Source organism: Bartonella sp. MR100HLJHH (genome assembly GCF_042194215.1).
Lineage (GTDB): Bacteria > Pseudomonadota > Alphaproteobacteria > Rhizobiales > Rhizobiaceae > Bartonella > Bartonella grahamii.
The window spans coordinates 1-57671 of the sequence record NZ_JBHIMR010000004.1; the positions used below are offsets into that span (position 1 = coordinate 1).

General features: G+C 36.2%; 40 protein-coding genes and 4 pseudogenes. 10 read left to right on the forward strand and 34 right to left on the reverse strand.

The features are described from left to right. Nucleotides 1-241 precede the first annotated feature (241 nt). Nucleotides 242-421, reverse strand: coding sequence for a helix-turn-helix transcriptional regulator (locus ACFIJ7_RS03310; protein ID WP_375644613.1), 180 nt, complete (start codon nt 419-421; stop codon nt 242-244). Nucleotides 422-1473: 1052 nt separating this feature from the next. Here ACFIJ7_RS03310 and ACFIJ7_RS03315 point away from each other — a divergent pair. Then, entirely contained in the window at nt 1474-2136 is a 663-nt protein-coding gene (locus ACFIJ7_RS03315) for a lysozyme (RefSeq protein WP_012754682.1), read from the forward strand. An 850-nt stretch (nt 2137-2986) separates the two neighbouring features. Here the strand turns inward: ACFIJ7_RS03315 and ACFIJ7_RS03320 are convergent. The 3 genes and pseudogenes from ACFIJ7_RS03320 to ACFIJ7_RS03330 form a co-directional block, all read right to left on the reverse strand. Next, nucleotides 2987-3434 (reverse strand): annotated as a pseudogene (locus tag ACFIJ7_RS03320) (integrase); the annotation flags it as partial. A gap of 2675 nt (nt 3435-6109) precedes the next feature. Continuing rightward, the gene (gene lldD / locus ACFIJ7_RS03325) at nt 6110-7261 is read right to left on the reverse strand and encodes an FMN-dependent L-lactate dehydrogenase LldD (RefSeq protein WP_026500225.1); all 1152 of its coding nucleotides are present in this window, start codon (nt 7259-7261) and stop codon (nt 6110-6112) included. Nucleotides 7262-8416: 1155 nt separating this feature from the next. Then, nucleotides 8417-9505: a 2'-deoxycytidine 5'-triphosphate deaminase gene (locus ACFIJ7_RS03330; RefSeq protein ID WP_375635944.1), complete on the reverse strand. Its 1089-nt coding sequence runs from the start codon at nt 9503-9505 to the stop codon at nt 8417-8419. A gap of 239 nt (nt 9506-9744) precedes the next feature. On the opposite strand from ACFIJ7_RS03330, the gene mutL reads away from it, so the two are divergent. Beyond that, nucleotides 9745-11598: a DNA mismatch repair endonuclease MutL gene (mutL, locus tag ACFIJ7_RS03335; RefSeq protein ID WP_375644614.1), complete on the forward strand. Its 1854-nt coding sequence runs from the start codon at nt 9745-9747 to the stop codon at nt 11596-11598. Nucleotides 11599-11706: 108 nt separating this feature from the next. After that, the gene (locus tag ACFIJ7_RS03340; protein WP_273787833.1) at nt 11707-11943 is read left to right on the forward strand and encodes a DUF2093 domain-containing protein; all 237 of its coding nucleotides are present in this window, start codon (nt 11707-11709) and stop codon (nt 11941-11943) included. A gap of 19 nt (nt 11944-11962) precedes the next feature. Here the strand turns inward: ACFIJ7_RS03340 and lpxK are convergent, their stop codons facing one another. The 9 genes and pseudogenes from lpxK to ACFIJ7_RS03385 all read right to left on the reverse strand — a co-directional run bounded on the left by lpxK (nt 11963) and on the right by ACFIJ7_RS03385 (nt 23068). Beyond that, nucleotides 11963-13003 carry a tetraacyldisaccharide 4'-kinase gene (lpxK, locus tag ACFIJ7_RS03345; RefSeq protein WP_375635946.1) on the reverse strand — a complete coding sequence of 347 codons (1041 nt, stop codon included), beginning with the start codon at nt 13001-13003 and terminating at the stop codon, nt 11963-11965. Beyond that, entirely contained in the window at nt 12993-14315 is a 1323-nt protein-coding gene (waaA, locus tag ACFIJ7_RS03350; RefSeq protein ID WP_375635947.1) for a lipid IV(A) 3-deoxy-D-manno-octulosonic acid transferase, read from the reverse strand. The genes lpxK and waaA overlap by 11 nt, the downstream gene beginning before the upstream one ends. A gap of 916 nt (nt 14316-15231) precedes the next feature. Then, a pseudogene (locus ACFIJ7_RS03355) lies at nt 15232-15495 on the reverse strand (type ISP restriction/modification enzyme); the annotation flags it as partial. A 262-nt stretch (nt 15496-15757) separates the two neighbouring features. Further along, a complete protein-coding gene (locus tag ACFIJ7_RS03360; RefSeq protein WP_375635948.1) occupies nt 15758-16003 on the reverse strand; it encodes a DUF4170 domain-containing protein in 246 nt (81 codons plus the stop codon). Nucleotides 16004-16049: 46 nt separating this feature from the next. After that, complete coding sequence (locus ACFIJ7_RS03365; protein WP_375635949.1) at nt 16050-16853, reverse strand: 3'(2'),5'-bisphosphate nucleotidase CysQ; 804 nt, start codon at nt 16851-16853, stop codon at nt 16050-16052. After that, nucleotides 16840-18171, reverse strand: a complete 1332-nt coding sequence (locus tag ACFIJ7_RS03370; protein WP_375644615.1) for a TldD/PmbA family protein — start codon at nt 18169-18171, stop codon at nt 16840-16842. The genes ACFIJ7_RS03365 and ACFIJ7_RS03370 overlap by 14 nt, the downstream gene beginning before the upstream one ends. A gap of 1696 nt (nt 18172-19867) precedes the next feature. Continuing rightward, nucleotides 19868-20317: a hypothetical protein gene (locus ACFIJ7_RS03375; protein ID WP_375628586.1), complete on the reverse strand. Its 450-nt coding sequence runs from the start codon at nt 20315-20317 to the stop codon at nt 19868-19870. 803 nt (nt 20318-21120) lie between these two features. After that, a complete protein-coding gene (rsmD, locus tag ACFIJ7_RS03380; protein WP_273787828.1) occupies nt 21121-21687 on the reverse strand; it encodes a 16S rRNA (guanine(966)-N(2))-methyltransferase RsmD in 567 nt (188 codons plus the stop codon). Further along, nucleotides 21668-23068, reverse strand: a complete 1401-nt coding sequence (locus ACFIJ7_RS03385; RefSeq protein ID WP_375644616.1) for a pseudouridine synthase — start codon at nt 23066-23068, stop codon at nt 21668-21670. The genes rsmD and ACFIJ7_RS03385 overlap by 20 nt, the downstream gene beginning before the upstream one ends. Before the next feature lie 269 nt (nt 23069-23337). Between ACFIJ7_RS03385 and ACFIJ7_RS03390 the strand changes: the two genes are divergently transcribed. Continuing rightward, complete coding sequence (locus ACFIJ7_RS03390; RefSeq protein WP_375636040.1) at nt 23338-23784, forward strand: nucleoside deaminase; 447 nt, start codon at nt 23338-23340, stop codon at nt 23782-23784. Between the two features lie 648 nt (nt 23785-24432). Here the strand turns inward: ACFIJ7_RS03390 and ACFIJ7_RS03395 are convergent. The 7 genes and pseudogenes from ACFIJ7_RS03395 to ACFIJ7_RS03425 form a co-directional block, all read right to left on the reverse strand. After that, nucleotides 24433-24924 (reverse strand): hypothetical protein, encoded by a 492-nt coding sequence (locus ACFIJ7_RS03395; protein ID WP_375644617.1) that lies wholly within the window; start codon nt 24922-24924, stop codon nt 24433-24435. Nucleotides 24925-25101: 177 nt separating this feature from the next. After that, nucleotides 25102-28017 carry an isoleucine--tRNA ligase gene (ileS, locus tag ACFIJ7_RS03400; protein WP_375635954.1) on the reverse strand — a complete coding sequence of 972 codons (2916 nt, stop codon included), beginning with the start codon at nt 28015-28017 and terminating at the stop codon, nt 25102-25104. A gap of 248 nt (nt 28018-28265) precedes the next feature. Further along, nucleotides 28266-30020, reverse strand: coding sequence for a porin (locus ACFIJ7_RS03405; RefSeq protein WP_375644618.1), 1755 nt, complete (start codon nt 30018-30020; stop codon nt 28266-28268). Nucleotides 30021-31527: 1507 nt separating this feature from the next. Beyond that, nucleotides 31528-32418: an outer membrane protein gene (locus tag ACFIJ7_RS03410; protein WP_375644619.1), complete on the reverse strand. Its 891-nt coding sequence runs from the start codon at nt 32416-32418 to the stop codon at nt 31528-31530. A gap of 182 nt (nt 32419-32600) precedes the next feature. Then, a pseudogene (locus tag ACFIJ7_RS03415) lies at nt 32601-33413 on the reverse strand (porin). A gap of 354 nt (nt 33414-33767) precedes the next feature. Next, on the reverse strand, nt 33768-34601 hold the full coding sequence (locus tag ACFIJ7_RS03420; protein ID WP_375644620.1) for a porin: 834 nt from the start codon (nt 34599-34601) through the stop codon (nt 33768-33770). Between the two features lie 333 nt (nt 34602-34934). Further along, nucleotides 34935-35768: an outer membrane protein gene (locus ACFIJ7_RS03425; protein ID WP_375644621.1), complete on the reverse strand. Its 834-nt coding sequence runs from the start codon at nt 35766-35768 to the stop codon at nt 34935-34937. A 1179-nt stretch (nt 35769-36947) separates the two neighbouring features. Here ACFIJ7_RS03425 and ACFIJ7_RS03430 point away from each other — a divergent pair. After that, a complete protein-coding gene (locus tag ACFIJ7_RS03430) occupies nt 36948-37127 on the forward strand; it encodes a hypothetical protein (RefSeq protein ID WP_375644662.1) in 180 nt (59 codons plus the stop codon). 514 nt (nt 37128-37641) lie between these two features. Here ACFIJ7_RS03430 and ACFIJ7_RS03435 read toward each other — a convergent pair. Next, nucleotides 37642-37971 (reverse strand): hypothetical protein, encoded by a 330-nt coding sequence (locus ACFIJ7_RS03435; protein ID WP_375644622.1) that lies wholly within the window; start codon nt 37969-37971, stop codon nt 37642-37644. Between the two features lie 765 nt (nt 37972-38736). Here ACFIJ7_RS03435 and ACFIJ7_RS03440 point away from each other — a divergent pair. Beyond that, nucleotides 38737-39065: pseudogene (locus ACFIJ7_RS03440) on the forward strand (integrase); the annotation flags it as partial. 95 nt (nt 39066-39160) lie between these two features. Here ACFIJ7_RS03440 and ACFIJ7_RS03445 read toward each other — a convergent pair. From ACFIJ7_RS03445 to gshB, 12 genes are all read right to left on the reverse strand, one after another. After that, nucleotides 39161-39781 (reverse strand): ribonuclease D, encoded by a 621-nt coding sequence (locus ACFIJ7_RS03445; RefSeq protein ID WP_375644623.1) that lies wholly within the window; start codon nt 39779-39781, stop codon nt 39161-39163. Continuing rightward, the gene (locus tag ACFIJ7_RS03450) at nt 39774-41168 is read right to left on the reverse strand and encodes a M20/M25/M40 family metallo-hydrolase (protein WP_375635964.1); all 1395 of its coding nucleotides are present in this window, start codon (nt 41166-41168) and stop codon (nt 39774-39776) included. Before ACFIJ7_RS03450 ends, ACFIJ7_RS03445 begins: the two co-directional genes overlap by 8 nt. 83 nt (nt 41169-41251) lie before the next feature. Further along, nucleotides 41252-42127 carry a bifunctional DNA-formamidopyrimidine glycosylase/DNA-(apurinic or apyrimidinic site) lyase gene (gene mutM / locus ACFIJ7_RS03455; protein ID WP_375644624.1) on the reverse strand — a complete coding sequence of 292 codons (876 nt, stop codon included), beginning with the start codon at nt 42125-42127 and terminating at the stop codon, nt 41252-41254. Nucleotides 42128-42398: 271 nt separating this feature from the next. After that, nucleotides 42399-43646, reverse strand: coding sequence for an aminopeptidase (locus tag ACFIJ7_RS03460; protein ID WP_375635966.1), 1248 nt, complete (start codon nt 43644-43646; stop codon nt 42399-42401). 174 nt (nt 43647-43820) lie between these two features. Further along, nucleotides 43821-44657 carry a cell wall hydrolase gene (locus ACFIJ7_RS03465; protein ID WP_375635967.1) on the reverse strand — a complete coding sequence of 279 codons (837 nt, stop codon included), beginning with the start codon at nt 44655-44657 and terminating at the stop codon, nt 43821-43823. A 229-nt stretch (nt 44658-44886) separates the two neighbouring features. Beyond that, a complete protein-coding gene (locus tag ACFIJ7_RS03470) occupies nt 44887-45153 on the reverse strand; it encodes a hypothetical protein (protein WP_375635968.1) in 267 nt (88 codons plus the stop codon). 88 nt (nt 45154-45241) lie between these two features. Next, complete coding sequence (phoU, locus tag ACFIJ7_RS03475) at nt 45242-45964, reverse strand: phosphate signaling complex protein PhoU (RefSeq protein ID WP_375635969.1); 723 nt, start codon at nt 45962-45964, stop codon at nt 45242-45244. Between the two features lie 21 nt (nt 45965-45985). Then, nucleotides 45986-46744 carry a phosphate ABC transporter ATP-binding protein PstB gene (gene pstB / locus ACFIJ7_RS03480; protein ID WP_273787813.1) on the reverse strand — a complete coding sequence of 253 codons (759 nt, stop codon included), beginning with the start codon at nt 46742-46744 and terminating at the stop codon, nt 45986-45988. 51 nt (nt 46745-46795) lie between these two features. Further along, the gene (gene pstA, locus ACFIJ7_RS03485) at nt 46796-48085 is read right to left on the reverse strand and encodes a phosphate ABC transporter permease PstA (RefSeq protein WP_375644625.1); all 1290 of its coding nucleotides are present in this window, start codon (nt 48083-48085) and stop codon (nt 46796-46798) included. Beyond that, a complete protein-coding gene (gene pstC / locus ACFIJ7_RS03490; RefSeq protein ID WP_375644626.1) occupies nt 48082-49542 on the reverse strand; it encodes a phosphate ABC transporter permease subunit PstC in 1461 nt (486 codons plus the stop codon). The genes pstA and pstC overlap by 4 nt, the downstream gene beginning before the upstream one ends. A gap of 75 nt (nt 49543-49617) precedes the next feature. Beyond that, nucleotides 49618-50664: a substrate-binding domain-containing protein gene (locus ACFIJ7_RS03495; RefSeq protein ID WP_375644627.1), complete on the reverse strand. Its 1047-nt coding sequence runs from the start codon at nt 50662-50664 to the stop codon at nt 49618-49620. A 142-nt stretch (nt 50665-50806) separates the two neighbouring features. Beyond that, nucleotides 50807-51745 (reverse strand): glutathione synthase, encoded by a 939-nt coding sequence (gene gshB / locus ACFIJ7_RS03500; protein ID WP_375644628.1) that lies wholly within the window; start codon nt 51743-51745, stop codon nt 50807-50809. Nucleotides 51746-51832: 87 nt separating this feature from the next. Between gshB and ACFIJ7_RS03505 the strand changes: the two genes are divergently transcribed. After that, on the forward strand, nt 51833-52627 hold the full coding sequence (locus ACFIJ7_RS03505; protein WP_012754649.1) for a molybdopterin-synthase adenylyltransferase MoeB: 795 nt from the start codon (nt 51833-51835) through the stop codon (nt 52625-52627). Nucleotides 52628-53519: 892 nt separating this feature from the next. Here the strand turns inward: ACFIJ7_RS03505 and ACFIJ7_RS03510 are convergent. Beyond that, complete coding sequence (locus ACFIJ7_RS03510) at nt 53520-54083, reverse strand: c-type cytochrome (protein ID WP_375644629.1); 564 nt, start codon at nt 54081-54083, stop codon at nt 53520-53522. Nucleotides 54084-54187: 104 nt separating this feature from the next. On the opposite strand from ACFIJ7_RS03510, the gene ACFIJ7_RS03515 reads away from it, so the two are divergent. The 3 genes from ACFIJ7_RS03515 to ACFIJ7_RS03525 all read left to right on the forward strand — a co-directional run bounded on the left by ACFIJ7_RS03515 (nt 54188) and on the right by ACFIJ7_RS03525 (nt 56531). Further along, nucleotides 54188-54919, forward strand: coding sequence for a 3-deoxy-manno-octulosonate cytidylyltransferase (locus ACFIJ7_RS03515; protein ID WP_375635976.1), 732 nt, complete (start codon nt 54188-54190; stop codon nt 54917-54919). Next, complete coding sequence (locus ACFIJ7_RS03520) at nt 54916-55779, forward strand: prephenate dehydratase (protein ID WP_375635977.1); 864 nt, start codon at nt 54916-54918, stop codon at nt 55777-55779. Before ACFIJ7_RS03515 ends, ACFIJ7_RS03520 begins: the two co-directional genes overlap by 4 nt. Nucleotides 55780-56123: 344 nt before the next feature. Beyond that, nucleotides 56124-56531 (forward strand): hypothetical protein, encoded by a 408-nt coding sequence (locus ACFIJ7_RS03525; protein ID WP_375635978.1) that lies wholly within the window; start codon nt 56124-56126, stop codon nt 56529-56531. The last annotated feature ends 1140 nt before the right edge of the window (nt 56532-57671 follow it).

The following is a 57671-nucleotide window of genomic DNA, read 5'->3' on the forward strand; positions in this document are numbered from 1 at the left end:
CTTTAATTTCTGATTTGAGATTTTTTCTTTAATACTTACTTTTTTTATTGAATCATAAAAAGCTATAGACATCAATACGCCCTTACACATCTTTATATACTTTGAATCTTGTTGCTAAGCCCCTGCTTGCCGGCATGCGGCACCACTTTTTCTCTTTATCATATTAGAACATATAGATTTTATTTAATTATCTGTTTGAAGACCACCTTCTACAGTTTATATAATTTTACCTAATTTGTTCTTATTTCTTTGGAGTAAATGCTAAAATCTCTTTCTTTCTCCACCTCACTGCTCTCCCTACCTTATATGGCTTTAGAAATACACCTTGAAGCACCCAATTGCGAATCGTTGTTGTGGATACACTAAAAAGCTGTGCACACTCACGGGTTGTTACATATCTATCGCCATCATCAAATATCATCTCATTACCTTTCTCTTTTTTATGCTATACAAATGAGCGGAGATGCTAGGAGGAGAGAACCTACCATATCTTCAAGCGGCTTTTTGTTAAAATCTTTTGTATCTCTTGTGCTATTGCCTCTAAAAAGACTTCAATAGCTTGATTGATTTGTTTAAGACGCTTCTGGAAACGTAGCCAATACAACACTAGACAAAGATGATACCATTGTCCCCGAATGCCCCATAAAACACTTCATATGAAAAAGACGAAAGCGTTATTCATATGGAAAAATATATGAAACCGAAATCATCATTCAAGTTTATTACAATACAATATTCTTTACAACACTATCCAATATCATTGGTCCATATATTGAATATGCTCCACTACTATATTGTTTTAGTTGGAAACAAACTACTAGAGAGGGAGAAAATATCGATTATGTTTTTATATAACATTTTATTTAAAATCCTTCATAAAGATATTTTTTAAGAAAATTAAGCAATTAGAGGAAAAAATAAATAACAGTTAAATTCACTATAGATTTTTTGATTAAATATGTATAATACGTTATGTGTATATCGTGTTGATTCTAAGATAATTTGTAGATCTATAATATTCAACTGTAATGTTTTTTTGTTTTTATGAAAATAATTCTATGGTGTAAGTTATGGGTTATGCAATTACTTGAAAATCAATACCTATTATTTCATTACTTATTATATCTCTTATTTTTTTGTTAAAAAATGCTTTTTTTCATCAGGATTATTGAAGTTTTTTTAAGTAAAGTTCTTCTAAATCATTCTGGATCAACTGTAAGAATTTATGAGTAAAATCTATCTGATTATAAATGGATTTATTATAAAGTTATTATATTGAGATGGAGATCAATTGCTGCAAAATGAATGGTGTTTAGCATAATATTTGTTCAAAAAACGATATGGGTTTTAACATAACTCACTATGGAGATTTTGAATTTATTATGCCCTTTCGCTGTTCTGTTCTTAAAAATGAGTAGATATAAGTTTTCGATTCATATCCTGCTTTGTGTAGTTTTTTTATAGGTAAGAATAATGCGAAAAATATCAAAAGAAGGGCTTGCATTGATTAAGCAATTGGAAGGCTTACGTTTATCGGCTTATGAATATTCTGGTGGTGTATGGACAATTGGTTATGGACATACAAATGCTGCTGGTGCTCCAAGCGTCCACAAAGACATGCAAATTACGGAAAAAGAAGCTGAAAAAATCCTTTGTCAGGATTTGAGAGAGTGTGAACTCGTTGTTGAAAAAGCCGTTACCGTTCCTTTAAACAATGAACAATTCGCGGCATTAGTATCATTTTGCTATAACGTAGGAATAACAGCCTTTTGCAATTCTACACTTTTAAAAAAGCTCAATAAAGGTGCATATGAAGTGGTACCAACTGAATTGCAAAAATGGACAAGAGTAGGAGGAAAACGTATCCAAGGTCTTGTCAATCGCCGAGCAGCCGAAGCAGGATTATGGGCGAAAGGATCTCATGTTGCCCCAAATTATCATGTAGTAGAATCAGAAGGTGTGACAGGTATTTGCAAAGTAGAAGCTCTTGCACCAATCATAGGTTCTTTTTCAGGGCTTGGAGGGCTTTTTTCAGGAAATGGTCCTGTTCAATGGGTTTTAGCAGGCATTATGGTTTTAGCTGCTTGTACAGCTATGGTATACATTGCTAAACGCTTTCAAGAACACCGCCTATGATCTTATGGATAAAAAAATATCTAACAATGACGTCAGTGACCATAGCAACTTTTCTTATAGCTTTAGTGAAAGCCTTTTTTCTTGGGAAACAAGTTGAGAAGCAAAAGCAAACAAAGGAAGCTTTCAAGATAGGACAACACGGCTTAAGGTAGAAAATGAAGATTAATAAGAAAAGTGATGCTGCTATGCGTACTAAGCTTTCTAACTGGCTGCGCGACGAATGAACGAACTTCTTGTATTGGATGGCTGCCAATTTATTTTAATCGACAAGATATCAATGTGATTAATCCAAATTTGGCGAGAGATATTTAAAACATAATGAACAAGGTGCAGGTCTATGTGGTTGGAGACATAAACGGAAAATAAAGTGCTAAAGATACAATTCCTCTGAAACATTAATCAATGAAAAGATTTGAAAGAGGTCGATATATTCAGATTAAAAGTAAAAGAACTTAAAGGATAAAAACACTCTGGTGGTCGATTGGATTTAATTAGAGTGACGGAGATGTCTGAGTTGAAGCGAAAGAATTCAACAAGGTTATATTTGTATAAAGTGATTGAGTCTATTGATGTATTCTAAGAGCATCTTTGTTATCCTACCAAAAGAAGATGAGAAAAGATTTTACGGATTGCACTGCTATCGTCGTTCAAAGAACTAATGATACACAACGTTCTGTCTTCAACAAAATAGGATTTGGCATGCTTAAGAAAAACAATCCACGGGATTGTATAATGAATAATGGACAGCTTTTATGTGATTTGTGAATGACGTTGTTTCAGCTTTCTAATCGTAATAATGATGTTGAAGATAAGATAAATAGTTTCGCACGGTATCTGCTTTTTCATGCTAAAGTGGCGCAAAAACATTGTGAGTGATATTGGCTGTTAATTTTTCTGTAGTAAATTCCCTATGTGGGAAATAACATGAAACTCTAGTGGAGAAAACCAGCAACCGTTTTTACCTTCATTTTTCAACTCTGCTTTTTTGCTTTCAAAAGCCGTTTTTGCAATTTCTTGAAAAATATTGCTTTGCTGTTGTAAGATAACTTGTTCCTGAAATAAAATGGGACCATTACCTTCTTTTAAAATATCACTGTAATATCTTGCAAACTCATATGCTGCTTTTAGAGAAAGTTTGTAACGTGCCTTTCACGGCGTTTATTGTGATGTGTATAACGGAAAAATTAAGAGTGCGTATTATCTTTTCGAACATTCAACCACAATCTTACTTCATCACAATATTTACCTTAGGGAGATACTTTTACAAAAGATGCTGATAATCTATAAATCGCCCTCACCTAATTCACCTTCTCGTTCATCCTTCTATGCATTGCCCGCCCACCTTTTAAACCACCTTAAATTTTTGATATAGAATTTTTTCTTTAGTTTTTATTTTTTATTGAATCATAAAAATGATCTGTACCAATCTTGCCTCTATGCATCTTTATACATTTTGATTCTTGTTTCTAAAGCCCAGTCTACAAGCATGTCACTCTGTTTTTTATATTTAATATATATTTTTAGATTTATTCGTAACTTGCTAGAAAAGTTTCTATATTTTGATAGCAAATCTTCTATCAGTTCACTTTTTTCAAAAGATTCTGAAAGGATTCTCAAAAAGTCTACAAATTTAAAGACTCTTTAATGCGTATTGTTTCTTTTTTAGAAATCAAAATTGGTGATGCCTCATTCCTTACCAGAAATTGTATTATTTGAAGAGCAATCTGTATAAGATGATGTAATCTCTTTTATGAAGTTAACTAAAGTTTTTTGAATTTCTAGCACATTGTTTAATGACAAAAGAAACCTCCCTTTTATTTATGCAAGCAGCTTAGACATCGGCTGATAATTCTCCCGCTTATAAAAGCTTTTCTGGAATAACCTTCAGAACCACAATAAAGTGGTGAAAGATAAAACAAGTTTTTAGATGATCATAACGCACAATAAAATCGGACCAGTTTAAATGTTCAATGCTAACACCTGCTAAACAGAGGCAAATAAGTTTTAGCACGCCTTCAAATTGGAAAGACTTAAACCCACGCGCTACGACGGATTTCAACTCTCATCGTACGATTTACCTTCCCTCTAAAACTTAATCGCTGTAAATATAAAAACCTTGAAGCCTGTTCTAAATCCGTGAGAGTTGCTGGCTCTTGCTGTATTAAACGTTGAAACTCCTCACAGCTACTCATCTGAAATGCTAGCATTTTTCATAAAAGGACGATAGTAGCGTTGTAACATCCCCAAAAAGTTTACGACATCACCTGAGAGATTATTGCTGATTTCAGGGGATAGAATCAATTTCTGCTCAAAGAAAATCCCAGCCATACCAACAAAAGATTTAGTCTACATGCTATGAGAAATATCCTCAATAATTTTGATAATTTTTTTAGTCAAATTTCTTTTGTTACCAATATCAGCAGCAACTGTTGTGGAATTAACAGAATTATAATTTTTTATCTTAAAATGTATCCATTATTTTTTACATTCTTTCATCTATCTTAGCCTTCTTTTCACAGCTTCAAATGATAAAAAGTAGCTGCAATGTTAAGTTGTCTTGCATCGAACAAATTTCTCGCAAACTATCCCTATTGGCTAGATGACAACACATCCTCTATTTAAAGAAAGAAAACTTTTCTTTTTTATTCAGCGATAAAGTAAATATTATCCAATTACTTATGAGAGTAATTCGATCAAATGGAAACTGTAATTTTTTCCACTCTGAGTAATCCTGTACCCGTTTATATAGATTTGAAAAACACGCTGTTATGAATATTCATAAAAATGCTTTAAAAATTGATATCAGAAAAACTTCTGTTTAAAAAGGGAAAGGTGTTCTCTTACTTGCTACTGAAGAACCTGTTCAGATTTGTCTTGATATTGCTGTAGAGCTTCAAAAAACATAAAGTTATCCCAACGTTTACAAGTGTGCCAACAATTCAACTTTGAGATAATATATCTGTGCTAGAGTTATGCCAATCTCACCAATCTGTTATTGTCTGTGAAGAGCATAGTATCAATGGAGAAGCCTAGAGATGCAATTGTTAAATCGCTTATAGAACAAAACATTCTATGCCAATTTGTATCATTAGGAATACCTAACGACCCCATCTGCAATAAAAACAAACTGGATTTTTAATAAATTATGCAATCAATAGAGAAAGCATAAACAGTGTTAGCAATGACATACTATACAAAAAATATTCAACTGCTTCCTAATATGTTCGCCAGTTCAAAAACATCATAACTCATTGAGGATGCAAGAAAATAAGAAAGAAAAGCACATTAATTCACGCAGTCTTGCTCTCAGTAAACGAGCTTTTTTAAAGATTGGATGGGTATTTTTTTCATTGCTTAAAAATGTACTCCATAAAAACAATATCATACCCATATAATATATTATCCAATAAAATTAATATAAATAATATATAGATTATAGAAATATTATTTATTAGATCCATTTTTATTATAATTATAACTTTCAATAAATACATATTGACATTTTTAATAATTTTATTTATATACCATAATTAATATTATTCTATATTAAAATAAAACTAAATGAAGCTTATAAATTTACGTTTTATGCTAATGTGGGAAAGAAGTAATTAACATGTTATATTTTTATATATAGGAGGGAAAAATGCTCACAGCATTATTTATATCTATTTTTTCTATATCAACAGTTGTTTTACCTTTAATATCAGCGCTTGTTCCTTTTTATCCATAGAATGAGCTTTTAATAAAGTAAGTAAAAGATGTATGCAATGTTATTAGTATTTTTTTTGTGTTTATTATTATTAAGATTTTTGCGTTAATATTATTGTAATTACCGAGTATTTTCTGTGATTTTATAGAGGAGCTTTTTGATCTTTTCTATTTAAATTTAACTGTCAACATATTTGTAAAATATATAATTATGCTCCTCTATAAAAAGACTTTCTTTTTCTGAAAGCAGTATAACATATTGCTTTCATTGCTTAAAAACATCTATATTTACTAAACTCTTGCGTGTAATATCTTTGATTGTCTGAGTACCGGTCAGTGTCATAGCTACCCGCATTTCATTGGCAAAAAGATCAAGGAGATGCATAACACCTTTCTTACCTGCTGCTGCAAGCGCATAAACAAAAGCACGGCCAATCATAACAGCATCCGCACCTTGTGCTATCATGCGTACAACATCAAGACCAGAACGAACACCTGAGTCCGCTAAAATAGTCAAATGATCCTTTACAGCATCCGCAATTGCAGGCAACGCTCGTGTTGTTGATAATACACCATCAAGCTGACGTCCACCGTGATTAGAAACAACAATACCATCCGCACCAAATTTTACTGCTTCTCGTGCATCTTCTGGATCAAGAATACCTTTCAAAATCATTTTTCCTTTCCAAAAATCGCGAATCCATTGTAGATCATGCCAACCAATTGATGGATCAAAATTTTCACCAAGCCAACCAACGTAATCATCCAATGCAATTTTCTTTTTGAGATAAGTGGAGACATTTCCAAGATCATGGGGGCGCCCCATAACACCAACGTTCCAAGCCCAATATGGATGAGTAAACGCTTGTAAAAAACGACGTAATCCAGCATAAGGACCAGACATCCCCGAATGCGCATCACGATAACGTGCACCAGGAACTGGCATATCAACTGTAAAAACCAACGTACGTACACCAGCTAACCAAGCCCGTTCTAGTGCATCACGCATGAAACCGCGATCTTTGAGAACATAAAGTTGAAACCAAAATGCACCTCCAACCGCTTCTTGCACTTCCGCAATGGGACAAACTGAAACAGAGGATAGAGTAAAAGGAATCCCTTTTGCCGCTGCGGCACGCGCCGCTTCTACCTCTCCACGACGTGTATACATGCCCGTTAGCCCAACAGGTGCAAGTACAATCGGTAAATCAAGTGTCTGTTCAAAAAGCTTGATTGAAAGATCAACTTCACCAACTTGCCTCAGAATCCTTTGACGCAGTGCAAGAGCTTGAAGATCTGTACAGTTACGTCGCATCGTTTCTTCAGCATAAGCCCCACCATCAATATAGTGAAAAAGAAAGGGAGGAAGACGACGCTTTGCCGCCTTACGATAATCAAGTGTTGAAGAAATAATCATTGATGGCACCATTGTTCCTAAATAAAAAGAGAAGACATACTAAAACGCATAAAAGCGAACCCGTGTACCTTCCTACTCGATATTCTCCCAAAACGCTCTATTGAATAGATAGAAGCAACAGAGATTGCAACTTTCTAAAAAAACTAATTGATAAAAACAATGTCTTTATTTCTCCTATCCAAATTTAAAATCTCACAGTATGGGGTATCATTAATAACGTATCCTCTCATATATTGTTCATGTACAATTGAAATATTATACTTTCTTTAAACGAATACCTCTTCGAAAGCGATTGCTCCGCAGCTTAATTAGTTATAATTTAAAGTCGTTTCTCCCTCCAAAGATCCTTAAATTATCGGTTATAAGAATATAGATCCTGTAGTCATTAAGTATAAACCATAATCTCCCCCAAAAGATAAAAAAATACTTTATTAATACTGGAAATAAAGCTGTCGCATACATCCAGAAATCTTCTTATATCAATACTCAAAACTGAGACCTGTTACTTATTCATGAAAGTTTATAAAAATATACAGTGCCTAATTCACATAAAGCATAAAAAATTTTTTTAATGTTCATACGAGTAGAAGCTTTCCATATTGAATTGAATAATTTTCTAGCAATATTTTATATCTTGAAGCTATAAATGAGTTACTAAAAGTAGAACAATGTTTATTAAAAAAATTGTTACTAAACTGTAGTGAAAAACTTCTTTATTGGCTTTCAAGGATAATTTTTATACGAAATAAAATATACTGGTCATTCAAGCTCTAGAAAAATGGAGCAATAGCAGCATCCAATCTCGCATGTTTACTTTGAAAAACAAATACGTTACTGTTATATTGAATTTTAGTAATTTATTGATTTATTATAATCAATAAATACGAATAACATATTGAATATAGTAAAATTCTTTCATTTTAGATTTTTTCATGATGAAATAATCAAAACTATTCTTTTGCACATCATAAACGAAGTTCGTATAGATAAAACCTCTTGAAAAAAAGAAGTAAAAATGCCTCTCAAATGCAAGGGATGCAATAACTTTGGAAACTAAAAATAGAATGAATGGCGCCAATTTTGCGAAGAACAAAATTTTCTTTTATCCAAAATACACTTTCTGCATACATGTTATCAAAACTCGTAGTTTCCAACTCATTTAAAATGCTTGGACAACTTTAAACCCTGTGCTTGATAATGTGATCCAACATCATGTCCATAAAGGGTTGATGGTCGATTAAGCATATGCTCATAGACCAAACGGCCAATCATTTGACCATGCTCTAAGATAAAAGGAACTTCATGGCTCCGCACTTCTAAAACCGCTCTTGCTCCTTTTCCACCCGCTTCCATATGCCCAAATCCTGGATCAAAAAAGCCTGCATAATGCACCCTAAACTCACCAACTAAAGGATCAAAAGGAGTCATTTCTGCAGCATAAAGCGGAGGCACATGAACAGACTCTCGTGAAACTAAAATATAAAATTCATCAGGATCAAGAACCAACTCCCTTTGACCACGATCAAAAAGAGGTTCCCAAAAATCTAAAACGTGGGCAACAGCACGTTTATCAATATCAATAACACTTGTATGATGTTTACCACGATAACCTATAAGGCCGTTTTCGTCTCCCTTTAAATTAATGGAAAGACCAATACCACCAGCGCTAATATTAGGAATATCCTCCGATATCAGTGTTTCTTGCTTTTGCAAAGTGTGTAACTCAACTTCATTTAAATAACTTTGCCCTTTTCTAAACCGAAGCTGTGATAAATGTGAGCCTTTATGCACCAAAATTGGAAATGTGCGTGGACTAATTTCCAAATAAAGAGGACCATGATAACCAGCACAAATTTTATCAAACTCCTGAGCATTATCCGTAATGACACGCGTAAAAATATCTAATCGGCCTGTAGAACTTTTGGGATTGGCAACAGCAGATAAAAATTCTGGTAAAGCTAAATTTTCCAAAAGAGGAACAATATAAACACACCCCGTTTCCAAAACGGCTCCGTCTCGTAAGTCAAACTCATGTAACTTTAACCGTTCAAGCTTATCCAAAACTTTTGTATTAGGGCCCGGCATAAAAGAAGCACGTATACGATAAGCTTTCTCCCCTAAACGAAGATCAAGGCTTGCTGGTTGTATTTGAGATCTATCAAATGGATACTGAGCCTTGAGAAAGTTATTCTCAATCAAAGCTTGTATATCACTATCTGCTAAAATACCGCTTATACGCGCCATATATATTGCCTTCCCTTTTTACATTGTTTCTTTTTTGACCTAGATGATAAATTGGTGCAAGCTATTTTAAGGTGATAAAAACTATTTTTTCTGTTTTTTCCAACCGATTTGTTAACATAAAATAAAATAGGAGGTATTGTAAAAATAATACCTTCCATACTCTCTTATTCTTGAATGTCGCGCAAATGATGTTATCATAATTTTTTATAGAAGCCTTAAGATTCCTGTTAGAATTTATTATGATTATACGCCATCTTAGCGAAAATATTATTAATCAAATCGCCGCTGGTGAAGTTATTGAACGACCAGCAAATGTTGTCAAAGAACTTGTTGAAAACGCTATTGATGCTGGTGCAACACGCATCGAAATTATTACAGCAAATGGTGGAAAAAATTTTATAAAGGTGAGTGATAATGGTTATGGAATTCCTGCAGATCAGTTAACTTTAGCAGTTTCTCGCCATTGTACCTCAAAGATTACCGATGACGTACACAATATCTGCTTCCTTGGGTTTAGAGGAGAAGCCCTCCCCTCTATTGGTTCTGTTGCTAAACTTAAACTCATTTCACGAACAAAAGATGCTGAGAGCGCTGCTGAAATTTCCGTTACTGCAGGAAAAATTGTAGGACCCAAACCAGCTGCTGCAAACCTTGGAACAATTGTTGAAGTTCGTGATCTTTTCTTTGTCACGCCGGCACGATTAAAATTTATGAAAACCGATCGGGCTGAAACAAATGCTATTAGCGATATGATTAAGCGGATTGCTATCGCATTTCCACATATCCGCTTTTCTCTTTCAGGACTAGATAGAACATCTATGGAACTGTCCGCTACAGAAAATAATATTCGAGGACAATTGCAACGTATTACGCAAATTATAGGAAAAGAATTCGCCCCTAATAGCATCGCACTGAATGCTGAACGCGAAGCAGTGCGCTTAACGGGTTTTGCCTGTTTGCCATCCTTCAACCGAAATAACAGCCTTCATCAATTTGCTTATGTTAATGGGCGTCCCGTGCGTGATAAATTTCTATGGGGCGCTATCCGAGGCGCTTATGCTGATGTGATGACACGAGATCGTTATCCTGTCGCTATTCTTTTTATTGATCTCCCACCTGCTGAGGTAGATGTTAATGTACATCCAGCCAAAGCTGATGTACGATTCCGTGATCCAGGATTAATTCGTGGTTTGATCGTTGGAGCTATTCGTGAAGCATTACAGCAATCTGGTATTCGTCCTACTTCAACCCGTTCTGAAGCAACGCTAGCTGCATTTCAAATACAAAAACCATTGGTACAACAACCATTAGGCAATTTTAAGAACACGCACCAGTCCGCTTCTTATAGCCCACAACCTCATCATTTTGCCGCTGCTTCAATGGTTCACAAACCATTGGATATTACTAGTTCTTTTGGTTTAAAAGAAGATGCTACTCCTATTATGGAGGGCTTAAATATACCAAGTGGGGATACATACATTCCAAACACTACATCTTCATCAGAAGAGTTATCTTATCCATTAGGAGCGGCCAGAGCACAAATCCATAAAAACTATATTATCGCCCAAACACAAGATAGTTTGATCATTGTCGATCAGCATGCAGCTCACGAACGATTGGTTTATGAAGCACTCAAAAATGCACTTTATTCCAAACCGCTTCCTTCACAGTTATTACTTATTCCTGAAATTGTAGAACTCTCTGAAGAGGATGCAACATGCCTTTTAACGCATAAAGATGCTTTGCAAAAATTTGGATTAGGAATAGAACCATTTGGACCAGGAGCAATTGTTGTGCGTGAAACACCTTCCATGTTAGGAGAGATCAACGTCCAAGCCCTTATTAAAGATCTTGCAGATGAAGCCGCTGAGTATGATACAACAAACAATTTAAAAGCAATGCTTGATTATGTTGCAGCAACGATGGCTTGTCACGGTTCAATACGGTCAGGGCGCCTTTTACGTCCCGAAGAAATGAACACACTGTTGCGACAAATGGAGGCAATACCCAATACAAGTACATGTAATCATGGACGCCCTACTTATATTGAACTCAAATTGGCAGATATAGAACGGCTATTTGGCAGAAAATAAACTCTTAACTATTTTGACAAGAAAAATATTTTTAAATTAACTCTCGACTTTATAATATATCTTATGGCACTTTTCTTGAATCTCTTGTATTAGTAAAAAGGAATTATAATGTTTTCCGATAGTGAACGCGAAGCAAAAATTCATTATTCTAATAATGGATATGACATTATAGAATATGGTACCTACACCATTTGTGCTGTTAGCGGACAAAAAATCCCTATAGATGATTTAAAATATTGGAATCATCACCGTCAAGAAGCATATGCTAGTTGTGAAATCTCCTATCAGCGCGAACTTGAGTGCAACCCATATCTCAAGCAATTGTTAAAAACAAAAGAAAAATAAACCCTCGAAAGCTATAAATTTAGCCTTTACCTTTTAGACAAAAAAATTCAAGGGAACGTTTTCTAAAGCGGCTCATGACCTCCTCAAGGACCATACGACAGAAATCTTTTTGAACAAAATCAACATTCACATCAAAGACAATAAGATTTTTCAAATCTTTTTGCGTGTGAATTGTCTGTATACGGATATAATCTTTAGCTGTTGTTGCTAGCCATAAATTGTGCATTTTAGCCTTTTGTATAAGGCTTTTTAAATTTTTATCTGTGAAAAAATAGTGGTCTGGATACATGTAAGTTTGCACCACATGACCAGATAATTCTTTAATAGATTTAAAAAATTTATCTGGATTGCCAATACCGGCAAATGCCAAAAATGATTTTCCTGAAACCTCATCAGAGGCAATGGCTTTAAGATGAGCACGATATAAAGGCTTTCCAGTACGAGAAACAAGAAAAGAAACATTATCAGGCGCATCGGAATGACCAATCAATAAAACACTATCCATAAAAGAAAACTGCGTTTTTAATGGTACGCGCAAAGGTCCTGCTGGAAAGACAGCTCCATTACCAAAACCGCGCATCGCATCAACAACGAGTAACGTATAATCCATATAAAGACGGCGACTTTGAAATCCGTCATCCATTAAAATAAGATTACATCCCTCTTGCTTAAGCCGTTGTGCCGCTGCATAACGATTAGGTGATACAGCTACAAAAGCATGCTGTGCAAGTAAAAGTGCCTCATCTCCAACATTGTGTGGAGTATCATATTTCTCATTTACAAGATGTACCCCTTTAACTGATCCACCATAACCACGTGATACAATACCAGGTACGAAACCAAGTTCTTTAGCCACTTTGCTAAAAGCAATAACAACCGGCGTTTTACCCGCACCGCCACATGTAAAATTTCCAATACACAAAACTGGCAAATCAATCACGGAAGGCTGTCTTGTCATAAAACGACTTGAAAAATAACCATACCCCCATGAAACTGGAGCTAATACAAAACGCAAAAAGCTTTTATTTTTCCACCAAAAATGGGGGGCGCTAATATGCATATCTACCCTGACGCTGACGTAAACCCGTTTGTATTACAAGGGGTTGTAAAAATGGATCTAAAGTCTTTAATGTGCGCTCAAGTGCACCTGCCATATCTGTCGCCACTTCATGAGCCTTATCAACCATTTCTTGTCGCAATGTTTCATTTGTTAAAAGCTTATACACCTGAATAGCAAGCTGTTTTGTATCTTGAACTATATATGCTGCATCATGCGTTAAAAATTGTTCGAACATCTCTTGAAAATTTGAAACATGGGGCCCTGTCAAAATAGCAGAACCAAGCAAAGCCAATTCCAATGGATTGTGTCCACCATTTCCACATAACGACTTACCAACGAAAGAAACTTTCGATAAGCGAAGAAAAAGCCCCATTTCTCCAATTGTATCTCCCCATAAAATATCGGTATTCATGTTTGGAACAGCATCTCTACTCCTCCGAATAAAACGCAACCCCTTATTATCGCATTTTCTGATAAGATCTTCTGAACGTTCAGGATGACGAGGCACAATAATTGTTAATAAATCTGGCAAATAATTTTTAACAATCTTATGGACCTCAAAAGCAATCTCCTCTTCCCCTTCATGCGTTGAAACAGCTGCCCAAACTGGGCGATTGCCGATTGCATTACGATAACGTGCAAGCAATGCTTGATTTTCAACCAGAACAACATCAGCCTTGAGATTCCCAGAAAACGTAACAGATTTTACGCCAAGTGTATGGTAATAAGCTACATCTCTTTCGTTTTGACCAATCGCCAAATCAATATCCTTAAAAATATGTTTGGCAAGAACGCGTCGTTTTTGCCAAGCTTTAAAAGAACGTTCAGACATATGGGCATTAACCAAAATCTGCGGAATACGCATTTTTGCAAGTTCTTTAATACGAAGAGGCCAAATTTCTGATTCACAAATCAAGGCGAGATCAGGCTTCCAATGACTAATAAAACGGCGCACTGCAAAATCTAAATCCAAAGGAGCATATTGATGAATCAACCTATTACCAAAATGTTTTTTCACAAGAGTAGAAGATGTCACAGTCCCTGTCGTCATTAACACATTGATTTTCAATGATAAAATATAATTTATAAGTGGGACAAGTGCAAGTGTTTCTCCAACACTTGCTGCATGCAACCAAACTAACGAACCTTGGGGGCGTACATGAGAACTTTTACCTAAACGCTCTTTTTTGCGACACCACTCTTCTTTTCCACGAATAGCACGGAAGAACAAATAAAAAGGAATAACAGGACATAAGCAAAAACCAATCATCCGATAGCTTAAAAGAGCCGTATGTGCCTTTAATTCTACCATTTAAAATCACCTCTTCCAGCTATTTTAAGATATCTATATGCTTATTTTGTTAAAAAATTCACACTATTAGTTACATCCATATTTTTTTAATATCATCCATATCTTGAATAAAAAACGCTTCACCCATGAGAAAATTCAATACATAAAGGACAAAAAACGTAATTTTATCGCCATATTTTTTTTTAAAATTTTCCTATAAAGATAACCTATACACGTTATTTAAATCTCTTTTAATGAAACTTTGTCACTTATATGGATTTTATCACTTCATTCTGCACCCTATAAAAAATCTTACTCAAAAAATAACAAAGCTACATTTCAGTCGATTATAATTTTGAAAATATAAATGATAAATATCATACAACCTATAACATAGATTGTATCAATTTTTTTCAGCTCACTGAATAAATACTTCTTATGATTTTAGTAAAACTTTGAATTTTGCACGTTGGTATTTTAGAGAAAAAACTTATTTTTACATATATTATGTATTATCAATTTTTCAAAAAATAATCCATATAAATATTATAACCTATATAAATCCAACAAATAAAATATGTTTTAAAAAAGCCTAATCTCTATGATTTCATTTCAATAAAATGAATATGTAAAACTAATCTTAAAAAAACTTTTGAACGGTATAAAGTTCTCATTTTAAATTGTGATATAATCTCTTAAAGGTAATCCAGAAAAATCTAATCTTGTTTAATAGAAAATTTCTTAAAAGTCTTAAAGCAATTTAAATAAGAGTTTTCAAAATTTTAAATCCTCTCTTTTCAGGAGATCGCATGGTGTATTATTCCTTTTAAGATTGTGTATAATCAACACAAAATGATTAATTTATAGATTGTAGTTTTAAACGAGTACTCAAAAAAACTTATGAGGTAAGTTAACTTCATCAATCTATTCAGTTTTTCTAAGTTTCTAATTTTGGTAAGTTTCTAACGACTTTCATGGTTTCTAAGCTTATAGTGATAACTTGTTGGAAAAATTCCAATGGATAAGTAGGGAGTGCTAATAATCTCAACGGAGTAGTAATTGGTATCATTAATAATGCTACTCTTTTTATTAATCTGAACGCATTAATGTTTCATACTCCATTCAAAAGCAGAGTGACTATTCACAATATAATCATAAACTTCGAGTGATCGCTCGTCATGATAATATTGCTGTTGTAAATAGGTTAATAGAACTGTCTTGCATTTTTATTAACCGCAAAGATGGTGGTGCAACAATGGATTTTATAACTTGCACGGACACCATTATGGAATGTGCTTGGGTGCCTTGAAAGATGTTTCATTAAGAAAACATATGAATTTTAAACAACAAGCATATTCTTTTTTTACGGCATTCTATTTTACCCGAAGAACGTACCTATGGAAAGGACGATTAAACAAAAGCGTGAAGCAATCTACAGGCTATAATGACCAAATATTCAAGCTTTACTCTGCATCGCCTAACTCAGCATCAAGAAACTGATGCAAATCTACAATGCAATAACGTTGTAATGCATTATCTACACTGCTTTGTGCTTTTGCCTGCCATGCTTCTTGAGCGGATTGATAATCCGAGAAAATACCAACCACATCTAAATCATCAGGATTCTTAAATTGATTACTGTTAAGATTTTTTAATTCCCCACCAAATACAAGATATAAATATTGTTTTTTTTCGTTGGTTTCAGTCATATGTGCCTCCATATCATTTAGATTATTTTAGCGCGCTTTTACGTGATTAAACTAACTTTGTTTGACGAACAACATCTATCATATCTTGACAGCAATTATTTTTACCAGCAATTAAAAGTCCATATTGGTAAGGTTCAATTCCATAAGATAGTAAAGGGGCATCAAGCGATAAAAAACACCCTCCACACTCCTGCAAAATAAGATCAGCAGCGGCAATATCCCATTCATGACAATTTGGACGAACTAATACGATATCAATTTCATCTTGAGCAACAAGAACAATACGATAAGCAAGAGAAGGAAGATAATGGTAAAGAATAACTCGATTGAGAAAATCATCTGGTAATTTTTTTGCGAGCGATTTATCAAGCGAAATTTTATATTTTCGATGCCCCCCCGAGGCTAAACGAGGAAGTTTTATCCCATTTAATGTTGCCCCTCCACCCGTTACAGCTGCATAAATATCTCCTTGAGCCGGACATTGTAGAACGCCCACAATAGGACGCCCATTCTCAATAATGGCAACCGAAATACACCAATAAGGACTGCCAGAAAGAAAACCTCGTGTTCCATCAATAGGATCAACCACAAAGGAGCGTTCATAATCTTGTTGTTCTCGATTATCTTTTGTTTCTTCTGAAATCCATCCATAATTTGGACGCGCTCCAAGAAGCTTCTCTTTCAAAAAATGATCAACAGCAAAATCTGCCTCACTGACCGGTGAATTCCCCTCTTTAATCCAAACATCCAACGTGCATCCAAAATACCGCATTGCTAAATCTCCTGCCTCTCGACAAACATCCCGCAAAAGATTTAAATCAGAAGAATGATGCGTGTTATTTTCCTGCAAGTGTCATCCCTTCAATTAACAATGTTGGAGCCGCCGTACCATAACGCCGATCAATATCATTGGCAGGTGTTAAATGTGCTAACATATGAAGCAAATCAGAACCTAGCGTTACTTCACTCACCGGATAAGCAATTTCACCATTTTCAATCCAAAAACCGGAAGCCCCACGACTATACTGACCAGTAATAAAATCAATGCCGTGACCGAATAATTCGGTCACATAAAATCCATTTCGCAAATCTTTTATCATATCGCAAGGCGATACTAAACCCGGTTCAATTGCAAAATTTGTACTTGTCGGCTGCACTAATGATGCCGAACGCACACCGTGTCCATTTGTTTTAAGTCCCAATTCACGTGCTGTAGATGATGAAAGAAGCCAATTTTTTAAAATACCATTTTCAATAATATTGAGTGTTTGCCCCTCTACCCCTTCTCCATCAAAAGGATGAGAAGCATTTCCACGTAATCGCAAAGGTTGATCGGTTACATTAACATTAGGCTTCATCACTTCCTTGCCTAGGAAATTCTGTAAAAGACTTGTTTTACGAGCTACAGAGGCTCCATTGACCATAGATGCGATATGCCCTGCAATTCCGCGAGCCGTACGCGGATTAAAAATAACATCAACGCCCCCAGTCGCCGCACGAACTGCACCCAAACGTCGGACAGCACCAAACCCTGCATTCTTTCCAACAGTTTCTGCTGCCTCTAAATCAGAAAAATGTAAGGCTGTTGTATAATCATAATCCCGCTCCATTTGTGTGCCTTCACCTGCAAGAGCACTACAAGAACGTGAAAAGCAACTGGAGCGATAGGCTCCACAAAAACCATCGCTGGTCACAAGAATAAACCCACTCCGACCATAAGCTGTTGCAGCGCCACCAGAATTACTTACACCTTTAACATCAAGAGCTGCTGCCTCTGTTTTTAAAGCATCTTCTGTTAAAAAATGACTGCTTGGCACAAAATCATCAAAAAGATCAAGATCTTTAGGAGACTTAACCAAACACTCTTTATCTGCCAAACCTTCAAATAAACTATCGGGAGAAGCTTTAGCCATCGCAACAGCACGTTCCGCAAGTTCTTGCGGATAAGACGCTAAATTAGCAGAAACACTTGCTACTTTTTTTCCAACAAAAACCCTTAGAGTAAAATCATTGCTCTCTGCTGCTTCTGTTGATTCGACTTTCCCAAAACGAACTGATACACTGGTAGAATGAGCATGAACAATAACGGCATCAGCAGCATCTGCCCCAGAACGCCTTGCTGCTTCAACCAGTGAAACAGCTTTCTCAATCTGGTTTTTGTCAGTCATTATAGACTCCCTGAAATATTTTATTATTTACATTGATAAGCACTCTGACAATTTTATATAAATCAGAATATAACTCTTGTATGTTTATTCATAAAATTACGCACATTTCATGCATTTTTTCTTTTAATGCATCGAATAATTTCCTTTTTAGCTTCTTTATGAAAAGACGCAATATGTCGTAAAATTTCTTTAGTTTCAAGATTTCTCATTGCCCCTTATCATTTTAGATAACCCAATCTGTACTGATAATCAAATCAACCGAAAACTTGGCAATCAACAAACGACCTAGCAATAACACTTGAATTTAAGTCAAAATCCTCAAAAATTCGAAAAGCATAAAACGACTTAAGTCACAAACCTTATGTCCTCTGGATAGTCAAACAACTTCCTTTATTCCTATAGCATTCTTTAATTTCCAAGCAAGAATCAAGAAAATGCCTTATATTTGTGTATACTTCTTTGCTTCTATAAACTCTCTCATAATAAGATGGCAATCTTGTAAACAAAAAACATAAACGGAATAAAAAATTTTTCCTTTCATTATGGTTTCAACAAAATGAGCAGTCATAAACTTCTTTACCCTCATGGACGTGGTATCACAAAGAACTCATTTTTTATATTTATCAGAAATAAGTTATAATCATAACATTCTCTCTCGTTTCTAATGCGTCTAATCGAGAGCATCTCATTTTTTCATGCGTCATCCTTAATCGGTTATTTTGTTATTAAACAGGCATAATTTGACAGACTTCTTTTTCCTGAAACAAAAATTCTAAGATACTGGATAGATTTTGATTTAAGAACTATACTCTTTCCTCTTTCCCCTCCATTAAAAAATAAAGAAGTGTAATATTGTCATAAAACGATAATCAATAAAACTTTTATATGAAACTCAACGTTGTATCTATCTTTCAATTCAATCTGCAATAAGCGTATTCTTCCAATTAATTTTGACAAGTTTATCGCTCATAATTGTTTTAACAGATACAAAAGTATTTGCAGAAACTAGGATATCTGTATGCATTTTAAAAAATCGCTTTTTTAAACATTTAAACCAAATATATACAATGATACGAAATTAATTTTACGGAAATTAAGAGTGAGCTTATTTATCCTTTAGAGCCTTTTAAAGCTGTACTCTTTAGAAAGTCATCATCTTTTAATCAAAAAAAACACTTTGATTTATAATTATAATTGATCGTTTTGTAATTTGCATAAAAGAATCAAATATCATTAAATTTTCTCCATTTTAAACTTATTTATGTTGAGGAAATCACAACTATTCGCTCTCACATCATGAATAGAGGTAATGTTGATAAAAACTATTTAAGAAGAAGTCAAAATGCCTTTTATCAAGGTTCTCAAATCAAAAACTATCGCAATACTAGAAACTGGCAAATATCATGACAATATTGACCTACAGATTCACAAGAGCAGAAGCTTCTACAACTTTCTTTATTTTCAGTAAAAATGCGCACCTCATAAGCTTTTATATATTGAATAAAATTCAATGACTCTTATAAGATCTTTGGTGCAAAATTAATTTTCTCAGATGATTTGACTCGATTTCAACGACTAATGAAAAAACAAATCATACCTCATCGATTTGCTATATACTCATAACTGATTTCATTCTAACAAGGCTAAGATTTCTGCGCCTTTGTAAAGGTATTAACTTCTTTATAAATGCACCCCCTTACGAGATGATTTTGTTTTCAATAAGAGCACGTCTGCTCATTTCAATCATTGCATCACGAAGGTGTAACTTAATTTTTGACCCAATAACCATTCCAAAGAAAGGAGAAAGTAAACCAGACATGGTTACAGTATGGCGAATTTTGTTATTTGAAGAATCAGATTTTTTTGAACAAATATATTCATGATCAAAACTCATGTGAGTAAGAGGCAGTTTAGCATAATCAGAAAAGAAAACATTTTTTATAACTTTATCAAGTGTAAAAGTTACTGTAGGTCCCTTTTTAGGTTTCATGCGTCCTGTAGCCCCTTCTTTGAAAGGACCAGAAAGTTCTACCCACTCAAGTTCACTATCCCAGCAAGGCCATGATGACACATCTTCCCATATAGCCCAAATTTGCTCAGCACTCGCTTCTGTGTTAATTTCTTCGCTATATATCCATTTAAACATGATAATCTTCCCTGTTTTAGAAATCATTTAGCTTTATTGCTAAAGAATAATATAAAAATTATTCTTAAAAATGTAATAACGATAACACACTTAATACTTTCAGATTTACTTAATATATAATGATTAACTCAACAAGCGATATTAATAAATAAACACACAAATGTTCAGTATAAATGAACACTATTGTCTACCTTAAATAGAAAATATCTGTTTTAAGTTCATACAATAATAAAGATAAAAGTTACACACTATTTAGGATATAAATGCAGACTGCATAGTTGAAAGCTTTCAGCTGCTAATGAGATGTTGATGATTAATGTGCAGCCGAAAGAAATTAGACAAAAAGGTATTATAACTGTTGTCGTGAAATATATATCCTATTGGAGAAAAAACATTCATCGGTAGTAAAGCTAATAATACACTAAAGCTTTGACAATGTGTTACACTTTTAATGTAGATGAAATTAACAAATCAGCATATAACTTACAAAAATTAGCAGCAATACATACTGCTAATTTAGGTCCAATAGCATTACACCTCAAAGCAATTTTTGGCTAGACAGAAGAACAGATGGCCCCTCTATATTAAAGGGCGTATATTGTAAAAGACTCGCTCTTGGGGCTATGAAAAACTTCAAAAAATGAGAGATTCAGACAAAAAACATAATGAAATCAAAATTCATCAATTCCTTTAACATTAGAATCTTTTATTTATTTTCTGTTTAACCTTTTAAAAACCATATAAAATGAAGAAAACTGTAAAGAAGCATTTTTTCATCCTACCGGATAAAAACAAGAACTTTCTCAAAATGTAAGCGATCGTAATTTATAGAGACGTATTGCTGTCTCACCATAAAAACGCTCATCGTCTAGATAAAAGACATCAGGTAAATGAATCATTGTATCTTTCTTTTCTTCAAGTATGAAGAGTGTATCAGCTTTTGCCCACCCTCCTCGCAAAGCTTCTACGAAAGCACGTTCACCTAAACAACGGCTATAGGGAGGATCAGCGCAGATAACATCAAATGGAAGCATTGTGCCAATATTGCCAAGTTTTGTCGCATCACGACGCAAAATCCGTCCTATCGACTGTAATTCAAAGGCTTCTATATTTTTTTGAAGCAACCCACGCCCCTCAACCGAGTTTTCAACAAAAACAGCCGCCTTTGCTCCACGTGAAAGTGCTTCGATGCCTAAAGCACCAGTACCAGCAAAAAGATCAAGAATACGTTTATTGGTCCAAAATTGTTCTTCACGGCTAGAAAGAATATTAAAAAGGCTTTCACGTGTACGATCACTCGTTGGGCGAATCGACTGATTAACAGGCGAAAACAAAACACGCCCAGCAAATTTACCGCCTATGATCCGCACGTGAACCTCCAAATCGCTTCGAAGTTTTTGCACCATCCCTATGTGGTTTAGATTTTTTCATAGCACCACCAAACGATTTTACCTTTTTCTTTCTCTCAAAAGAATGCTCCTCATGTCCACTTTTTATCATTTTCTCTTTATCCTTGAAAAAGCGATCTTTCTTACCAGAGGGATGCGTCTCGTCATAAGATGTTTTGCCACGTTTTTGAACAAAACTTCCCCTCTTCTCTTTGTGTAACGGACTTTCTTTTAGTTTTTCCTTGCCTCGATGAAAGGATTTTCTACCATCCAAATCGCTCTTATGGTCATGCGATTTCTCCTCACTATAGGAAGGCTTTCTACGTGTACTCTGCGGACGTGCACCAGGAGCCATCCAAACATTAGCACGGCGAGAACGCGGTAGAAAACGCTCTGCTTTTCCTTCCTCACTTTTCTCCTTCTTTACATTCTCATGAGACTTTGTACTTAATCGTGCACGACTATGTTCAACAGAACCATCTCTTGGTCGGCGCCGTATCGCCCTTTCACTTGAGAAAACCCAACCATCATTTGCAACAGAAAGATCTTTTTGGCTTTGCTTTTCTGCAACAACTGCAGAATTTGAAAATGGCTTAAGAATAGGAGCATCAAAATCTGCATTAGCTTGCATAATCAAACGCTCCCCCAACTGATCTCGTAACATCCGCCCTTTTAACTCTTGCACGGCTCCTTCTTCTAAATCAGAGAGATGAAATGGACCATAAGATACACGTATTAATCGATTAACTGATAATCCCAACGCCCCTAAAACATTCTTTATTTCACGATTTTTTCCTTCACGCAAAGCGACAGAAAGCCATATATTAGATCCTTGTTCACGTTCAATTGATGCTTCAATCGAACCATAAAAAATGCCATTAATCGCAATACCATTTTTAAGGTTATCCAGCGCGCTCTTCTTTACTCTTCCATGAGCACGGACGCGATATTTGCGGACCCATCCTGTTACAGGAAGCTCTAATACACGCGCTAAGCCACCATCATTAGTTAAAAGCAAAAGCCCTTCCGTGTTAATGTCAAGCCTTCCAACAGAAAGAACACGCGGCATTCCTTTTGGTAAATTACTAAATACTGTAGGTCTGCCTTCAGGATCACGGTTCGTGGTGACAAGGCCTGCTGGCTTATGGTAAAGCCATAAACGCGTTCGTTCTATAGGAGGTAAAGGTTTGCCATCAACTTTAATAACATCAGAGCGGCTAACATTAAAAGCAGGCGTTGTCACGACCGTACCATTTACAGAAATGCGACCTGCAACAATCATCATTTCTGCATCTCGACGCGAAGCAACACCAGCACGCGCTAACCTTTTAGCAATTCGTTCACTCTCATTATTTTCATTCATTTGCGTTTCAAACCAATCTTTGCCAGTATGTTCAGAAAATTATTCACATGCACCATACCGCTTATCCTGAAAGAGGAAGTAGCATAATCATTTATCATTTTCTATCCTTTAACGACAATAATGTATTTGTTGACTTGCACGTTTGTTTTAAACACTTTAAAAAATAGAGGTATTCCTTTCATTATAAAAGCGTAATAAATTATTCATTCCATCACATTTCTTATCGAGATAACCTTTAGATTTTCTATACCTTCAGTAGAAAGAATATGATGACTTTGACGCCCATGGAAATAGCCCTTTTAGAAGCGCAATGGGCTGCAAAAAAAGATGAAGTTCCCGTAGGCGCTGTCATTACACGTGGAAAAGCTATCATTGCACGCGCTGGTAACTTTATAAAATCTGCATATGACCCTACAGGACACGCAGAAATGCGCGCAATCCGTATGGCTTGCGAAACATTGCAAAGCGAAAGGCTTCCTGATTGCGATCTTTATGTAACACTTGAGCCTTGTGCTATGTGTGCTGCTGCCATTTCATTTGCACGCATACGACGTCTCTATTACGCAACAAATGATCCCAAAGGGGGGGCTATAGAAAATGGTCCTCGTTTTTATCAGCAACCAACCTGTCATCACAAACCTGAGATTTATTCTGGTTTTAAAGAAAAAGAAGCTGCTCAATTACTTAAAGATTTTTTTATACAAAAGCGATACTAAAAACAATTCTTCTTCCATAACTTTCACTCTTTAAAAACTATCCTATTTCTCAAAAAAAGACTATTAATTCCTCTGATATATATAGCAAAAGCCATTTCGAAGCATTTTTTCTCTTTTTTAATGCTGAATATTGCTTCTATTAGATAATACATTCACTCATAAGAATAATTCATTATTTTGTATATAAAATATAAAGTCCAAAATATCGTAGATATACTCTCATTTCAAATTACATTGAAGCAATAAAAGTTACTTTCTTGCACATCATAAGCGGGATTATCTTCTGGATAAAGAACGTTTTAGAAAAGACTAAAAATGTCTCTTATGAAGGCTCTCAAATGCAAGAATTGTCGCAACATTGGAGTTTGGAAAATAAAATGATAGTATCAGTTTTCTCCTTCCTAAGCATAAAGATATTGGAGCACAATAGATTTTACGTTATACTATCCACATGAGCGATGTTGTAAAATGAGCTTGAGAAATGTTTCGTGTTAGGAAACGCATAAGGACTCTCTCGATGCTGTTGTCATATTGCTATTTCATGAGAATAACACCCCTCCTACAACAGCATTATAACTGCGCGAGAATGAGAGCTTGGTATAATAAGTAATTAGAAAAATTCTTTACTTTAAATATTTTGTCTTTTCCCTATCGACCAATAGGTGCGGTTTTTGCCGGTTGGCGATAACTTAAAGGTGGTTCAGTGAGATAGCGACGGTATTTTGAACTTCCAACTTGTGCTCTCTGACGACGTAAATATTCCTGTCGTTGCTTCGCATTCAACTGTGAAGGGTTTTCTGAACCAGCGCCATTAATTGACGATCCTTTGTGAGGAAAAGACTTATTTCCTTGATGCTTCTTCGATGCTGCTATTTCATTGACAGATCTATCTTGTTGTGGAATCGGTAAAAATCCGCGCGAACTAGGGCTTGGTATTACAAGTTTTGGATGAGGTTTCATAACAATCTGGCTACTGTTATTTGTTGGTGTTAATGAAGTAATATTAGCAACATCTTCAAAAAACTGTATCGAAACTGGTTTATCGGTACCATAGGTAGGAGCTGATAAATTGCATCCCGTTAAAACAAAGCACATCCCTAAAATTCCTATTGGAAATATTTTTATTTCACGTTTTCTCACTGCCTATTCCATTTCCTAAGTATATGGCTAATTAACATTCCCGTTATTTATGAGAGAACGTTCCATACACAAATTTCCCCCCTGCAGATAAAACAACGGAATTTTTCTCGTACCACAAAAAACTATATTCATCAATATGAGAAATTTACTTGCATTTCTTTCCTTTGATCTAAAATTTTAAATCTTGCCAAGAATCTGCAATTCCCGCAAAGCAGCTGCATCACGAGCAGATACATCCGGATAAGCAGGATCACTCCCAACATCTTGTGTATAACGCCATGATCGAGCACATTTTTTTCCTAATGCCTTCTCTGGATATACACCAACACCTTCAACATCATTCAAAGTAAAAGCATCGGAAGGTATTGTATCCTGCGTAATTGTGAGTTCACTGGTAATACAGATCTCCGCCATATCCACATTTTCTAATGCTTCTCGTAAAGCCGGATTGGAAATAAAAACAACAGGAGCGGCTTCTAACGAGGATCCAATACGCTTATCAACGCGTTCAAGCTCTAAAGCACCTGTAACAACTTTACGGACCTGCCGAATTTTTTTCCAACGCTCAGACAAAGATTGATTTTGCCATTCTTCTGGTACAGAGCGAAATTGTTCTAAATGCACCGATTGGCTTTCTGGGTAACGCTCTAACCAAGCTTCCTCCATAGTAAAAGGCAACATTGGAGCAAGCCATGTTACCATACGCTCAAAAATCTCACGGACAACCTGCAAGGAAGACTTGCGTTTTTTTGATGAAGGCGCATCACAATAAAGAGAATCCTTGCGGATATCAAAATAAAATGCCGATAACTCAATGATTGAAAAATCCAATAATGCACGCATAATCTTTTTAAAATCAAATTCATCGTAAGCGCGATTAATCAACTGATCAAGTTCAAAAAGCCTATGCAATATAAATTTTTCAAGATCCGGCAGTGCGCCATAAGATATTTCTTCTCCATCATCATACGCTAAAGTTCCAAGCATCCAACGAATTGCATTGCGTAGTTTACGATATGAATCCACATTTGTTTGAAGGATTTTTTTGCCTAAACGCTGATCTTCCCAATAATCAGTTGTCATAACCCAGAGACGAAAAATATCAGCTCCAGATGTTTTAATGATCTCTTGTGGAACAACCGTATTGCCTAAAGATTTAGACATTTTCTTACCATTCTCATCCAAAGTAAAACCATGTGTGATCACTGCCTTATAGGGAGAGCAAGCACGCGTACCACAGCTTTCCAAAAGAGAAGATTGGAACCATCCGCGATGTTGATCTGAACCTTCAAAATAAACATCAGCAGGCCATTTCAAATCAGCCCGATCTTCTAACACAAAGCTATGGCTTGCTCCAGAATCAAACCAAACATCCAAAATATCATAAACCTGTACCCAAGGCTCATGTGCACGCTCACCTAAAAAACGTTCACGTGCTCCTTCAGCAAACCATGCATCTGCCCCTTCTGCTTCAAAAGCCCGTAAAATACGCTCGTTCACACCTTCATCTTTTAGAATAACACCATCCTCATTCGCAAAAATACAAATAGGAACACCCCAAGAACGCTGACGAGAAAGAACCCAATCAGGACGATCTTCTATCATAGAAGCTAGGCGGTTTTGCCCAGAAGACGGCACAAAACGCGTTTTTGAAACAGCTTCCAAAGCCCGACTACGTAAAGTTGAACCATCCCCAAAATCTTTATCCATTGAAATAAACCATTGCGGTGTATTGCGAAAAATAACGGGTTTTTTTGAACGCCAACTATGGGGATAGGAATGCTTTAAACGCCCCCGTGCAAACAATCGATCTGCTTTAATTAAAGCGTTAATGACCTCTTTATTAGCATCACCCATTTTTCCATTATCATCTATAATACGTGCAGGTCCTCCTTCACGATCTGGTCCCAAACCTGGAACATCTTTCGTATAGAACCCTGCATCATCAACAGGAAACGGTATAGATGAATCAATCCCCGTTTGCTCCAGTAAGGACTTATAATCATTCCAAATTTCAAAGTCCTCACGCCCATGGCTTGGCGCTGTATGAACAAAACCTGTACCAGCACTCTCTGTTACGTGCGAACCATCAAACAATGGAATTTTAAAGTTATACCCCCCAGCCAAACCTTTGAGTGGATGAGAAAGAACAAGAGCTTTCAATTCTTCAGCAGAAATAACACGCAAACGCTTCAAAACAAGTTTGGCTTTTTCTGCACAACTCATAGCTAACGCATCAGCAAAGAGAAGTTTTTCCCCAGCTTGAGGACCAAAATCATTTTCAGTACTTTCAACTTCGTAAATACCATAAGAAATCTGCGAAGAATAACTCACTGCACGGTTAGCAGGAATTGTCCACGGTGTTGTTGTCCAAATGACGACATAAGCACCATATAAATCATCAGAATTTGCTTTAAAAACAGGAAACTTAACCCAAAGCACCTCTGATTCATGATCATGATATTCAATCTCAGCCTCTGCCAAAGCCGTACGCTCCACAACAGACCACATCACCGGCTTGGAACCACGATAAATCTGATCTGACATAGCAAATTTTATCAATTCACTGGCAATGCGTGCTTCTGCATGAAAAGCCATTGTAGTATAAGGCGTGTTAAAATCTCCCACGACACCAAGGCGTTTAAATTCTTCACTTTGAACGGTTACCCAATGCTGTGCAAATTCACGGCATTCTTGACGAAACTCGTGAAGAGGTACCTCATCCTTATTTTTTCCTTGTGCTCGATATTTTTCTTCAATTTTCCATTCAATTGGAAGCCCATGGCAATCCCAACCAGGTACATAATTTGCATTAAAACCGCGCATTTGGAATGAACGGACAACCACATCCTTTAGAACTTTGTTTAAAGCATGCCCGATATGAATATGACCATTTGCATAAGGTGGACCATCATGAAGAATATAAAATGGACGATCTTTTGCTTGTTGGCGCAATTGCGCATAAAGCCCCATATTTTCCCAACGCGCCATCAATTCAAGCTCTTTTTGCGGAAGCCCTGCACGCATAGGAAAATTTGTCTGTGGGAGATAAAGAGTTTTTGAATAATCTATTGTTTCATTTTTCACAGTCATTGTGAAATATTCCTGTCCACTTTTACGATTTCATTTTTGCATAACTTCCCTGAACCCTGCAACTCTGGTTTTTATCTATAGGGAAAGCCGAGCTTATCATTCATATTAAGCAGCGATCAGGAAAATATATCATCACACTCTATGGGCTTTATCATGAAATTCACAAGAAAAGAAACCAAAAATTGATCTTTTAAAAAATAAAGGCTCCACTAATAGTGGAGCCTTTTAGAAATTTACTCTTTTAAAAATTAGAATTTATAAGCTACACCAACACGGAAATCATTGGTTTTGTAGTTAACTTCAAGTTTTTCCTTTGCAAATTTCTTTTTACCAAAATCAGAGTAACGATATTCTGCACGTACAATCACATTATCCAGCACCGAGAAATCAACGCCACCACCAAGTGTGTAACCAATCATGGTTTTTGTTTCATCAGCTAAGTTCTTAGAAGAAACGACTCTTCCATCCTCATCCTTAACGGATATTGATACAGTGTCTTGGAACTGCCCATAAGCAATACCCCCAGCAAGATAAGGCATAAAGCGATCAGCAGCAAAACCAATACGCACCCGTGTAGCACCACCCCAATTTTGTTTGAAAGTATGATTTAAAGTTTCAACTTCATCCTCTTGATCAAGACCAAGTTCAGAAGCCACCCTTTTCATTTGTTCTATACCATATACACTGGAATTGTTCTTATCCACCGCTTGTGTAGTTTGTGCACCGTGTCCAGCCATATTCTGTCCACCATGAGAACGAGAAGCATGTGGATTAGCACCATGCGCATGAGCGCCAGAGCCATACCCAGCTGCATGAGATGCACCACGTGAATTAGCACTTCCACTACCATGGGAAGAACTATGATGACCTCCATGCTGGGCTCCGCTTGTTCCATTGGAAGCTTTTGCTGGTTCAGAGGATGATCCTGATCTCGCGAGTACAAGTGGTGCGCTCGGTACTGTTCTTTCTACTGCTGATGGTTGCGATGATGGTTGTACCGATATAGGTGCTTTTGCTGCTGGCTGACTTGCGCCTGATACTGTTGATGATTGATCTCCTTGAGATGATCTTGCCAATAAGAGCGTTGACCGCTCTGGTGAGCTTGCTCTTGTGGTAGAGGATATTGATTTAGGTGCAGGTGATTTTAATCCATTTACCCCGCTTACCGATGTCCCTCCTGTATCTGATCTTCCCAATGAGGACGATGGCGATTGCACTGATCTCACCTCCTGTCTGGAAGAGACTGATTGTGCTACTGGCGATGCAGCTGGCGTTTGTGATGGTGAAGTTGAAACTCCTGGATTTTTTACCTCCACAACCACTGTTTGTGTTGCATTAGCATTGCTAGAACTTCTAGTTGTTGCTGCTTGATTTGATTGTGCAGCTCCTACTTGTGACGGTTGAACTGCAGTTACTGGTTTAGCTGGTGCTTGACTAGATCGCGTTCCAGCAGATTTTTCTAAAGTGGACACTGCTGTTGGAGTCCCTCCTGTTGTAGTTCCTGCACCTGCGGCAGCTTTCTGTGTTTGTGTTCCTGTTGATGTTACTGCTTGTGGGACTGGAGACGCTGATGGATTTGCGGATCTGCGGGATCTTACGACTGCATTTTCTACTGTAGTGTTATCAGCTGCACCTATGGTAATTGTCTTTGTGTGCTTTTTACCAGATATCATTAAATCCGTATCGACACCAAAAATAAAGTTATCACCGAGATCAATATTAGAACCTGCATAAAAACCACCTACAAAACCTGAAAGTTTAGGAGAGAACTCTTTATCTAATGGCAAATTCTTTTCTTGATCAACAAGAGCCATATCAGCTTTGCTCGAAAAACCACCAGCTTGGACACCTAAATAAAGACCTGTCCATGAAAAAGTAGGCGCAACAATGGTAGAAGATGTCGATGGTGCTGGTTGATGAGGAATCATAACATCAGCAGCTAGCGCTGTAGACGCTGAAATTAAAGAAAAAATAGATGCTGTTATTAAACGTTTTGTATTCATAAAATCTCTCCAAATATCCAAAATGAGATGTATATAGAGCATCTTTTTTGAAAGATCTGTAGCAAAAATGACACACTCACAAAAAAATAAAGATTTTTTGAAAATAAGGCTTCTTTAACTTTCAATTTTGCATTCAATGAGAATTTATAAACTAAATCACACTAGAATTATGTGTCTTAAAGTTGGATTCATTTTCATTAAATTTTCGCATAACTGTTAATGACAATATTCTTTATAAATTTCTTTTTACCGAAATTTGAATAACAGTATTCTGCATGCAATAAACTATCATCTGTCATTGCAACATCAATGCCAGCGCAAACAGTGAAATCAAATATTGCCTTTTTTAAAACCAAGCGCCATCAGAGTTTCATCTATTTATCAGCATGATCTACTTTTGGTGCTTTAGCGATAATATTTTGTATCTAAAATTAAGAAAAACAAAGGACTTATTCAAACACTCGCAAAAAAACTTTTAGATTCTTTGCATAAACATCTTCATCCTGACACATCGGTTTGATTTATAAGGATAATTTATTGTTTTCATATTGAATGAAAAAACTAATACTTTAGGATTCTATCATTTAAAACCTGTTCCATGTTGTATTAATCAAAACCATGTCTCTCGATAGCGGAAACAGTCTGTGGATAAAAAACATTAAAAGAATTTTAAATGCCTCTTATGAACGATTTTAACAGCCAAGGTCTGACCCCCACAACATTGGTGGCTGGCAAAGTGTATGATGATGCTAGCTTACTCTTTTTATTAAGCGTGTAAAGATAGTGGTGCTTTATAGATTTTATATTATTTCATTGGAAGGTTTTACCATCTTATATCACTCACGGATACTGACATGAAGTGGGCTTGATGTACTTTGAAAAATATTTTTTTAAAACAAATGTGTGAATACACAACAACAAGTGTATTCCGTTTGGGGCGTTCCATTTTGCATGAGGAGTGTGATCCCATAAAAAGAATGTAATAAACAAAAACGTAAGACAATGCGTCATCTTCATTTTCATTATTTAGAAGACATTGCCCTAAATACTTTTGAAAATCGTAAAGCTAAATTAAAAGAAAATGGTAAAGTTGGAAACTGGTTTCTATCTTCACATCTTCATATTCTTCCCCAATGAGACTGTATTTCCCAAAGCTTACTCCAACAGATATACGCAATATGCTCGCTCTAATCTGGCATATGCAGAATAAAGTTAGTCACTGGTTATGATCTTTTCCTATTTCTGAGATTAATTGAATACTTTTCTCTTAGGCGTAAAATGATAGCCGTAATATAAGATTTTATGTAATCAGTAGCTATAAAATCCATATATACCACCAATCCGCCCTCTATAATATAAAACTTTTTTCTTTAAAGTTTTATAGCACAAAATGATACAAATAAAAATAGAAGGGATTAAGAGATATAGAATAGAGAGCTAATAAAATAAAGGCCCCGTTAAACGAGGCCTTAATATTATTTATGCTTCTAATTTCATTTTTACGAAATTAGAATTTGTAAGCGACACCTACACGGAAGTCATTGGTTTTGTAATTGAATTCACGTGTATCATTTGCAAACTTCTTTTTACCAAAATCGGAGTAACGGTATTCTGCACGTAAAAGAACGTTGTCTGTCATTGCAAAGTCAACTCCACCACCAATAGTGAAACCAAGCATTGTCTTCGTGTCATCAGCCCAAGTACCACCAGTCAAATCTATGCTTTGCTTAGCTCCTGCTTCTGGCACAACTTCATCCCCGCCAGCTTTCTGCTCAACTTTAGCTCTCTTTCCTTTTCCTGCAACGGATTGAATGCCCTGTACCTGCGCATAGGCAATACCCCCAGCAACATAAGGCATAATACGGTCAACAGCAGTAAAACCGATACGGACGCGTGTAGCACCAGACCATTTTTCTTTGTAACTGTGCGTTTCTGTTAGCTTGTCGCCTTCTTCAAACTGTTGCTGATCTTTTAGTTCAACTTTAGCTTTTTCAAGGACACCATTAAAATATGTGGCCTCTTCTTCAGTAAGAGTCAATTCACGGGCTTTTTTTGATTCTTCACGGTCTGCCCAAACTGCATCGGTTTCAACACCGAGAATGAGACCATTTCCGAGGTCTACGTTAGACCCTGCATAAATACCACCCATGAAACCAGAAGGACTAGGTGTGTTATCTTTTTTGAAAAGCTCTTTATCTGCTCCTGGAATAGTTACTTTGGTTTTACTCGAAAAGTTGCCAACTTGACCACCAAGATAAAAACCCGTCCAAGAAAACGAAGGGGCTGCTGCGATAACTGCTGGTGCGACTTCATGAGGGATCATCACATCAGCAGCTTGTGCTGCAGAAGCTGAAATTAAAGCGGCAACAGAAGTTGCTATTAAATATTTTGTATTCATAATTTTGCTCCTAAATTAACTATAAAATGACCTTACAAGATTATAGATAGAAAAGCTGTAGTAAAAATGTCACAGTCATACAAATAAAAGCCCAGAAATCAGCAGTTTTGTCCAAGTCAAGATCTCTTGAAAATTTAATTTTTTATTAATACTTTTTATTCATAATCGCACTTTTGATTAAATTAAACCTTGTAAGCTACACCTACATGAAAATCATTGGTTTTGTAGCCTAGTTTAGGGTAACCCTTTTTAAATTCCTTCTTACCAAAGTCTGAGTAACAGTATTCTGCACGAAGCAGAATATGATTTGTCATCGTGAAATCTATACCACCACCAAAGGTGAAACCCACCATCGCTTTTGTTTTATCAAATACCATAACAGAAACTTCTTTACTTGATTTACCATTTGCCGACTTTTTTGTTTCTGAAACTTTATCGACACCTTGTATTTACGCATAGGCAATACCATTGGCAACATAAGGCATAATGCGGTCAGCGACGGAAAAACCAACACAAACCCGTGTTGCACCAGACTATTTTTCTTTGAAACCAATACGATACACTGCTGTGTCACCTTTTTGAAACTTTTTATTTTCATCCAATACAATAACACCAATGCAACACCAGCATCTTCAAACTCATCATTAAAATCATTAAATTCATCAATCGCAAGAATCTTTGAGACCGTCTTCGTTTCTCCTCGGTCTATCCAGACTGCATCGGTTTCAACACCTAGAATGAGGACATTTCCAAAATCTACGTTGGAACCTAAATAAATACCACCTATGAAACCTCAAGGCTTAGGTAGTCCATCTTTATCTGAAGTTTTTTCTTTTGTCTCTAAATCAAATACATCAATTTTGACTTGAAAAGTTACCAACTTGACCACCGAGATAAAAATCTGTCCAAGAAAATGAAGGGGCTATGATAACTGCTGGAGCTTTTTCACGAAGAACGATAATATCAGCAGCTTGTGCCGCAGAAGCTGTAGTCATAGCGATAACAAAAGTTGTTATTAAAGATTTTGTATTCGTAAACTTTGCTCCTAAATAAATTAGGAGCAAAGTATTATACGACTACATAAAAAACGCTGTAGTAAAATGATACAATCATAGGAAACGAAAGCTGACGTAAGATAAAGTCATTTCATAACTTCACTTTTCACAAGAAATTGTAAGTTATGAGTACGTATAATTCATTGATTTTATCGCGTAATTATTGCCTGTCGTTTATAAAAATTTTTTTATATCCCCAATAAATATGGAGTGAGTAATAATATAACAACAGAAAATAATAGAGGCTCTGTCTTTGACAGAGCCTCTTGGAAGTTTATTTCGTTTTTTACGAAATTAGAATTTGTATGCAACACCAACACGGAAATCATTGGTTTTATAAGCGAATTTATCCCCATCCTTTACAAATGCTTTTTTACCAAAGTCTGAGTAACGGTATTCTGCACGCAACAGAACATTGTCTGTCATTGCAAAGTCAATACCACCACCTACAGTGAAACCAACCATTGTTTTTGATTGATCAAACATTTTAGCAGAAGCGATTTCGGCACCTTCAGCTGTCGCTGCCTTAAGAGAATCGACTACCTGCAGCTGCGTATAAGCAATACCACCAGCGAAATAAGGCAAAATGCGATCAACTGCTGCAAAACCAATGCGAACGCGTGTTGCACCAGACCATTTTTCTTTTATAGAGGTGCTATCTATACGTTTGCCATCCTTCGTGACATTATCAATATTTTTTCCTGGAGCAAATGTAGCTTCAGCAGCTGTAAGCTTATCTTTGAAAGCTTTAAGGCCTGTTTCTCCAATAACTGCTGAATGCGCTTTTGAATCTTCGCGATCTGCCCAGACTGCATCGGTTTCAACACCTAAAATGAGGCCATTACCAAGATCCACGTTGGAACCTACATAAATACCACCCATGAAACCAGAAGGCTTAGGTGTCCAGTCTTTATCTGTAATTTTCTTTTTTGTTTCTGAATCAACTACATCAACTTTACCTGAAAAGTTACCAACTTGACCACCGATATAAAAGCCTGTCCAAGAAAATGAAGGGGCTGCGATGACTGCTGGGGCTGTTTCACGAGGGATGATAACATCAGCAGCTTGTGCTGCAGAAGCAGCTGCTATAGCGATAACAGAAGTTGTTACTAAAGATTTTATATTCATAAACTTTGCTCCTAATTTATTTATGAGCACAGTGCTACAAGATTACAGAAAGAAAAGCTGTAGTAAAAATGATACAGTCACAGAAAATGGAGGGCACATCCAAGACAAAACCACTTTATAGCTTCGTTTTGCACGAAAAACCTAAAAATTATATATAAATAACTTATTGATTTTTAAATGTAATTATTGTTTATTTCTTATGATTTTTTTAAGAAAATCTGAATAATATCTTTCCACATCCACAATAAATTATGTATTGTGTGATAATATAGCAACAGAGAATAACAGAGGCGCTGTCAAAGACAGCGCCTCTGTTATTTAACTTACCATCTGTTAAAATTTGTAAGCAACACCAACACGGAAATCATTGGTTTTGTAAGATGTCTCATATTTATCATTTGAGAATTTCTTTTTACCAAAATCAGAGTAACGATATTCCGCACGAACAATAACGTTATTGGTCATTGCTAAATCAACACCAGCACCAAGGGTGTAACCAACAAGGGTCTTTGTTTCATCAGACAAGGTGCCAGAAGCTATTACTTTATCTGAATCTTTGCCTGTTATTGAAATCGATGCACTATCTTGAAGCTGTGTATAAGCGATACCACCAGCAACATAAGGCATAATGCGTTCAGCTGCAAAACCAATACGTACACGTGTCGCACCAGCCCACTTTTCTTTAAAAGTGAAACTGTGGGTCCGTTTAGCACCAGCTTCAAGCGCATCTTTACCAATACTAATTCCAGATTCTGTTAATATCTTCTTAATATAATTTATGTGATTTGGAAGAATAACATATGTGTTTCCTGTCTTCGTGTCATCTTTATTAGACCACATGATATCTGTATCAACACCTAGAATAAGGCCATTGCCGAGATCAACGTTGGAACCTGCGTAAAGACCACCCATGAAACCAGATAGTTTAGGCAAAAGGTCATCAGGCGCTGGAATCTTTTTTCCGTTACTGAGAATATCCATTTTCGTTTTACCCGAAAAACCACCAAGTTGCCCACCAAGGTAGAAACCTGTCCAAGAAAAAGTTGGAGCAACAATAACGGGAGCAACAGGTGTTGGACTTGGGGGAACAATAACATCTGCTGCTTGCGCCGCTGAAACTGAAACAAAAGCGAAAGCAGAAGCTGTTATTAACCATTTCATATTCATATTTTCTCTCCATAGCTGAATATTTATTTGAACACATCATTTCATATAGAGCCCAAACTTCAGATATCTGTAGCAAAAATGATACACTCATAAAAAAAACAAAAAGCCAATGAAAGCATCCTGAATTGCTTGATCTCTTAATAAATAAGAATTGAACTATGCCAATGCACAAATGATTTTCTCTTGTCACATTTGCTCTTCTTTATAAATTTTTCAAAAATATCTGCGTTCTCACCGTGGAAAGCATGTGCTCTTGTCTAATGAAAAATTATCCTTTTATATTAAATTCAAATGCTCTCATCTTAAACCATTGTATATTCAAGCAACAAAAATCATCCCTCTATACATTACAAACGAGCAAGTATGTGAAACCGTTAAAAAACTAAAAATGTCACTTATTAATGTTTTCAATATCAAGAACAGTCAAATGCAATCGTTCTATTTAAATTTATACAAATAACGGTTTTACCTTCATCCTTAGCATGACAAAATGTGAAGGCTATGTATTTGTTTTTTTCATAAAAAAAATGCTTATATTACAAATAAACTTGTATCGCACATAAACAAGACTTCCAATAATCCACGGATTGAAACAAGATCATATGCAACTTGCCTGCTCTTTGTTTTTACTTTAGGCATTTATTGTTTTTAAATATTTACCATTTTTTGCTTATCTCAACCTCATAGAAAGTCTTTTTCAGAGTTTCATCTTATTTGTAGGCTATCTATTTCATACTCTTTTATAAACGAAACTGTAAAAAATGCCTCAAGACAGGCAACTGGTATGATAAATGCTGACATCTATATTAAAACTCTCCCTAAAGCAAAAAAGATGAGAGATCTTTCTTAAAGTGTTCACACCAAACTTTGCTTTGAAAATCATTAATTGAGCAAACAATTTGGCAGAAAAAATATCTGATATTGCATCATAGACAAATAAAAAATATTTTATAAATTCTGTAGTCGAACAATAGATTGATTATAAACATAATTCATCATTTCGCATATTGAATAAGAAACCCGAATATCGTAAGATTCTCTCATTCCAAACCGATTGCATGTTGCAAGCAGGAAGAGCCGTGTGGATAAGAACTGTATAAGAAAGGATTAAAAACGCCTCTTATAAATCGTCTCACATACCAGAGGCTGTCACAGCATTGAGAGCTAGCAAAGTGTGTGATGAATGCCGACACTTGCCCCCTTCATAAGCATAAAGATGGTGGTACTCAATGGGTTTACCATTATACCCTTCATAAATGGCGTCGCGAAATGGGCTTGGAAGCGTTGAGAAATGTTTCTTTAAAACGAGCGCACGTAAGTATGCAACTCAATGGTGTTTTATTCTTTGAAACACTCTAAGATCAAAAGTTTAACATTAAAACAAATACTTGGTTTTCTCTTCGATTTGGACAAAGCGTCCTATCAGATCCTGTCTGCAAATAGTCCAGATTTTTGTCGAGTGGATTTCATTTAGCTTTCCTTTCATGTAATTCATTTAACCAAAGGTTCTATAGATCAAGTCCTTCACTGATCCCACCACGTACTCTAAAAACACTTATCAAGGCGTTTTACATGCCTTATATAATCACACTTAAAATGACGATATTTACGGCATAACAAAATAACCCCAAATCTCTAGGTTATATTCATCTAAACCCATGAATTTTGTAATGACTGATTGCTATTATACAGTATTATTCTTTCACTGAAATCTTCCTGCTCATATCCTTTCCAAACAGTCCTCTTCATTCTCACCGTGCACAATCACAACACCCTTTAAACAAATAGTTCCCCCCCTGTTTTCAAGTGATAATATCTCCTTTCTTCATTTTTTGAGCATACGTTACACCTCTCAATGTTGTTTTCTCACTTTTTAAAAGCTCATTGGACTTCGTGTAAATAGGTTTGGTCGTCCTCTTTTCTCTAGTCCTTTTTTAGGATTATATCCTCTTTTTTTACCAGAATGTGACACAGGTACTAACTTAGCTGCTGTTATGCATTCACTGTTATTTGTGCAAGAAAGTTCTATTTGAAAAACTTCAGATAAGACCTTGCGAAGCTGTTCACCAGAAAAAAGACCTATTGGAGGAACAGCCGAAGATGCTCTCTGTATAAGGTTTTGAGACGCTAAAAAACTCGCACCCTGAGCGATAGAGATTGAAGCAAAAGTAGCAAAAGCTGTAATAAAATATTTTATGTTCATAAATTAACCTCATCAAATATACATAATGGATTTTACCTAGTGCTTTCATTGCAAATTTCTAGAGAAAAATAATATGTTTATAGATAAAAAGTGAAAATCCTTACAAATAAAGCTTTGGAGCCCTTTTGATTTTAAAATAAAAGCAAATTGCCCTGCTCTACCAACATAGAAATCACTTATTGAGTAATAAATTAAAGGCACGAAGTATCGTCTGAAAATAATAAACTATACGAGCCTCACATAAACATATTGATTTATATATATAATTTATATTTCCTCACACAAAATGAGCCCCTCGAATATCAGAATATTCTCTCATTCCAAACTTGTTCATTATACATGAAGCAAATTTATTCGCTTCCACATCATAAATGAAGTTTGTATATGGATAAAACTCTTGAAAAAGTGGATTCTCACGAATCTGTTTAAATGCAAAAGCTATTGCAACATTTTGACTTAGTAAAAAGCGCTCTTGCTCACTTGTTTCTAGCACACTTTTCTAGGAGTTGCTCTTTGCATTGTTCAGTACAATCGTGGTTATCTGTATAGATTAATCATATAATATATTGATTTATAATGATAGTTTAGCGTTATTCATATTGAATAAAAACCCTGAATACCTTAAGATTCTCTCATTCCAAATCTTTTTCATGTTGAATCCATCAAAACCATTTGATTGCATGTTACAAATGAGGAGAGCTGTGTGGATAAAAAAGACTAAAAATGCCTCTATGAACCGTCTCAAGTGCTAAGGACTACACAACATTGGGAGTTGGCAAATTGTGTAATGCTATGGCTTGTTACTCCATAAGCGTAAAGATGGGAGTGTTCAACAAATTTTATACCATATTTGGGGGCTTTATTGTTATACCACTCATAAGCGCCGCCGTGACATGGGCTTGGGTGCCGGTTTCTTTTAAAAAAAGCACATGAATTAGCAACACAAATATATTCCGTTTAGGGCGTTCTGTTTTACATGAAGAACGTAAATCCATTAAAAACATGAGAAACAAAAGCGTGAGGCAATGCGTAATCTCTATTATTTAACAGACATTGCTTTAGATACTTTTGAAAGTCGTAAAGCAGAATTAAAAATGATGGTAAAGATGAGAGGATGAAATGCCCATAATGTACAAGCATTTCATCCTCTCACATCAATAATTAACTCCATTAAAAGCCAATTTTAAAGTTAGCTATGCGCAAAAATATCCACTTCCGCCCATCCTAAAAGGTCAAGCTTAGCTCTCATAGGCAAAAATTGAAAACACGCCTTGGCAACACTTTCTCGCTCTTCACGTCTTAAACGTTCTTCAAATATAACTTTTAAACGATGCAAATATAACACATCCGACGCAGCATATTCAATTTGTGCCTGTGATAACGTTTCTGCCGCCCAATCCGAAGATTGTTGCTGTTTAGAAATATTCACATTTAGCAATTCATTACAAATTTCTTTCAAGCCATGACGATCCGTATAAGTACGCGTGAGTTTAGAAGCGATCTTTGTACAAAAAATAGCTTCTGGCATAACACCAAATGTATGCGCTAAAATCGCAAGATCAAAACGCCCAAAATGGAATATTTTGATAACTGCGTTATCTCCAAGAAGCTTGACCAAATTAGGTGCACTCTTTTGTCCTTTAGCAATCTGTATAACGTCAGCAGTACCATCTCCAGAAGAAAGCTGAACAACACATAAACGATCACGATGTGGTTGTAACCCTAAAGTTTCGGTATCAATCGCAATGGCATCAGTTTTATAATTGTCTAAGTTTGGTAAATCACCTTGATGAACACGAATCTCAGCCATTTACCCTCCTACTTGCTAAAGCTGCAAGAATACGCGCCCAAGACCGCTGCCCCTTATGAAACGATTTTAAATTATACTTTTCATTAGGAGAATGAATACGGTCATCAGCCAGTCCAAAACCAACCAAAAGAGTCTCCATACCAAGAATTGACCGAAAATCTGCTACAATTGGGATCGAGCCCCCCATGGCTGTCAAGACAGCAGGCACTTCCCACTCTTGTGATAAGGCATCCTTCGCCTCCTTGATAAAAGATGAATCATCAGAAATCTGAAGTGCAGGAGAAGAACCGTGATTCTTAAATTCAACCTTACAATCAGCAGGAATTGAGCTACGTACATAATCACGCAACGCTTGGCGTATTTTCTCTGGATCTTGCTTATGCACCAAACGACACGATACTTTTGCACTCGCTTGAGAAGCAATAACCGTTTTCATCCCTTCCCCTTCATAGCCGCCACTAATACCATTAATTTCCATGGTAGGACGTGCCCATACAAGCTCTAAAATGCTCCGCCCTTTTTCACCAACAGGAATAGAAAGCCCTATAGGACCAAGAAAATTTTCAGCAGTACAATTAAGTTCATTCCATAACTGCAAAATCTGTGGAGGTGTTTCTTCTACGCCATCATAAAAACCAGGAAGTGTTACCCTATTATTTTCATCGTGAAGTCCTGCTAAGATTTTCGTTAAAATACGAATGGGATTAGCTGCTACTCCTCCAAAATAACCAGAATGCAAATCACGATTCGCTGCTGTAATAATAATCTCTTCTGCCATAATTCCCCGAAGAGAAAGAGCAATAGATGGTGTATCCGCATCCCACATTGACGTGTCACAAACCAATGCATAATCTGCCTTAAGTTCATCTTTATTTTCTTTTAAAAAAGGAATAAGGGAAGGAGAAGCACATTCTTCCTCACCTTCACATAAAATAGTAACTTTAACAGGAAGCTGCCCTGTTTCTTTCTTAAATGCACGACATGCTTCAATAAAAGTCATCAACTGACCTTTGTCATCTGAAGCTCCACGAGCACAAATAACTTTCTCTCCATCTCTCTCTTTTAAAGAAGGTGTAAATGGATCATCCTCCCATAAACTCAAAGGATCAACAGGTTGAACATCATAATGTCCGTAAAACAACACATGCAAACAATCATCCGAAGGTCCTGGATGATGCCCAACAACCATTGGATGACCCGGTGTATCACGACGTGAAGCCTCAAAACCGATGCTTTTTAAATCCTCTACTAACCAATCAGCTGCTTTACGACATGCATCCTTGTAAGCCGAGTCTGTAGAAATCGATTGAAAACGTAAAAGAGAAAAAAGGCGTTCAAGGCTCTTTTCTATATTTCCATCAAGATGTGTTAGTACTTTATTCAGCATAAAAAAACCTCTCAAGCCTTGTGTAATTATATTATAGATACGACGACTTTAAGCCTCTTGTAAGATTTTGCAAGACACCTTATTCATTTTTGGCATTGTGAGCAGTAAAAACTTGAACGTCCAGCCTGTAAAATACGCACAATAGGCGTTCCACATTCCAAACATTGCTTACCTTCTCGTCCATAAACTGAAAAAGCATGTTGAAAATAACCAAGTGAACCATCTATATGCATATAATCACGTAAAGAAGAGCCACCAGACAAAATGGCTTCAGAAATCACATTGCGTATATTTTGTGCTAAAGAATCTGCAAATTCACATGCACGTGCCGTTTTTGATGCCAATGTAAATGCACCACGTTGTGGCGACAAACGACTCCGCCAAAGTGCTTCACAAACATAAATATTCCCAAGACCTGCAACAATAGACTGATCAAGTAAAACGCTCTTGAGAGACATTTTTTTATTAACAAAAGCCTTTTGTAAATAACGACCAGAAAACGAATTACTCATAGGTTCAAGCCCTAGCTTATTTAAAAGTGGATGTTCATAAAGCTTGTCCGTATTGACTAAAAGCATAAATCCAAAGCGACGCACATCATTATAAATAAGATGATAAACTTCACCATCCCTTGTTTGAATATCCATGACAAAATGATCATGCTTAACTAATTTACTTGTCGTTGAAAAAACTGTTCTTAAAAGATCATTCTCTATACGCCATGAACCAGACATTCCTAAATGGCTTAAAATCGTTTCATCCTGAGAAAGATGAAATAATAAATATTTCGCACGCCGACCAAGTTCTATAATTGTTCTGCCAATAAGGCGCTCAGAAAAAGCCTCAGGAAAAGGAAAGCGCAAATCTCTACGATTAAGTCTGACAGATACTATCTTTGCATCAGTTACAACAGGCTCAAGTCCACGACGAACTGTCTCTACTTCAGGAAGTTCAGGCATCTCTCTTCTTTAATAATTATACACTTTCCAATTGTATCACCAATAAATTGACTTCTTTTCCCCCCTCAAAGAACGAAGGTTTCCTCTACATCTGCTCTATAAGAAACAAATTTTTGATGAGTGGATTTCTCTTGGCGTCCTACTCATATGAGTCACTTAACTAAAGGCTTTATAGCCAAGCCCTGCCTTGAATATTCACCAAACACTCTAAAATACTTAACGTATCAATGAGGCTTACATCCCACTCCACATCGAATGCGGCATAACAGGATTAAGCCCATTCACCCTTACGAAATACAGGAACTCTTACACCATCTTGGGTAATGCCATCTATATCAATTTCGCCAGAACCAATCATCCAGTCAATATGAATGACACTTTTATTACCACCACGTGCTGCAATCTCTTCTGACGTCAATGATGCCCCATCTAAAAAGCATTTGGAATAACATTGCCCTAAAGCAATATGACATGCAGCATTTTCATCAAATAAGGTATTATAAAAAAGGAGGTCACTCTTAGAAATTGGTGAAGAATGGGGCACAAGAGCAACTTCGCCCAATCGGCTTGCACCCTCATCACTTTGCAAAACCTGTTGCAAAACTTCCTGACCCGTTGATGCACGAGACTCAACAATACGCCCTGCTTCAAAACGTACTTCAATATTATCAACCAGTGTTCCTTGATAGGAAAGTGGTTTCGTCGAACGAACAAAACCTTCAACCTTATGAGCATGAGGAGTCGTGAAAACTTCTTCTGTCGGAATATTCGGATTGCAAATAACACCATTTTGAGCAACGGATGCACCACCATGCCATTCATGATCATCTGCCAAACCAACAGTTAAATCAGTCCCTGGCCCTGTAAAGTGTAAGGCAGAGAAACGCTGCTCATTAAGCCAAGATGATCGTTTCTTTAAATTCTCGTTATGGACACCCCACGCATGTACTGGATCTTCTTCTGTAACACGTGAAGCAGAAAAAATTGCATCGGCTAATTTTTTAATCGCCTCATTCAGTGGTAAAGAAGGAAACATTGCCTCAGCCCATCCTGCTGTTGGATAAGCAACAATTGACCAATTTATAGAAAAATTCGATATTTTTTTGAGAGCAGGCTGGTAAGCTAGTGAAGTCGCCTTATTCAAACGCGCAACCTTATCAAAATCTTGATTGGAAAGGAGCAAAGGATTATCACCAACAATTGCTAAACGCGCTGCCCCATTTTCAAAAGCCTTTGCCATTCCCTCATAAAGCCAAGAAGGGGCACAATCAAAACTAGCTGTATGGGCATTTTCAAAACGTGTAATCGATAACATATCATCACTAAAAATTGGTGTAATGACACCAGCACCAACCTTATAAGCATGATATGCAATACGCCGAACAAAAGGTAATGCTGAAACTGGAGCAGTCAAAACAAGATCTTGCCCCTCTTGTAAATTCAACCCCACTTTTACTGTAATTTCTGCAAGACGATTAAGCATTTCAGGCGAAATTGTCTCATGAATATCAAAGTACATTACCAATACCCTTCTTTAAATAAAATGCGTTCTTTACGTCGTCATATTATAAATTGTTTTTTAGATCCTTTGAGTTTACTTTCTCTACGTATATTGATGCGTGTCATTATCGCTAAAAGATCACTTAATTCATAAACCGCAATGGGCGTATAACCCTTCTTTTGTCGTGAAAACTTACCAGTTTCTGTGTCGTTTTTCTAACATTGCAACAATTGCATTTAACTGATCTGATGAAGGCAAAGTCATAATCGTTTTATTTTCCTCTTTCCTAGCTAGATGTTGAGGTGCATAGGCAGGAATAGGAACTTTATCAAGCTGTACCATAGCAAAATGCGCAGGATGTGCCGTTTTGGACTGTGCTACTTCTATCGAAGGAGATGCACTTTTCTCTACCTTTACTCCCCTACTTTCTGTGCCTTCATCTATAAAGCTTGGCGCATGACCAGAACGTTCTTGAGCAAAAGCATAAGCAACATCATAAGGGCGATTATTTGTAGGAACTTGAAGTTCCCCATCACGTGATCGTTTTTCATAAAAAGCATTTCCCCCTGCAACCTGAACATAATGCATGTTTTTATACGGAAAAGACAAACCAGCGGTATGAAAAAACTTAGCGTGTTTAACTTTCTTATCTCGTTCACCCCGTAAAACAGCATCAGCCGCCTCTCTTACACGAGCAACAGATGCTTTCTCCGTCATAGGACGCGTTAAAACACCAGGAGCAAACTGCTTATATTGACCAACAACACCACAAATCGTCTTAGGATAGGCGGTTGAATTAACACGATTCATAACAACCGTCCCAACGGCAATCATTCCTTCACGGCTTGTGCGATTTGATTCAAAATACATCGCTCGCATAAGACATTGACGCTCTGTCAATGGATACGTAACTGTTTTTGTCTTATTATTATTTACTTTTCCAGTATCTAAACGATTTGAAGCACACCCCACAACAACTAACGGCGCTACACAACAGGTAACAAAAACATTCCAACGATTTTTTTTCATCTTATGCAACACATTCCTATAATCTCTGAGCTATTCAAATTTTGAAATGAGCTTTAAATGTATCTCTTAATAAAGTACATAGCCGATTGTTACCACTCAGTAAAATTTTAATACAAGAGGTAATAAAAAAATATCTATGCAAAATAAAAAATAAAAAACTCTTAATTTACAGATCAATATTATTATTCTTCATGGTCCAATATAGGCCATAATAACCCACACGTTTCAATTACAATAAAGCAACACTATCCACTTCTTCTACATCCAAAAAAATTTGGATACCAAAACTCTTTGCATCGATATTGAAAAAAATAATACAGATATCCCCTTTAATATAAAAACATAAAATTTTAACAAAATGATCTAGAAGAAAACTCCCCTCCGGCCATAATACGAGTGATGATATCATCCAATATACAAATATGTCAAACCAAGAGTTAGCAATCTGCCATGCTTCTCTGAAAAAACTCTTTGTTGCTTCTTTGTACTTTTCCATAATATGGCTATCTTATTCTTTCTATAGCCGCACTGTAAGAAAATACTCATAGTATCTACAAACTTATCTTATACATATAAGAAAAATTTTAATCTATTTTCTTCTCACCTACCCCAACTTTATAAGTAAGGTCATCGCGAGGACGATCAGAAGACATATGGTAACCCGTTATGATATAATGCAGCATTTCAGCAATATTAGTAACATGATCACCAATTCGTTCAATATTCTTTAAACAAAACAGCAAGTGTGTACAAACCGTAATATTGCGCATATCTTCCATCATATATGTCAAAAATTCACGAAAAAGAGAAGTATACAAAGCATCAATCTTCTCATCACGCTCACGCACAGCGTCAACACGCTCTAATAGGCGACTCGTATAAGCATTTAAGACTTCTTTTAATTGATTGAGTGCTAAAGCTGTAATTGTTTCAAGCCCATGATAAACAGAAGCAGATTGACGTATTTCTGAAAGTGCAACTGTCCTTTTAGCAATGTTTTTAGCCATATCCCCAATCCGCTCAAGATCAGAAGAAATACGAATGGCTCCAATAATTTCACGCAAATCAACAGCCATCGGTTGGCGTTTGCAAATAATAGCAACCGCTTTTTCATCAATGTCACGTTCTGCTTCATCTAAAAACACATCATCGGCAATCACTGTCGTTGCAAGTTGAAGATCACTACACACAACCGATGCGACAGAACGTTCAATCATCCTTTCTGCATGGCTCCCCATTTCTGTAATCCTTGCTTTTAAATATTTTAGTTCTGCATCATAAGAACGGACAGTATGGTTCATAGACATATCTTACACTCCTCAATTCACCTATCCAAAACGCCCCGTAATATAATCTTGCGTCCGTTGCTCTTTTGGTGAGGTAAAGATCATTTCAGTTGCACCAACTTCTACCAAGTGCCCTAAATGAAACATAGCCGTATATTGAGAAACACGTGCAGCCTGTTGCATGGAATGCGTTACGATAACAATTGTATAATTTTGCCGTAATGCATCGATAAGCTCTTCAATCCGTGCCGTCGCAATGGGATCAAGAGCTGAACAGGGCTCATCCATCAAAATAACTTCAGGACTAACCGCAATAGCACGTGCAATACACAAACGCTGTTGTTGTCCCCCTGATAAACTTGTTCCAAGATCATGAAGACGGTCTTTTACTTCTTCAAATAAACCTGCCTGCCTCAAACTCTTTTCAACTATATCATGCAATTCAGAGCGCGTTTTAACTAAACCATGAATGCGTGGACCATACGCAACATTTTCAAATATAGATTTTGGAAAAGGACTAGGCTTTTGAAAAACCATTCCAACACGAGCGCGCAATTCTACAACATCAATCCTCTGGTCATAAATATTTTCCCCATCTAAAGTAATAAGACCGGTTGTTTTAGCGCCTTCAATCGTATCATTCATACGGTTAAAACAACGCAAAAAAGTCGACTTTCCGCATCCTGATGGACCAATCAAAGCTGTTACTTGATGTTCAGGAATATCAAGTGTAATACCGTGGAGTGCTTCTTTGTCTCCATAAGAAACCTTCACATCCTGACCTCGCATTTTAATCTTCATTGCAAAAATTCACCTTACAAAAATCTTATCAAAACTGTTATTTTATTAAAATTACTGGCGGCGTTCAAATCGTCGACGTAAACAAACCGCAGAAATATTCATGATTGCAAGAAAAATCATTAATACAATAATAGCACCTGACGTCTTTTCAACAAAAGCGCGCTCTGCTTCACCCGCCCACATAAAAATTTGAACAGGCAAAGCCGTTGCTGGATCCATGGGGGTTGTAGGAATATTAACAACAAAAGCAACCATTCCAATCAGAAGCAAAGGCGCTGTTTCACCCAAAGCCTGTGCGACTCCAATAATTGTGCCTGTCAAAATACCAGGCGCAGCTAAAGGAACAACATGATGAAAAATCATTTGTGTTTTTGATGCTCCCAGTCCTAAAGCTGCTGCACGAATAGAGAGAGGAACTGCACGCAGAGCAGAACGTGTTGCAATAATAATCGTGGGAAGAGTCATGAGCGCTAAAACAAGACCACCAACAAAAGAGGCTGAACGTGGTAATCCTAAAAAATTAACAAAAAACGAGAGTCCTAAAAGACCAAACACAATTGAAGGAACAGCTGCAAGATTATTGATATTAACCTCTATAAAATCTGTAAATTTATTTTTGCGTGCATATTCTTCCAAATAAAGAGCCGTTGCTATGCCTATCGGAAGTGAAACTAATAAAACGATGCCTATCATATAAAGAGAACCAATAATCGCAACACCTAATCCCGCAGTCTCAGGACGACTTGAAGCGCCAAATGTAAAAAAACCAATATTAAATGTTTTATAAAGCGTACCATCATGCGCTAAACGCTTTATCCATTCTACTTGTCGATTAGAAACTTTACGGTTTTTTTCTGCTACACGCAGATCAATCTGTCCCTTATAAGCAGAATCAATATCCGCAGATGCCAAAACCTTAACTTTTTGCATTGTGCCAATCAGTTTTGGATTCTTTGTTACCATTTCACGCAGCTGAACGCGGACACCATTTGAAAACATACGGTTAACTTCTCGAAGAGAGGCGCGGTCATTTTGATCTATACTAAGTTTCTTTGCTAAAGCATTGCGTACAAGAAGTGGATAATTCGCCGTCATGAGCACTCGCGGTTTTGTTTTATGTTGACCACTTGGATCAATGATCTTTTCATCCAAATAAATCAATAATGTCATTTCACTTTGAAAAAAAGCTGTATAACCCTGACTAATGATAGACCATAAAAGCGTAAATAAAAAAAACAAACCAATAAAAATAGCAATCAAACCATAGGCACGAAAACGACGTTCAGCCCAATACCGACGCTTGAGGCTAATATTGCGACGAGGGAAAAAATCTTCATTCATTCATATTGTTCCCGATATTTACGCACAATATAAAGAGCCAGAATATTCATCAAAAGTGTCATAACAAAGAGCGTCATCCCTAAGGCAAAAGCCACCAGAGTTTGTGGAGAATTAAACTCAAAATCACCGGTCAATTGATTAACAATCTTAACAGTCATCGTAGTCATTGCTTCGAAAGGATTGAGTGTTAAGTTTGCTGCAACACCTGCCGCCAAAACCACAATCATTGTTTCTCCAATTGCACGCGATGCCGTTAACAAAATGGCCCCCATAATCCCTGGAAGCGCTGCTGGTATAACAACTTTTTTAATTGTTTCAGATTGCGTTGCGCCTAAACCATAAGAACCTTCACGTAAAATGCGTGGAACAGCCGTAATAACATCATCCGATAAAGAGGAAACAAAAGGTATCAACATAATTCCCATCACAACTCCAGCGGTCAAAACACTTTGTGCCATAATAAACCCAACCCCATCTGAGAGAGAAACAGAGAGATCACGTAAAAATGGTCCTACAACCTTCAAAGCAAAAAAACCATAAACAATGGTTGGAATGCCAGCAAGAACTTCTAATAATGGTTTTACAATTGCTCGCAATCGCGCAGAAGCATACTCAGCCATATAAAGAGCTGAAAATAGCCCTATAGGTACAGCAAAAAGCATGGCGACAAATGCAATATAAAGCGTACCAGCAAGAAGCGGTATTAAACCAAATTGTCCTACTTCATCGCTTGAGCCGCTCGCGGAAAAACGCGGATCCCAAACTGTTCCTAAAAAGAAATTTGAAAATGATACAGACTGAAAAAAGCTTACTGTCTGAAAAAGCATAGAAAGCGCAATGGCTATTGTTGTCAAGACTGCAACAATAGATGCACAAATTAATCCAATAATAATAAAAGATTCAACCTTATTGCGCGCACGCTGATGAGGCGCAATTTGCACCATTCCACAGATAAAACCCAAAGACGCAATAATAAAAATGAAACCATAGCCTATAAACTTAAGCTTTTCAGAAAAGAATACCCACGACTGTGCTATTTTGAACACATCATCCGATGCTTCACTAGGTAAAATCAATCCCTTCGCGAATAACTGTGCCTGCACTTCCTTATAGGAAGCGGTAGAAAGATTCCCCTCAAAGCGATGAATCATTTTGACGAGACTTCGAAGTGTCTCCCAAAGTAGATCATGATTTACAGACTTTGTTACATGCGCACTATACGCCCCAAGCTCTCGAGAGGCATTATATTCTAAATAAATTGTACTCCCAGCATCCCAAACAATTAAAAAAACAAAAGCTGGAATAACAGTAATCAAAAATGTCCACCAGCCATAATAATACGCACGAGAATGCATCTTATGTTGTTTGTATTCAAGAATGCGTGCTCGCATATAAGAAATACAAAAGCCACAAAATCCAAAAATCAATAATAGAAAAATAATGAAGGAAATGCGCATTTTATCTTTCAGTTTTTATAAAAAATAGCACCTAAATTTCCTATCCCAGAAATCCAACCAATTATTCCCTGCAAATTATTTCAATGTCATTACTCGACCAGTAGAAAAATCAGAACGCTGTGCTTGACGCTCCTTTTCAGGAGAAACAATCAAACCATATTCAACCAAAGGACCATCTGGACCAATCATTTGATCAGAAAGAAAAAAGTCAACATACTCTCGCAAACCTGAAACAATACCTAAATGTGCTTTCTTAATATAGAAAAAAAGCGGTCGAGAAACTGGATATTGTCCACTAGAAATCGTCTCAACTGTTGGCGCAAAACCGTTAATATCGGCAACCTTTAGCCTATCAGCATTATTTTGATAAAAAGACAAACCAAAAATACCAACCCCTGTTTTATTAGAAGTTAGACGCGCAAATGTTTCAGAATAATCACCATCAATATCAACCGCTTTTCCATCCTTACGTACCGCAATACAAGCAGTGTGTATCTCCTTATCATCCATTCCTAAAGACTTCATCACCTCAACTGCCCCACTCTCTTTACACCCCTCAGTAAGTAATTTTTCCTCAAAAACTTCACGCGTCCCATGCTTCTCTCCAGGAATATACGCTGCTATCGTCCAATCAGGAAGAGCACTATTAACTGCACTCCATTTCAAAACATTATTCGGTTGCAACTTTCCATCTATAATAATTCGAGCAGCAAGAGCTTTATAAACATCTACTGGCTTTAATTTCCAATCAGGACCTTTAATATCTGTTGCAAAAACAATACCATCATACCCAATACGTATTTCCTCAACATCTTTTACACCAGCATCAACACAAGACTGTAATTCACTCGGTTTCATGGCTCGCGAAGCATTAACAATATCAACGGTGTTCTCCCCAATACCACGGCAGAATTCCTTAATACCAGCTCCTGTTCCACCCGATTCGATAACAGGAACCTTAAAATGGGGATAAATTTCTCCAAATGTCTCAGCAACAATCTTTTGATAAGGTAAAACTGTAGATGAACCAGTAATCTGTATTTGATCGCGCGCATTGCCTCCATTTGCTGACAGCAGTAGCGCAAAAATCAATCCCACTCCAATTGATAATACCCTGCTCATCTATAAACTCCCTAAAAATTGAGGACAAAGCCTCTTAATTTATATCATACGGTCATTCTAGTTCACATTTGCAACATAACAAATATAAAAAACAACATGGATCATTTTTTTAAAACCATGTTTTTGTCCTCTGTCAAATAAATTAATTTGAACGCTTGAACTCAATAACATCCCAAAACAAATGAGCAACATCTGTACCGCAGAAGCGTTTAATTTCACGAATTCCTGTAGGAGACGTCACATTAATTTCTGTTATATAATCTCCGATCACATCAATCCCCACAAAAAGAAGACCACGTTCCTTTAAGGCTGGAGCAATGCGTTCACAAATCTCATAATCACGTTTTGTTAACTCAACATTTTCCGCGCGACCTCCAACATGCATATTAGAGCGCACATCTGTTTTTGTCGGAATTCGATTAATAGCTCCAACGGGTGTACCATCAAGCAAAATAATCCTTTTATCTCCTTTTCGTACTGCCTCTAAATAGCGCTGAACAATAAAAGGTTCATGATAAATTTCTGCAAACATTTCCAACAATGATGCTAAATTGCGATCATCTTGTTTTAAATAAAAAACACCAGCGCCCCCATTTCCATAAAGTGGTTTAACAATAATATCGCCAAATGTCTCTCTAAAAGCTGTTATTTCTTCAATATCTTTGGTAATTAATGTTTCTGGCATCAGATCAGAAAATTCAGTAACAAAAATTTTTTCTGGACTGTTGCGTACCCATGCTGGATCATTCACAACGAGTGTTTTAGGATGAATACGTTCTAACAAATGAGTCGTCGTGATATAATTGAGATCAAAAGGTGGATCTTGGCGTAAAAGAACCACATCCATATCTGTTAATTCCGTGCGAACAGGCTTTTCTAATTGATAGTAGTTTTCCTCTTTATCATGCACAATCAATGGCTCTAGTCGTGCAATCACACAACCATCGCACAGAGATAAACGATCTGGTGTATAATGGAAGAGAGAATGTCCACGTTCTTGTGCTGCTAAAGCGAGTGCAAATGTCGTATCTCCTTGAATCCGAACTGTTGAAATATGATCCATCTGAATAGCAATTTTCATAAATAAATCCTCCCTATCCTAAAAGCAGACTGGTCTATGCACCATAAACTTAGTAAACAATAAAAGAACTATGACAAGAGAAAATTTATGACACAAGAAACAGATACAAAATTAAACAACAAAGAAATCGAACGCTATGCACGCCACATCATTTTGCCTGAGATTGGTGGTGCAGGGCAACAAAAGCTAAAAAAAGCACGTGTTCTTGTTGTGGGCGCTGGTGGTCTTGGTGCTCCTGTCTTAACCTATTTGGCTGCCGCAGGTGTTGGAACCCTTGGAATTGTCGATAACGACATCGTTTCACTTTCCAATTTACAACGCCAAGTTATTCATAAAACAAATGCAATAAACAAAAGAAAAACAGACAGTGCTGAAACCACTATAAAAGCAATAAATCCCCATGTTGTAGTTGAAAAACACACCCTACGCCTAGATAAAAGTAATGTGGATAAACTGCTCAATGCTTACCACATCATTGTTGATGGAAGTGATAATTTTACGACACGCTATCTTCTTGCTGATCACGCTGCCCAATGCAAAAAACCTTTAATAAGTGGTGCTGTAGAACGTTTTAATGGTTCATTAACCGTCCTTATGCCGTATAAAGACAATAATCCTCACTATCGCGATTTATTTCCCACTCCTCCGGCTCACGGAACTATCCCAACATGCGCTGAAACTGGAATCATCGGTGTTTTACCTGGCGTTATTGGGACCCTACAAGCAATGGAAGTTATTAAAATGATCACAAATATTGGTGAACCCTTAGTGGGAAAAATTCTTCTCTACAATGGATTATTAGCGCAATTTAATATTATTACTTATAAACGCTCAAATTATAAGGAAAATGCCATAGTTATTAAGAAGCTTGGGGAATCATGATTATGTCTCCTCGCGCATTAATTTTTAGCACTCTCGCAATATGTATTGAAATACTGATGTTTTATCGTAAGTCATCGAAACACTGTAACCAATGGAAACTATTAAATTTATCACAAATATGGAAGACCTTTTGTGAAAAAATAATTCTCTATAATAGCTTATCAGCATAATTTCATGTCATCGTCTATAAATGAACAAAGACTCGTGCAAACTTAGCTGCCATCAGTATTCTTGTGTAAAAAATTTTCGAAGTAGATAAAAATATAATCAGCAGAACTCTATTTTACTATTTACACATAAAAATTGCTTCACATGAAAGTGCTTACTTCAAACCATAACCTGTAAATAAATAATCTAAATCATAGTTTAGTTATCGATACTATAAAAGATCAATGATCTGTCCCTACACCTCTAACCTCAAGAGAAAACGTCTATTCATCAAGCATCATAAAACGCAGCTTAGGATTATTGCACGTATAAGAATAATAAATTGTCTCTGTCCATAAGAAAAATACATGGGTATTGATGTGTACAGAAAGATTCTGTTAAACCTCATGGAGAGCTTTAATTACATAATTATTGCATTCAGAAGAAGAAAGCTGCGGCTCATGAATTTATAATCCTTCAGCAATAATTTCACAGACAAGCATATGTAGAAAAAGTGAAGCAAACGAATCTTGAAAATCAATCTGCAGATGACAGCGTAAAGAGTGCATTTTTATAAAAGATCTCTTTAAAACAAGCGAGTAAATATGTAACATTAAATGTATTCTGTTTTGAATGAGGGACGTTCCCCCTAACAAAACATCGATAAGAGCTCTTTTGATAAAACCGTGAAACTAAAATTACAAAAAATCAGACTTCTTTCTAAAATTAACATCTATGGTATAAGTTAATTTGGCTCGTTCGCTTTATTATTATCCATTGGTAAAGGAACAGGATGATCGGATAAACTGCGTAAATAAAGCAAAAGATCGGCACGATCTTGATCATTTTTAATTCCACGAAAAGACATAATAGTCCCAGGAAAAGCTTCACGTGGAGAATGTAAATAACGATCCAAAGTGATAAAATCCCATTTTTGATCAGAATGAGAACGCAATGCCCGTGAATAAGCAAAACCTGCTGCTGATGCCAAAGGGCGATTAACAATCTCCCAGAGAACTGGACCAACACGCCCTGCTTCATTGCGTCCAGAAGTATGGCATATGGCACATTGGCGAAAAAGTTTACGGCCATTTTCAAAATTGCCTTGTTGAAGACGGCTATTTAGTGATAGAGAAACATCAGGTGCTTTTTGTTTTTCTTGAAATGTATCATTCTTGGCAACTGTATGATAATATTGGACTGATGTAGGATGATCGTAAACTATATTGCTGAGTGTAGAAATCCCCACAATAATGACCAGCACACATAAACAAGCACAAATAAAATAAATAAATCTCGAGCGATTCATAAAAACTCAAATGTTCACGGTTTCATTACCATTTTTAGTTTAAGCTTTTTCTTTATAACACACAACATCATAAATGCATCACAGATGACATTTGGAATCTTACAATGGCTCTTGAACCAATTATTCTTATTCCTGCTCGTATAGGCTCAACCCGTCTTCCTCAAAAAGCTCTCGCTGAAATTGGCGGAAAGCCGATGATTGTACATGTCGCAGAACAAGCCAAAAAAGCTGCAATAGGGCGTACGATCGTTGCAACAGATCATAATGATATTGCTAAAGCTGTTGCAGATTATGGGCATGAATGTATCATAACACAAGGTGATCATAAGTCTGGATCTGATCGTATTTATGAAGCTTTAATGCGTATTGATCCTGAACAACGTTATAATACCATTTTAAATATACAAGGTGACTTACCAACAATAATGCCTCGTGAAATCATTCATGCGCTACGCCCTTTAGAAAATAGCTTTACTGATATTGCAACCTTGGGTGCTCGAATCATTGAAGAAAATGAAAAAAGAGATCCCAATGTCGTCAAAATCATTGGTACACCTCTTTCTCAAAATCGCCTTCGTGCTCTTTATTTTACGCGCACCACAGCACCTTATGGAGATGGTCCTCTTTATCATCATATTGGAATATACGCTTATCGGCGCGAAGCACTTGAGAAATTTATATCATTCAAACCCTCTACACTCGAGCAACGCGAAAAACTTGAACAATTACGTGCATTAGAACATAATATGCGCATCGATGTGGAGATAGTTGATACAATTCCCTTAGGCGTAGACACACAACGTGATCTCGATAAAGTGCGCGAGATTTTAGCATGAAAATACTTAAAAAAACCAATAAAATTTCTTTCCAAGGAGAATACGGCGCTAATTCCCATATTGCTTGCTCCAATATGTTCCCCAATATGGATGCTGTTCCCTCTGCTACTTTTGAAGATGCCCTTAATTTAGTGGAAAGTGGGAAAGCTGATCTTGCTATGATCCCTATTGAAAATACTCTTGCGGGACGCGTTGCAGACATTCATCATCTTTTACCGCAATCATCTCTTTATATTATTGATGAATATTTTTTACCTATCCATTTTCAATTAATGGTTTTGCCCGGCGTTACATATGACGAAATTAAAACCGTCCACAGCCATACGCATGCCCTTGCACAATGCCGAAAAATCATACGAAACAACGGTTGGAAACCTGTTGTTTCTGCTGACACCGCTGGAGCTGCAAAATTTATTAAAAAAAATGCTAAACGTTCACAGGCTGCCTTAGCTCCTCTGATCGCAGCAGAACTCTATGGACTTGATATTCTTGAAAGGGATGTTGAAGATACCCCTCATAATATTACCCGTTTTGTCATCCTTTCACGCTCCAAACGACATGTTCCCAAGCCTAAAAATGGCGAAAAAATCATCACCAGTCTTCTTTTTCGAGTGCGCAATGTCCCGGCTGCTCTCTATAAAGCTATGGGAGGATTTGCAACGAATGGTATCAATATGACAAAATTAGAAAGCTATCAAATTGGTGGAAATTTCAATGCAACACAATTCTTTGTTGATATTGAAGGACATCCTGAAGATCCGATGATGAAACTTGCCTTAGAAGAATTATCTTTCTTTTCTGCAGAACTGCGTATTATCGGTACTTATCCGGCACAAAACGATCGAACATCGTATATATAAAAGCAATTCAACTTGTATAAAAATCAATGTAAAAACACAGTAACCAAACATAAAAACGCTTGTACCATATATTTCCCTTTATATATTAAAGAGAGGTTCTTGAGAAAAGTCATTTCTTCTGACAATTTATTTCAATAAAGATAACGAACTTCCAAATTAACTCTCAAAACAATTCAAATTATTATACATAATAGAGCATTCAAATCTCTTAGACTGATATCATTCTGAACATGGTTTAAAGCTAGAAAATGCAACTTAGCCCTGCTTTTAGCATTAAGTTTGAACTTTCATTTTTATAAAAACTGATTTATGATTCATCTCACTTTAGAAAAAAGGAAAGGATAATGAAAAAAATCTTCGCGCAAGGATTATTAGCCGCAAATATTTTCGCCTACTCTAGTGTTGCATTTGCTGGCTTTGGTGAGAGAAAATGGAATTTTTCGCTGGATGAAAGTGTTGTGATCACCCCATCCGATATTGTCCATCAAGGAGTTGAATACTCTTGTAGTATCTTTAAACCGAATAAAGTATCCTTCACTTTATCGTACTCTACCCCTTCTGATCTAAACAAATTGAGAATTGTTGTTGATGATGAAAAGAAAATAACCCATGATAAAGAAAAGAAGGTCTTTACACTAAAAAATATAAAATCTCTTCATATAAGTTTTCCTTCGTCAGGACATTATATTTTTAAAAATATTACGAAGAAAAAAGTTGTTGGAACGAATTGTGACACAGGAGATTATGATTAATAATATTTCTATAACATCTAAATTTGAGTAGAGTTATTCTTTTTTCAGGTATTTTTTTCAAAATACGACATGATAAGCTGTTAAAACTAATCGCTGAAGAGGTATTTTTATACTAATATGGAAAAACCTTAAGCTGCTCAGAACATTAGATATTGAAGGACTTTTGCAAAAACTAAAAGACTAAACTTAAATTGTTCTGGATTTTCTACTATAAAAGCTATTTTTTAATAAGAATATGACTTCTATCTTCGTAGCTGCTTCATTTTAAGTGCTCTGAAGCACATCTTACCCAAATCACTTAGATAAACAGAAAAGCAAAATTTTCTCTATAGATGCATTCCTCGCTGCATTTTAAATCACACTCATTCAGCTTTTTGTAAAAATTCATCTCGTTTTTCCCTCCTTGTTAAAGAATATAATTATTTGAAACTATAAAATGTCGCTTATATCGAATAAGAACCATTTTTACGCTTATAAAACCAGTACCCCCTTATTTCTATAGCGCTGAATGTTGCATCTTCTCTTGTATGAGCACAGTCACTTAAAAAATATATGAAACCTTTTCTCAAATGATGAAAATTCATATATTGATCCATCTTGTGATAAACATCGATGTTTTTTAATTAAAAGAACAAGCACGCAAAGAGCGATAACATCTACTCAGTATTTATATTCGTATATGTTAAAAGAAAAAATATTACGTATTTGATATTTCATTCACTATAGAAATGAGGTGGTGGTCTTATAAGATATTTAAGATATTGACTTATCATTATAAGACTTTGATTTTTTATACTGAATTACAACCACGAATAAAGTAAGATCCTCCCATCTTAAATCTTCATATTGAATCAATTAAAATCGTTTCCTTAAAAGTTACAAATGGGACTGGTGTGTGAGTAAAAACGATTAAAAAAGGAATAAAAATGCTTCTTATAAAGCCTCTCAAGTGCAAGGGATCGCAACATTGGGAATTGTTAATAGTATGAGGGCTCAAATTTATACTTTTATTAAGCATAAAGAGGGTAGTGTACAATGGATTTATACCTCAAGGGAAGTATGTATACTATTTACGAGCGGGGTTTGAAATATAGTTAACAGTACTGAGCAATAGCTCTTTAAAAAGCATGTGAATGTAGA

What these genes read in the sequence shown, in the direction of transcription:
- ACFIJ7_RS03310 (WP_375644613.1), bottom strand. Translation starts at nt 421, where the DNA reads ATGATATTTGATGATGGCGATAGATATGTAACAACCCGTGAGTGTGCA.
- ACFIJ7_RS03315 (WP_012754682.1), top strand. Translation starts at nt 1,474, where the DNA reads ATGCGAAAAATATCAAAAGAAGGGCTTGCATTGATTAAGCAATTGGAA.
- lldD (WP_026500225.1), bottom strand. Translation starts at nt 7,261, where the DNA reads ATGATTATTTCTTCAACACTTGATTATCGTAAGGCGGCAAAGCGTCGT.
- ACFIJ7_RS03330 (WP_375635944.1), bottom strand. Translation starts at nt 9,505, where the DNA reads ATGGCGCGTATAAGCGGTATTTTAGCAGATAGTGATATACAAGCTTTG.
- mutL (WP_375644614.1), top strand. Translation starts at nt 9,745, where the DNA reads ATGATTATACGCCATCTTAGCGAAAATATTATTAATCAAATCGCCGCT.
- ACFIJ7_RS03340 (WP_273787833.1), top strand. Translation starts at nt 11,707, where the DNA reads ATGTTTTCCGATAGTGAACGCGAAGCAAAAATTCATTATTCTAATAAT.
- lpxK (WP_375635946.1), bottom strand. Translation starts at nt 13,003, where the DNA reads ATGCATATTAGCGCCCCCCATTTTTGGTGGAAAAATAAAAGCTTTTTG.
- waaA (WP_375635947.1), bottom strand. Translation starts at nt 14,315, where the DNA reads ATGGTAGAATTAAAGGCACATACGGCTCTTTTAAGCTATCGGATGATT.
- ACFIJ7_RS03360 (WP_375635948.1), bottom strand. Translation starts at nt 16,003, where the DNA reads ATGACTGAAACCAACGAAAAAAAACAATATTTATATCTTGTATTTGGT.
- ACFIJ7_RS03370 (WP_375644615.1), bottom strand. Translation starts at nt 18,171, where the DNA reads ATGACTGACAAAAACCAGATTGAGAAAGCTGTTTCACTGGTTGAAGCA.
- ACFIJ7_RS03375 (WP_375628586.1), bottom strand. Translation starts at nt 20,317, where the DNA reads ATGTTTAAATGGATATATAGCGAAGAAATTAACACAGAAGCGAGTGCT.
- ACFIJ7_RS03385 (WP_375644616.1), bottom strand. Translation starts at nt 23,068, where the DNA reads ATGAATGAAAATAATGAGAGTGAACGAATTGCTAAAAGGTTAGCGCGT.
- ACFIJ7_RS03390 (WP_375636040.1), top strand. Translation starts at nt 23,338, where the DNA reads ATGACTTTGACGCCCATGGAAATAGCCCTTTTAGAAGCGCAATGGGCT.
- ileS (WP_375635954.1), bottom strand. Translation starts at nt 28,017, where the DNA reads ATGACTGTGAAAAATGAAACAATAGATTATTCAAAAACTCTTTATCTC.
- ACFIJ7_RS03405 (WP_375644618.1), bottom strand. Translation starts at nt 30,020, where the DNA reads ATGAATACAAAACGTTTAATAACAGCATCTATTTTTTCTTTAATTTCA.
- ACFIJ7_RS03410 (WP_375644619.1), bottom strand. Translation starts at nt 32,418, where the DNA reads ATGAATACAAAATATTTAATAGCAACTTCTGTTGCCGCTTTAATTTCA.
- ACFIJ7_RS03420 (WP_375644620.1), bottom strand. Translation starts at nt 34,601, where the DNA reads ATGAATATAAAATCTTTAGTAACAACTTCTGTTATCGCTATAGCAGCT.
- ACFIJ7_RS03425 (WP_375644621.1), bottom strand. Translation starts at nt 35,768, where the DNA reads ATGAATATGAAATGGTTAATAACAGCTTCTGCTTTCGCTTTTGTTTCA.
- ACFIJ7_RS03430 (WP_375644662.1), top strand. Translation starts at nt 36,948, where the DNA reads ATGAATGCCGACACTTGCCCCCTTCATAAGCATAAAGATGGTGGTACT.
- ACFIJ7_RS03435 (WP_375644622.1), bottom strand. Translation starts at nt 37,971, where the DNA reads ATGAACATAAAATATTTTATTACAGCTTTTGCTACTTTTGCTTCAATC.
- ACFIJ7_RS03445 (WP_375644623.1), bottom strand. Translation starts at nt 39,781, where the DNA reads ATGGCTGAGATTCGTGTTCATCAAGGTGATTTACCAAACTTAGACAAT.
- ACFIJ7_RS03450 (WP_375635964.1), bottom strand. Translation starts at nt 41,168, where the DNA reads ATGCTGAATAAAGTACTAACACATCTTGATGGAAATATAGAAAAGAGC.
- mutM (WP_375644624.1), bottom strand. Translation starts at nt 42,127, where the DNA reads ATGCCTGAACTTCCTGAAGTAGAGACAGTTCGTCGTGGACTTGAGCCT.
- ACFIJ7_RS03460 (WP_375635966.1), bottom strand. Translation starts at nt 43,646, where the DNA reads ATGTACTTTGATATTCATGAGACAATTTCGCCTGAAATGCTTAATCGT.
- ACFIJ7_RS03465 (WP_375635967.1), bottom strand. Translation starts at nt 44,657, where the DNA reads ATGAAAAAAAATCGTTGGAATGTTTTTGTTACCTGTTGTGTAGCGCCG.
- ACFIJ7_RS03470 (WP_375635968.1), bottom strand. Translation starts at nt 45,153, where the DNA reads ATGGAAAAGTACAAAGAAGCAACAAAGAGTTTTTTCAGAGAAGCATGG.
- phoU (WP_375635969.1), bottom strand. Translation starts at nt 45,964, where the DNA reads ATGTCTATGAACCATACTGTCCGTTCTTATGATGCAGAACTAAAATAT.
- pstB (WP_273787813.1), bottom strand. Translation starts at nt 46,744, where the DNA reads ATGAAGATTAAAATGCGAGGTCAGGATGTGAAGGTTTCTTATGGAGAC.
- pstA (WP_375644625.1), bottom strand. Translation starts at nt 48,085, where the DNA reads ATGAATGAAGATTTTTTCCCTCGTCGCAATATTAGCCTCAAGCGTCGG.
- pstC (WP_375644626.1), bottom strand. Translation starts at nt 49,542, where the DNA reads ATGCGCATTTCCTTCATTATTTTTCTATTATTGATTTTTGGATTTTGT.
- ACFIJ7_RS03495 (WP_375644627.1), bottom strand. Translation starts at nt 50,664, where the DNA reads ATGAGCAGGGTATTATCAATTGGAGTGGGATTGATTTTTGCGCTACTG.
- gshB (WP_375644628.1), bottom strand. Translation starts at nt 51,745, where the DNA reads ATGAAAATTGCTATTCAGATGGATCATATTTCAACAGTTCGGATTCAA.
- ACFIJ7_RS03505 (WP_012754649.1), top strand. Translation starts at nt 51,833, where the DNA reads ATGACACAAGAAACAGATACAAAATTAAACAACAAAGAAATCGAACGC.
- ACFIJ7_RS03510 (WP_375644629.1), bottom strand. Translation starts at nt 54,083, where the DNA reads ATGAATCGCTCGAGATTTATTTATTTTATTTGTGCTTGTTTATGTGTG.
- ACFIJ7_RS03515 (WP_375635976.1), top strand. Translation starts at nt 54,188, where the DNA reads ATGGCTCTTGAACCAATTATTCTTATTCCTGCTCGTATAGGCTCAACC.
- ACFIJ7_RS03520 (WP_375635977.1), top strand. Translation starts at nt 54,916, where the DNA reads ATGAAAATACTTAAAAAAACCAATAAAATTTCTTTCCAAGGAGAATAC.
- ACFIJ7_RS03525 (WP_375635978.1), top strand. Translation starts at nt 56,124, where the DNA reads ATGAAAAAAATCTTCGCGCAAGGATTATTAGCCGCAAATATTTTCGCC.